The sequence below is a fragment of the Janthinobacterium sp. GW821-FHT03C08 genome, from assembly GCF_059420905.1.
Window position 1 is genome coordinate 1 of the sequence record NZ_JBWKUP010000002.1, and the last position, 56,278, is coordinate 56,278.

Annotated in this window: 50 protein-coding genes, 2 tRNA genes and 1 rRNA gene (1 of these 53 cut by a window edge); 27 read left to right on the forward strand and 26 right to left on the reverse strand. The window is 64.1% G+C overall.

The features are described 5' to 3' along the window. Positions 1-19: 19 nt before the first annotated feature. Together AC07VL_RS02385 and AC07VL_RS02390 are read right to left on the reverse strand one after the other, a co-directional pair. Positions 20-1,550 (reverse strand): 16S ribosomal RNA (locus tag AC07VL_RS02385). Positions 1,551-1,942: 392 nt separating this feature from the next. Then, positions 1,943-2,719: an enoyl-CoA hydratase gene (locus AC07VL_RS02390; protein ID WP_494804457.1), complete on the reverse strand. Its 777-nt coding sequence runs from the start codon at positions 2,717-2,719 to the stop codon at positions 1,943-1,945. A 174-nt stretch (positions 2,720-2,893) separates the two neighbouring features. Between AC07VL_RS02390 and AC07VL_RS02395 the strand changes: the two genes are divergently transcribed. Both AC07VL_RS02395 and AC07VL_RS02400 read left to right on the forward strand, forming a co-directional pair. Further along, a complete protein-coding gene (locus AC07VL_RS02395; protein WP_494804458.1) occupies positions 2,894-4,102 on the forward strand; it encodes an MFS transporter in 1,209 nt (402 codons plus the stop codon). 137 nt (positions 4,103-4,239) lie between these two features. Continuing rightward, positions 4,240-4,677, forward strand: coding sequence for a universal stress protein (locus AC07VL_RS02400; RefSeq protein ID WP_494804459.1), 438 nt, complete (start codon positions 4,240-4,242; stop codon positions 4,675-4,677). A 34-nt stretch (positions 4,678-4,711) separates the two neighbouring features. Here the strand turns inward: AC07VL_RS02400 and mltA are convergent, their stop codons facing one another. Then, positions 4,712-5,950, reverse strand: coding sequence for a murein transglycosylase A (gene mltA, locus AC07VL_RS02405; RefSeq protein WP_494804460.1), 1,239 nt, complete (start codon positions 5,948-5,950; stop codon positions 4,712-4,714). Between the two features lie 49 nt (positions 5,951-5,999). Here mltA and AC07VL_RS02410 point away from each other — a divergent pair, with 49 nt between their 5' ends. Continuing rightward, positions 6,000-6,146, forward strand: coding sequence for a hypothetical protein (locus AC07VL_RS02410; RefSeq protein ID WP_494804461.1), 147 nt, complete (start codon positions 6,000-6,002; stop codon positions 6,144-6,146). A 33-nt stretch (positions 6,147-6,179) separates the two neighbouring features. On the opposite strand, the gene apaG is transcribed toward AC07VL_RS02410, so the two are convergent. Next, a complete protein-coding gene (apaG, locus tag AC07VL_RS02415; protein WP_092804098.1) occupies positions 6,180-6,554 on the reverse strand; it encodes a Co2+/Mg2+ efflux facilitator ApaG/CorD in 375 nt (124 codons plus the stop codon). Positions 6,555-6,718: 164 nt separating this feature from the next. On the opposite strand from apaG, the gene rpe reads away from it, so the two are divergent. The 7 genes from rpe to AC07VL_RS02450 all read left to right on the forward strand — a co-directional run bounded on the left by rpe (position 6,719) and on the right by AC07VL_RS02450 (position 12,847). Continuing rightward, entirely contained in the window at positions 6,719-7,393 is a 675-nt protein-coding gene (rpe, locus tag AC07VL_RS02420) for a ribulose-phosphate 3-epimerase (RefSeq protein WP_494804462.1), read from the forward strand. Beyond that, entirely contained in the window at positions 7,393-8,109 is a 717-nt protein-coding gene (locus AC07VL_RS02425; RefSeq protein ID WP_494804463.1) for a phosphoglycolate phosphatase, read from the forward strand. The genes rpe and AC07VL_RS02425 overlap by 1 nt, the downstream gene beginning before the upstream one ends. A gap of 241 nt (positions 8,110-8,350) precedes the next feature. Beyond that, the gene (gene trpE / locus AC07VL_RS02430; RefSeq protein WP_494804464.1) at positions 8,351-9,847 is read left to right on the forward strand and encodes an anthranilate synthase component I; all 1,497 of its coding nucleotides are present in this window, start codon (positions 8,351-8,353) and stop codon (positions 9,845-9,847) included. Between the two features lies 1 nt (position 9,848). Beyond that, a complete protein-coding gene (locus tag AC07VL_RS02435; protein ID WP_290606131.1) occupies positions 9,849-10,412 on the forward strand; it encodes an aminodeoxychorismate/anthranilate synthase component II in 564 nt (187 codons plus the stop codon). A gap of 65 nt (positions 10,413-10,477) precedes the next feature. Then, a complete protein-coding gene (trpD, locus tag AC07VL_RS02440) occupies positions 10,478-11,521 on the forward strand; it encodes an anthranilate phosphoribosyltransferase (RefSeq protein ID WP_494804465.1) in 1,044 nt (347 codons plus the stop codon). Positions 11,522-11,555: 34 nt separating this feature from the next. Beyond that, positions 11,556-12,356, forward strand: coding sequence for an indole-3-glycerol phosphate synthase TrpC (trpC, locus tag AC07VL_RS02445; RefSeq protein ID WP_494804466.1), 801 nt, complete (start codon positions 11,556-11,558; stop codon positions 12,354-12,356). A 20-nt stretch (positions 12,357-12,376) separates the two neighbouring features. Then, positions 12,377-12,847 carry a hypothetical protein gene (locus AC07VL_RS02450; protein ID WP_494804467.1) on the forward strand — a complete coding sequence of 157 codons (471 nt, stop codon included), beginning with the start codon at positions 12,377-12,379 and terminating at the stop codon, positions 12,845-12,847. Here the strand turns inward: AC07VL_RS02450 and AC07VL_RS02455 are convergent. The 10 genes from AC07VL_RS02455 to dkgB all read right to left on the reverse strand — a co-directional run bounded on the left by AC07VL_RS02455 (position 12,798) and on the right by dkgB (position 24,688). After that, the gene (locus tag AC07VL_RS02455) at positions 12,798-14,003 is read right to left on the reverse strand and encodes a GGDEF domain-containing protein (RefSeq protein ID WP_494804468.1); all 1,206 of its coding nucleotides are present in this window, start codon (positions 14,001-14,003) and stop codon (positions 12,798-12,800) included. The genes AC07VL_RS02450 and AC07VL_RS02455 overlap by 50 nt on opposite strands. 60 nt (positions 14,004-14,063) lie before the next feature. Beyond that, complete coding sequence (locus AC07VL_RS02460; protein ID WP_494804469.1) at positions 14,064-15,212, reverse strand: GGDEF domain-containing protein; 1,149 nt, start codon at positions 15,210-15,212, stop codon at positions 14,064-14,066. 197 nt (positions 15,213-15,409) lie between these two features. Continuing rightward, positions 15,410-17,245, reverse strand: coding sequence for a M61 family metallopeptidase (locus AC07VL_RS02465; RefSeq protein ID WP_494804470.1), 1,836 nt, complete (start codon positions 17,243-17,245; stop codon positions 15,410-15,412). Between the two features lie 48 nt (positions 17,246-17,293). Then, a complete protein-coding gene (locus AC07VL_RS02470; protein WP_494804471.1) occupies positions 17,294-17,872 on the reverse strand; it encodes a nucleotidyltransferase family protein in 579 nt (192 codons plus the stop codon). A gap of 13 nt (positions 17,873-17,885) precedes the next feature. Further along, positions 17,886-20,144, reverse strand: a complete 2,259-nt coding sequence (locus tag AC07VL_RS02475) for a xanthine dehydrogenase family protein molybdopterin-binding subunit (protein ID WP_494804472.1) — start codon at positions 20,142-20,144, stop codon at positions 17,886-17,888. Between the two features lie 10 nt (positions 20,145-20,154). After that, positions 20,155-20,613, reverse strand: coding sequence for a (2Fe-2S)-binding protein (locus AC07VL_RS02480; protein ID WP_494804473.1), 459 nt, complete (start codon positions 20,611-20,613; stop codon positions 20,155-20,157). 132 nt (positions 20,614-20,745) lie between these two features. Continuing rightward, positions 20,746-21,468 (reverse strand): DsbC family protein, encoded by a 723-nt coding sequence (locus tag AC07VL_RS02485; RefSeq protein ID WP_290606113.1) that lies wholly within the window; start codon positions 21,466-21,468, stop codon positions 20,746-20,748. Between the two features lie 150 nt (positions 21,469-21,618). Beyond that, positions 21,619-22,857 (reverse strand): FAD-dependent monooxygenase, encoded by a 1,239-nt coding sequence (locus AC07VL_RS02490; protein ID WP_494804474.1) that lies wholly within the window; start codon positions 22,855-22,857, stop codon positions 21,619-21,621. Positions 22,858-22,923: 66 nt separating this feature from the next. Continuing rightward, positions 22,924-23,853: a TIGR03571 family LLM class oxidoreductase gene (locus tag AC07VL_RS02495; protein WP_494804475.1), complete on the reverse strand. Its 930-nt coding sequence runs from the start codon at positions 23,851-23,853 to the stop codon at positions 22,924-22,926. A gap of 10 nt (positions 23,854-23,863) precedes the next feature. Next, complete coding sequence (gene dkgB, locus AC07VL_RS02500) at positions 23,864-24,688, reverse strand: 2,5-didehydrogluconate reductase DkgB (protein ID WP_494804476.1); 825 nt, start codon at positions 24,686-24,688, stop codon at positions 23,864-23,866. Positions 24,689-24,874: 186 nt separating this feature from the next. On the opposite strand from dkgB, the gene AC07VL_RS02505 reads away from it, so the two are divergent. Continuing rightward, positions 24,875-24,950: transfer RNA gene (locus AC07VL_RS02505), tRNA-Phe, on the forward strand. A gap of 133 nt (positions 24,951-25,083) precedes the next feature. Here AC07VL_RS02505 and AC07VL_RS02510 read toward each other — a convergent pair. After that, on the reverse strand, positions 25,084-25,623 hold the full coding sequence (locus tag AC07VL_RS02510; RefSeq protein WP_070223805.1) for a DUF2058 domain-containing protein: 540 nt from the start codon (positions 25,621-25,623) through the stop codon (positions 25,084-25,086). A 287-nt stretch (positions 25,624-25,910) separates the two neighbouring features. Between AC07VL_RS02510 and AC07VL_RS02515 the strand changes: the two genes are divergently transcribed. The 3 genes from AC07VL_RS02515 to AC07VL_RS02525 all read left to right on the forward strand — a co-directional run bounded on the left by AC07VL_RS02515 (position 25,911) and on the right by AC07VL_RS02525 (position 29,421). Next, positions 25,911-26,216 carry a PsiF family protein gene (locus AC07VL_RS02515; RefSeq protein ID WP_494804477.1) on the forward strand — a complete coding sequence of 102 codons (306 nt, stop codon included), beginning with the start codon at positions 25,911-25,913 and terminating at the stop codon, positions 26,214-26,216. A gap of 199 nt (positions 26,217-26,415) precedes the next feature. Next, positions 26,416-28,815 (forward strand): S9 family peptidase, encoded by a 2,400-nt coding sequence (locus tag AC07VL_RS02520; RefSeq protein ID WP_494804478.1) that lies wholly within the window; start codon positions 26,416-26,418, stop codon positions 28,813-28,815. Between the two features lie 174 nt (positions 28,816-28,989). Next, entirely contained in the window at positions 28,990-29,421 is a 432-nt protein-coding gene (locus tag AC07VL_RS02525; protein ID WP_494804479.1) for a hypothetical protein, read from the forward strand. Between the two features lie 41 nt (positions 29,422-29,462). On the opposite strand, the gene AC07VL_RS02530 is transcribed toward AC07VL_RS02525, so the two are convergent. After that, positions 29,463-30,233 (reverse strand): hypothetical protein, encoded by a 771-nt coding sequence (locus tag AC07VL_RS02530; protein ID WP_494804480.1) that lies wholly within the window; start codon positions 30,231-30,233, stop codon positions 29,463-29,465. A 117-nt stretch (positions 30,234-30,350) separates the two neighbouring features. Here AC07VL_RS02530 and AC07VL_RS02535 point away from each other — a divergent pair. From AC07VL_RS02535 to AC07VL_RS02550, 4 genes are all read left to right on the forward strand, one after another. Continuing rightward, positions 30,351-30,426, forward strand: a tRNA-Phe gene (locus AC07VL_RS02535). 292 nt (positions 30,427-30,718) lie between these two features. Beyond that, positions 30,719-31,051, forward strand: coding sequence for a collagen-like protein (locus AC07VL_RS02540; protein WP_494804481.1), 333 nt, complete (start codon positions 30,719-30,721; stop codon positions 31,049-31,051). Between the two features lie 124 nt (positions 31,052-31,175). Continuing rightward, positions 31,176-33,545: an acyl-CoA dehydrogenase gene (locus AC07VL_RS02545; RefSeq protein WP_494804482.1), complete on the forward strand. Its 2,370-nt coding sequence runs from the start codon at positions 31,176-31,178 to the stop codon at positions 33,543-33,545. A gap of 71 nt (positions 33,546-33,616) precedes the next feature. Next, positions 33,617-33,862, forward strand: a complete 246-nt coding sequence (locus AC07VL_RS02550; protein WP_494804483.1) for a DUF1059 domain-containing protein — start codon at positions 33,617-33,619, stop codon at positions 33,860-33,862. Here the strand turns inward: AC07VL_RS02550 and AC07VL_RS02555 are convergent. Beyond that, on the reverse strand, positions 33,859-35,067 hold the full coding sequence (locus AC07VL_RS02555) for a TCR/Tet family MFS transporter (protein WP_494804484.1): 1,209 nt from the start codon (positions 35,065-35,067) through the stop codon (positions 33,859-33,861). The two genes, AC07VL_RS02550 and AC07VL_RS02555, sit on opposite strands and share 4 nt — an antisense overlap. 105 nt (positions 35,068-35,172) lie before the next feature. On the opposite strand from AC07VL_RS02555, the gene AC07VL_RS02560 reads away from it, so the two are divergent. The 4 genes from AC07VL_RS02560 (at position 35,173) to gdhA (ending at position 40,250) form a co-directional block, all read left to right on the forward strand. Then, complete coding sequence (locus AC07VL_RS02560; RefSeq protein WP_494804485.1) at positions 35,173-35,811, forward strand: TetR/AcrR family transcriptional regulator; 639 nt, start codon at positions 35,173-35,175, stop codon at positions 35,809-35,811. 88 nt (positions 35,812-35,899) lie between these two features. After that, positions 35,900-37,261 (forward strand): prephenate-dependent tRNA uridine(34) hydroxylase TrhP, encoded by a 1,362-nt coding sequence (gene trhP / locus AC07VL_RS02565; protein ID WP_494804486.1) that lies wholly within the window; start codon positions 35,900-35,902, stop codon positions 37,259-37,261. Between the two features lie 184 nt (positions 37,262-37,445). After that, positions 37,446-38,693: a DUF819 family protein gene (locus AC07VL_RS02570; RefSeq protein ID WP_494804487.1), complete on the forward strand. Its 1,248-nt coding sequence runs from the start codon at positions 37,446-37,448 to the stop codon at positions 38,691-38,693. 213 nt (positions 38,694-38,906) lie between these two features. Further along, entirely contained in the window at positions 38,907-40,250 is a 1,344-nt protein-coding gene (gene gdhA / locus AC07VL_RS02575) for an NADP-specific glutamate dehydrogenase (protein WP_494804488.1), read from the forward strand. Positions 40,251-40,261: 11 nt separating this feature from the next. Here gdhA and AC07VL_RS02580 read toward each other — a convergent pair whose 3' ends face one another. Next, the gene (locus AC07VL_RS02580) at positions 40,262-40,819 is read right to left on the reverse strand and encodes a flavin reductase family protein (RefSeq protein WP_494804489.1); all 558 of its coding nucleotides are present in this window, start codon (positions 40,817-40,819) and stop codon (positions 40,262-40,264) included. Between the two features lie 179 nt (positions 40,820-40,998). On the opposite strand from AC07VL_RS02580, the gene AC07VL_RS02585 reads away from it, so the two are divergent. Further along, on the forward strand, positions 40,999-41,628 hold the full coding sequence (locus AC07VL_RS02585; RefSeq protein WP_494804490.1) for a head GIN domain-containing protein: 630 nt from the start codon (positions 40,999-41,001) through the stop codon (positions 41,626-41,628). Between the two features lie 42 nt (positions 41,629-41,670). Further along, complete coding sequence (locus AC07VL_RS02590; RefSeq protein ID WP_494804491.1) at positions 41,671-42,468, forward strand: enoyl-CoA hydratase; 798 nt, start codon at positions 41,671-41,673, stop codon at positions 42,466-42,468. Between the two features lie 135 nt (positions 42,469-42,603). On the opposite strand, the gene AC07VL_RS02595 is transcribed toward AC07VL_RS02590, so the two are convergent. The 5 genes from AC07VL_RS02595 to AC07VL_RS02615 all read right to left on the reverse strand — a co-directional run bounded on the left by AC07VL_RS02595 (position 42,604) and on the right by AC07VL_RS02615 (position 48,764). Then, entirely contained in the window at positions 42,604-43,341 is a 738-nt protein-coding gene (locus AC07VL_RS02595) for an AIM24 family protein (protein WP_494804492.1), read from the reverse strand. Positions 43,342-43,344: 3 nt separating this feature from the next. Continuing rightward, complete coding sequence (locus AC07VL_RS02600) at positions 43,345-43,986, reverse strand: AIM24 family protein (RefSeq protein WP_494804493.1); 642 nt, start codon at positions 43,984-43,986, stop codon at positions 43,345-43,347. 17 nt (positions 43,987-44,003) lie between these two features. Next, on the reverse strand, positions 44,004-44,621 hold the full coding sequence (locus AC07VL_RS02605; RefSeq protein ID WP_494804494.1) for an AIM24 family protein: 618 nt from the start codon (positions 44,619-44,621) through the stop codon (positions 44,004-44,006). Positions 44,622-44,776: 155 nt separating this feature from the next. Continuing rightward, on the reverse strand, positions 44,777-47,941 hold the full coding sequence (locus AC07VL_RS02610; protein WP_494804495.1) for a S8 family serine peptidase: 3,165 nt from the start codon (positions 47,939-47,941) through the stop codon (positions 44,777-44,779). A gap of 1 nt (position 47,942) precedes the next feature. Then, positions 47,943-48,764 carry an NF038120 family PEP-CTERM protein gene (locus AC07VL_RS02615; protein ID WP_494804496.1) on the reverse strand — a complete coding sequence of 274 codons (822 nt, stop codon included), beginning with the start codon at positions 48,762-48,764 and terminating at the stop codon, positions 47,943-47,945. 442 nt (positions 48,765-49,206) lie between these two features. Between AC07VL_RS02615 and AC07VL_RS02620 the strand changes: the two genes are divergently transcribed. Next, positions 49,207-50,130, forward strand: coding sequence for a histidine kinase (locus tag AC07VL_RS02620; protein WP_494804497.1), 924 nt, complete (start codon positions 49,207-49,209; stop codon positions 50,128-50,130). Next, on the forward strand, positions 50,127-50,810 hold the full coding sequence (locus AC07VL_RS02625; protein ID WP_494804498.1) for a response regulator: 684 nt from the start codon (positions 50,127-50,129) through the stop codon (positions 50,808-50,810). The genes AC07VL_RS02620 and AC07VL_RS02625 overlap by 4 nt, the downstream gene beginning before the upstream one ends. On the opposite strand, the gene AC07VL_RS02630 is transcribed toward AC07VL_RS02625, so the two are convergent. Together AC07VL_RS02630 and AC07VL_RS02635 are read right to left on the reverse strand one after the other, a co-directional pair. Continuing rightward, a complete protein-coding gene (locus AC07VL_RS02630; protein WP_494804499.1) occupies positions 50,807-53,302 on the reverse strand; it encodes a TonB-dependent receptor in 2,496 nt (831 codons plus the stop codon). The two genes, AC07VL_RS02625 and AC07VL_RS02630, sit on opposite strands and share 4 nt — an antisense overlap. 93 nt (positions 53,303-53,395) lie before the next feature. After that, the gene (locus AC07VL_RS02635) at positions 53,396-53,857 is read right to left on the reverse strand and encodes an Lrp/AsnC family transcriptional regulator (RefSeq protein WP_101483722.1); all 462 of its coding nucleotides are present in this window, start codon (positions 53,855-53,857) and stop codon (positions 53,396-53,398) included. Positions 53,858-53,956: 99 nt separating this feature from the next. Between AC07VL_RS02635 and ilvB the strand changes: the two genes are divergently transcribed. Then, positions 53,957-55,708, forward strand: coding sequence for a biosynthetic-type acetolactate synthase large subunit (gene ilvB, locus AC07VL_RS02640; RefSeq protein WP_494804500.1), 1,752 nt, complete (start codon positions 53,957-53,959; stop codon positions 55,706-55,708). Between the two features lie 10 nt (positions 55,709-55,718). Here ilvB and AC07VL_RS02645 read toward each other — a convergent pair whose 3' ends face one another. Next, positions 55,719-56,278 carry the 3' portion of a helix-turn-helix domain-containing protein gene (locus tag AC07VL_RS02645; protein ID WP_494804501.1) on the reverse strand. The gene runs 298 nt beyond the window's last position, so only the last 560 of its 858 coding nucleotides appear in the window; the start codon falls outside the window, past its right edge; the stop codon is at positions 55,719-55,721.

Sequence of the window (56,278 nt, forward strand, 5' to 3'; positions counted from 1 at the left end):
TGATTCGTGCAAACTCTAGAAAGGAGGTGATCCAGCCGCACCTTCCGATACGGCTACCTTGTTACGACTTCACCCCAGTCACGAATCCTACCGTGGTAAGCGCCCTCCTTGCGGTTAAGCTACCTACTTCTGGTAAAACCCGCTCCCATGGTGTGACGGGCGGTGTGTACAAGACCCGGGAACGTATTCACCGCGACATGCTGATCCGCGATTACTAGCGATTCCAACTTCATGCAGTCGAGTTGCAGACTACAATCCGGACTACGATACACTTTCTGCGATTAGCTCCCCCTCGCGGGTTGGCGGCGCTCTGTATGTACCATTGTATGACGTGTGAAGCCCTACCCATAAGGGCCATGAGGACTTGACGTCATCCCCACCTTCCTCCGGTTTGTCACCGGCAGTCTCATTAGAGTGCCCTTTCGTAGCAACTAATGACAAGGGTTGCGCTCGTTGCGGGACTTAACCCAACATCTCACGACACGAGCTGACGACAGCCATGCAGCACCTGTGTACTGGTTCTCTTTCGAGCACTCCCCGATCTCTCGGGGATTCCAGCCATGTCAAGGGTAGGTAAGGTTTTTCGCGTTGCATCGAATTAATCCACATCATCCACCGCTTGTGCGGGTCCCCGTCAATTCCTTTGAGTTTTAATCTTGCGACCGTACTCCCCAGGCGGTCTACTTCACGCGTTAGCTGCGTTACCAAGTCAATTAAGACCCGACAACTAGTAGACATCGTTTAGGGCGTGGACTACCAGGGTATCTAATCCTGTTTGCTCCCCACGCTTTCGTGCATGAGCGTCAATCTTGACCCAGGGGGCTGCCTTCGCCATCGGTGTTCCTCCACATATCTACGCATTTCACTGCTACACGTGGAATTCTACCCCCCTCTGCCAGATTCTAGCCTTGCAGTCTCCAATGCAATTCCCAGGTTGAGCCCGGGGATTTCACATCAGACTTACAAAACCGCCTGCGCACGCTTTACGCCCAGTAATTCCGATTAACGCTTGCACCCTACGTATTACCGCGGCTGCTGGCACGTAGTTAGCCGGTGCTTATTCTTCAGGTACCGTCATTAGCAAGGGATATTAGCCCTCACCGTTTCTTCCCTGACAAAAGAGCTTTACAACCCGAAGGCCTTCTTCACTCACGCGGCATTGCTGGATCAGGCTTTCGCCCATTGTCCAAAATTCCCCACTGCTGCCTCCCGTAGGAGTCTGGACCGTGTCTCAGTTCCAGTGTGGCTGGTCGTCCTCTCAGACCAGCTACTGATCGATGCCTTGGTAGGCTTTTACCCTACCAACTAGCTAATCAGATATCGGCCGCTCCACGAGCATGAGGTCTTGCGATCCCCCACTTTCATCCGTAGATCGTATGCGGTATTAGCGTAACTTTCGCTACGTTATCCCCCACTCCAGGGTACGTTCCGATATATTACTCACCCGTTCGCCACTCGCCACCAGAGCAAGCTCCGTGCTGCCGTTCGACTTGCATGTGTAAGGCATGCCGCCAGCGTTCAATCTGAGCCAGGATCAAACTCTTCAGTTTAATCTCTGTTACTTTGCCGTTTTACAGGCACCGTCATTGCTGACGGGTCGCTCACTCAAAAAACTGACAGGCTACTTCCGAAGAAGTATCCTATTTCATTATTTCTTGTGAACATTTGATATTTTAAGTATGACGCCAATCCGAAGATCGGCGCTGCACTGCATCAAATGTCCACACTTATCGACTGTTAATTGTTAAAGAACGGTATTCGGTACTGCTTATTTGCCACTCTCGCGCTATCGACAAAGCGTTGTGTTTGTCAGCTGCGAAGAAGGAAGAGTATGAAGCGTTTGCAGCATTTCGTCAACCTTCTTTTCTGCCGTTTTTTCTACTACTTTCGGCTCCCTCTGTTTCGCTAAAACCACTGCGTTGCATCGGGGAGGCGAATCATATCAAAGACCGTCGAAGTTTGGCAAGCGCTTTTCCAGGAAAGCGTGCATGCCTTCTTTTTGCGCCGGCGTACCGAAGGCAGCCTGGAACAAACGGCGCTCGTAGGCGACGCCATCGGTCAAGGTCGTTTCAAAGGCGCGGTTGACGCAATCCTTGATCATCATGGCTACCGAGGTCGGCATGGCGGCGATGCTCCTGGCGGCAGCCAGAGTTTCCTCCAGCAATTTATCGGCAGGCACCACGCGCGACACCAGGCCGATGCGTTCCGCTTCCGCTGCGTCGATGGTGCGCGCCGTCAGCAGCAAGTCCATGGCCTTGGCCTTGCCGATGGCGCGCGGCAAGCGCTGCGTGCCGCCCGCACCCGGCGTGACGCCGACCTTGATTTCCGGCTGGCCAAATTTGGCGCTGTCGGCAGCGATCAGGAAATCGCACATCATGGCCAGTTCGCAGCCACCACCCAGTGCATAACCAGCCACCGCACCCACCACGGGCTTGCGCACGCGCAAGATATGCTCCCAATTGCGGCTGATGTAAGCCTGGGTAAAGGTGTCGGGATAGGTATAGTCGGCCATGGCGGCGATATCGGCGCCGGCGGCAAAGGCTTTTTCACTGCCCGTGAGCACGATGCAGCCGATATTCTCGTCGGCGTCGAACTTGAGCAGCGCATCGCCTAGCTCATTCATCATGTTGTCGTTCAAGGCGTTCAAGGCCTTGGGGCGGTTCAGGCGGATGACCGCCACTTTCTCCTGGATATCGATGATCAAGTCTTCGTATTGCATAGTGTCTCCTCTGGATGAACGCGGTAGCGACGATTGTAGCGGCTAACGGCAGCGGCGCGACAGGCGCACTGTTATTATTCTGAGCCTGATCCTTTTCAAATCGAGCAGCAAATTTCCTCCTCTCTACTCCAGTCACTGGCCGGCCGCCTGCGCGGCGATGGCAGCGCCGCCAGCGTGAATTTTCGCCGCCTGTGGTTCAGCAATGGCCTCAATTGTTTCGGCGCCCAGATCACCTCGCTGGCCCTGCCCCTGTGCGCGGTATTGTTATTACATGCGACACCGGAACAGATGGGCGTGCTCGTCGCACTGCAGGCGCTGCCGTTCGCCCTCTTCGGCTTGCCCGTCGGCGTGCTGCTGGACCGGCGCAGCAAGCATCCGATCATGCTGTTCAGCGAAAGCATGTCGGGCCTGGCCCTGGCCAGCGTGGCCGTCGCCTACTGGTGTGGCGTGCTGTCGATGCCATGGTTATATGTAGTGGGATTCATCATCGGCACGGGTTTTGTCGTGGGCGGCGGCGCCGAACAGGTGTTTCTGACCTTCCTCGTGGGCCGCGATGGCTTGATCGATGCACAATCGAAATTTGCCGCCACCGAATCGGCATCGCGCCTGATCGGCCCCGGCCTGGCCGGGGTGCTCGTGCAATTGCTGTCGGCGCCCGTCGCCATCCTGTGCACGGCCTGCGGCTACCTGATTTCCGTGTTTAATCTGCGCGCCATGAGCGTACGCGATCCACGCCCCGCCCCCTCCGACAAGCACGCCCTGCGCGACATTGCCGACGGTTTGCTGTTCGTCTGGCGCGAACCGCTGCTGCGCGCGCTGGCCTGGGGTGCCGGCATCTGGCACTTTTTGTTTTATGCCAGCATGGCCCTGGCGGTGCTGTTTGCCACGCATGACCTGGGCATGAGTCCCGGCGTACTGGGCATGACGCAGATGCTGGGCGGCGCCGGCGTACTGCTCAGCGCTTTCATCGTCAAGCCGCTGACCCGGCGCTACGGCAGCGGCCGCACCATCCTCATCGGCCTGGCGTCCACGTCCGTATGTTTTGCCCTGACGCCTGCCATTCCCGCCCTGCTGTTCGGCAGCGCGGCCGCCACCGCCGTGGCGTATGCCGTGCTGATGTTCTTTTTTGATTGCGGCGTGATGCTGTTCTTTATTCCCTACCTGGGCTTGCGTCAGAAGGTCACGCCCGATGCCATGCTGGGACGCATGACATCGACCATGCGCTTCCTGACGGTGGCGACGGCGCCGCTGGGCGCGCTGGCCGCCGGCTGGGTGGCGGAACACTTTGGCGTGCGCAATGGCCTTGCCTGCATCGCGGCCGGCAGCATCGCGCTGACGGTCGCCATGGTGTGGGGCACGCCGCTGCGTAGCGTGCGCACCTGAAGCATGGAACGGGCATACACTGCCAAAAGATTGCCTTGGCGACACTATTCATGCCAAAGCCTGTGAGGTTTGATTTACATCAAGGTTTTAATTGATGTAAATCCATAAGCTGTCTGACATCACTTGAGGAGCACGCCATGTTTAACACCATCTTATTTCCCACCGACGGCTCGCCGTTGTCCGACAAAGCCGCCGAGACGGCCCTCGCCTTCGCCCAGCTGAACAAGGCCAAACTGGTCGCCATCAGCGTGGTGCAGCCGTTCCCGTTTTCGCCGATGGCGGACGGCGGCATCGTGCTCGATGCCAGCCTGTATGAGCAGCAGATGCAGGAAGCGTCGCAGCGGGCGATCGACAAGATCGGCGAAGCGGCGCGTGCCGCCGGCGTCCCGTTCGAAGGCGTGGTCGCCGTCTCGCCCAGCCCGCATGAAGAGATCGTGAATGCGGCGCAAACCTATCAGTGCGACATCATCCTGATGGCCTCGCATGGGCGCAAGGGCTTGAACAAGCTGTTTGTCGGCAGCGAAACGCAAAAAGTGCTGGCGCACACACACTTGCCGGTGATGGTTTTACGCTAAGCGGCAGCACCCCTCCCGGCGCCGCCCTGATGCCTTAGCGCGCCGGCGCCTGCTTCGGCAACAACACCCACACGGCGCCGCTCTGCTTCATGCGGCCCGCGTTTTCCGCCGCTTCCGCGCCAAAGCCAAAGAAATAGTCGACACGGATGGGGCCGCGAATGGCGCCGCCCGTATCCTGCGCCATCACCAGGCGCTGCATGGGGATGTCGCTGTTGGCTTGCGTGGTGGCAAGGAACACGGGCACGCCCAGCGGCACATAACGCGAATCGATAGCCACCGAGCGCTGCGGCGTCAGCGGCACGCCCAGCGCGCCCTTCGGCCCCACTTTCGGATCGGGCAAGCGCTCTTCCTTGAAAAACACATAGCTGGGATTGGCATTGAACAGCTCATCCTTGCGCGTGGGATGGCCGGCGATCCACGCCTTGATGCCCTGCGCGGACGCCTGGCTCATGGTCAGCTCGCCCTTATCGACCAGATAACGGCCGATGGATTTGTAGGGATGGCCGTTCTGGTCCGCATACGCCACGCGCACGGTTTCCTGCGTATCCGTCAGCTGCACCCGGCCGGAACCTTGCACTTGCAGGAAAAACGCTTCCACCTCGTCGTCGACCCACAGCAATTCCTTGCCGGAGACGGCCGTGGCGCGCTCGATGTCGGCGCGCGTGGCATACGGCACCACTTTCTTGCCCACCAACTTGCCCCGCAGGCGCATGTTTTTCAATTCCGGATACACACCGGCCAGGTCGACTGTAACGAGGTCATCCGGCACCTTGTACAGCGGCGTCTGGTATGGTCCGCCACGCTTGCGCGCGCCATGCAGCAACGGTTCATAATAGCCCGTGACGAGGCCCGTACTGGCACCATCGGCAGCGATGACTTGATTCGGCACAAAGAAGGTTTCAAAAAACAGGCGGATGGCCTTGTCGCTGTCGGCATTCACCTGGCGCGCGATCGTGCACGGCTCCTTCCAGTCGGGCCGCTTGACCAGCACGCCGCACGAAGCCATGAAGGCAGGCCAGGCAGCGCGCAAGTCGTCGCGCCCCCAGCCAGGCAAGGCGGAAAACTTGGCCGGACTGAAGGTCGGCGCGGCCGCGTCAGTGGCATCCTTGGCATCCTTGACGTCGGCCGGTTTGGCCGGCACCGGCTTGACGACGGACGGCGCAATCGCCGGCTCCTTGCCGCCGGAAGCTCCGGGCGCGGCGGGAGGCGTGGTACAGGCGGACAGCGCGAGCGCGACGCCGCCGATGGAAACGAGTAGACTACCGCGTGTCAATAAACGACGGTTCAATAATAAGCTGCGTGTAAATAACATAGGGGTGCGTATGTGGATCTTGATGATAGAGGCGCTGGTAGCGTTCTTCTTGCTGGCATTTATAGTCTGGTGGACCATGTATTCAGGCAAGAAGTCCACGCCGCCCGCCCGCAAACAGCTCAGCGAAGAGCGGGACGCCACCGAAAAACTGAAGTGAGCGGCGCAAGTCCGCTCCATCTGGTCTGATTAATTAATGCAGGGTGCGCGGCACCGACAGCACGAACTCGGGAATCAAAGCTTCGAACTGGTGGCCATCCTCGGCCACACAGAAGTATTCTCCCCGCATCGAACCTTGCGGCGTGCCCAGCATGGTGCCGCTCGTGTATTCGAACTGTTCGCCTGGCTGCAGCAGCGGCTGGTGGCCGACGGCGCCCAGGCCGCGCACTTCTTCCACCTTGTTGTTCGCATCCGTGATGACCCAGTGGCGCGAAATCAGCTGCGCGCCCACCGTTCCCGTATTGACGACGCGGATCGTGTAGCTGAACACATGCCGCCCCTGGTCCGGTGCCGATTGCTCGGGCAGGTATTGCGTCTTGACTGTTACCGTAAATTCATAAGTCGCCATCGTCGTTCCTCCAGACATTGCCAGTCATATATTGTGTGTCGCGCGCCGCATTGGCCGCCGCGCGCCGTGTATTCTGTGTTTCACCGTGCTGCAATCAGGCATGGTAGCGGCGTCAAGCGTAAAATAGCGCATCTTCGCATTTTCTATCCTTTGGCTACTTCACCATGACAACATTCCGTATCGCTCCCAGCATCCTGTCCGCCGACTTTGCCCGCCTGGGCGAGGAAGTGCGCAACGTCGTTACCGCCGGCGCCGACATCATCCACTTTGACGTGATGGACAATCACTACGTGCCGAACCTGACCATCGGCCCGCTGGTGTGCGAAGCGATCCGCCCGCACGTGCAAGTACCCATCGACGTGCATCTGATGGTCAAGCCCGTCGATCGCATTATCCCGGATTTCGCCAAGGCTGGCGCGAACATCATCACCTTCCACCCGGAAGCGTCGGATCACCTCGACCGTTCGCTGCAGCTGATCCGCGACAATGGCTGCAAATCGGGCCTGGTCTTCAACCCGGGCACGCCGCTGCACTACCTGGAACACGTGATGGACAAGATCGACATGATCCTGATCATGTCCGTCAATCCGGGCTTCGGCGGCCAGTCCTTCATCCCCCAAGCGCTGAAGAAAATCGCCGAAGCGCGCCGCATGATCGATGAATCGGGCCGTGACATCATGCTGGAAGTCGATGGCGGCATCAAGATCGACAACATCGCCGCCGCCGCCGCTGCCGGCGCCGACACCTTTGTCGCCGGCTCGGCCATCTTCGGCAAGCCCGACTACAAGGCCGTCATCGACGCCATGCGCGCCGAACTCGCAGCCGTCAAGGGCGCCTGATGCAGGCGGGCACGGTGAAAGACCACGTACTGGCCGGCGTGCGCGCCGCCATCATCGACCTCGATGGCACGATGCTCGACACCGTGCCCGATTTCCATGTCGCCATCAACGGCATGCGCGCCGAATTGGGTCTTGCGCCCATCAGCACCGACGCCATCAAGCTGATGGTGGGCAAAGGCTCGGAAAACCTGATCCGCACGGTGCTGGCGCTCGATTTCGATGCGGCGGGCGTGGAACATCGCTTCGACGCGGCCATGGATGGCTACCAGCGCCACTACCTGGCCATCAATGGCCAGTTCAGCACCCTGTATCCGGACGTGGAAGCGGGGCTGGCGGCGATGCAGGCGGCCGGATTGCGCCTGGCCTGCGTCACCAACAAGCCGATCGCCTTCGCCCTGCCCCTGCTGAAACAGAAAAAACTCGATGGCTATTTCGAGATCGTCTACGGCGGCGATTCGCTGCCACAGAAAAAACCGCATCCCATGCCGCTGCTGCAGGTATGCGCGGACTTCGACCTGGCACCCGCCAGAGTGGTGGCCATCGGCGACTCGTCGAATGACGCGCAAGCGGCACGGGCTGCGGCTTGCCCCGTGTTGACGGTACCGTATGGCTACAACCACGGACACTCTATACACGACACCGATTCCGATGGTATAGTAAATACGCTGCTCGAAGCGGCCCATTTTATTAGCATGCAAAACAGACCAGCATACTGACCCACACCACACCGTGAACACGTTTCTCATCAAAAAACACAATGTCACCCAAACCGGCTCGATTGAGGCCTGGCTTTGGCGACGCTGGCAATCCTGGCAGGCCTGAGGGCCGAGCCGTGTAAGATTGCTGTCGGCTGCGCGCGCAGATTTTGCGCACTTAGCGTACCGGCAGGTTTTTTGATAACCCACCGCAGGGCTTGTGCATCGTGCACACTTGTCCCCTGACGGCATGGAGAGAAACATGACCGAACTCGAATTCAAATCGCTGGCCCAGCAAGGCTACAACCGCATCCCCCTGATCGCGGAAGCCTTCGCCGACCTGGAAACCCCGCTCACCCTGTACCTGAAACTGGCGCAGACGCAGCAAGGTGGCAAGAACACCTTTTTGCTCGAATCTGTCGTCGGCGGCGAGCGCTTCGGCCGCTACTCCTTCATCGGCTTGCCCGCCACGACCGTGCTGCGCAGCCATGGCAACCGTACGGAAATCGTCAAGAACGGCACCGTGATCGAAGAGCACGAAGGCAATCCGCTCGACTTCATCGAACAGTACCAGTCGCGCTTCAAGGTGGCCCTGCGCCCCGGCATGCCGCGTTTCTGCGGCGGCCTGGCCGGCTACTTCGGCTATGACACGGTGCGCCACATCGAAAAAAAACTGGCCGGCGGCGCGCCGAAAGACGACTTGAAGCTGCCCGACATCCAGCTGATGGTGACGGAGGAACTGGCCGTCATCGACAACCTGTCCGGCAAGCTGTACCTGATCGTCTACGCCGACACGACGCAGCCCGAGTCATTCAGCAAGGCGCGCCAGCGCCTGAAAGACTTGCGCAGGATGCTGCGCCGCGGCGTCGACGCCCCCGTCACCAGCGCCTCCGTGCGCACGGAAACCATTCGCGATTTCTCCAAGGAAGACTACCTGAAGGCCGTCGCCAAGGCGCACGAGTACGTGATGGCGGGCGACCTGATGCAGGTGCAGATCGGCCAGCGCATCCGCAAGCCGTATGTCGATTCGCCGCTGACCCTGTACCGCGCCCTGCGTTCGCTCAATCCGTCGCCGTATATGTACTTCTATAATTTCGGCGACATGCAGATCATCGGCGCTTCGCCCGAAATTTTGGTGCGCAACGAAACGACGGCCGACGGCGGCAAGAAAGTCACCTTGCGCCCCATCGCCGGCACCCGTCCGCGCGGCGCCACGCCCGAGCGCGACGCCGAATTGTCGGCCGAGCTGCTGGCCGACCCGAAAGAGATCGCCGAGCACGTGATGCTGATCGACCTGGCGCGCAACGACATCGGCCGCATCGCCGAGACGGGCAGCGTGCACGTCACCGACCGCATGGTCATCGAGAAGTACTCGCACGTGCAGCACATCGTCTCGAACGTGGAAGGCAAGCTGAAAGACGGCTTGTCGAACCTGGACGTGCTGCGCGCCACCTTCCCCGCCGGCACGCTGACGGGCGCGCCGAAAGTGCGCGCCATGGAAGTGATCGACGAACTGGAAATCACCAAGCGCGGCATCTATGGCGGCGCCTGCGGCTATTTGTCGTTTGGTGGCGAAATGGATGTGGCGATCGCCATCCGTACGGGCGTGGTCAAGGACGGCATGCTGTACGTGCAGGCCGCGGCCGGCATCGTGGCCGACTCGATCCCCGAAATGGAATGGCAGGAAACCGAAAACAAGGCGCGTGCCGTACTGCGCGCCGCCGAACAAGTGCAAGATGGCCTGGATGGGGAGTTTTAAGATGCTGCTGATGATCGATAACTATGACTCCTTCACCTACAACATCGTGCAGTATTTCGGCGAGTTGGGCGAAGACGTGCGCGTCTACCGCAATGATGAAATCACGATCGAACAGATCGAGGCGCTGAACCCGGACCGCATCTGCATCTCGCCCGGCCCGAAAGCGCCGGCGCAGGCGGGCATCTCGGTGGCAGTGCTGAAGCACTTCGCCGGCAAGAAGCCGATACTGGGCGTGTGCCTGGGTCACCAGGCCATCGGCGAAGCGTTTGGCGGCAAAGTCATCCGCGCCAAGCAGGTCATGCATGGCAAGACTTCCCTTATTGCGCATACGGGCGTGGGCGTCTTCAAGGACCTTCCCAGCCCCTTCACAGTGATCCGCTACCACTCTTTGGCGATCGAACGCGCCTCGCTGCCTTCCTGCCTGGAAGTGACGGCGTGGACGGACGACGGCGAAATCATGGGCGTGCGCCACCGGGAATACGATATCGAGGGCGTGCAGTTCCACCCCGAATCGATCCTCTCGGAGCACGGCCACGCCCTGCTGAAGAATTTTCTCGAGCGCTGATCCCATGCGCACGCCACGGCGTGCCATCAGTGTCCTCCTGCGCCATCATTGAAGAAGGAAGCATCATGCCGATCACCCCACAAGAAGCCCTGCTGCGCTGCATCGAACACCGCGAAATCTTTCACGACGAAATGCTGTACCTGTTCCGCCAGATCATGTCCGGCGAAATGTCGCCCACCATGATCGCGGCCCTCACCATGGGCTTGCGCGTCAAAAAGGAAACCATCGGCGAAATCGCCGCCGCCGCGCAGGTGATGCGCGAGTTTTCCACCAAGGTGCCCATGGCCGACACCACCAACCTGCTCGACATCGTCGGCACGGGCGGCGATGGCGCGCACACGTTCAATATTTCCACCGCCTCGATGTTCGTGGCGGCGGCAGCCGGCGCACGCGTGGCCAAGCATGGCGGGCGCAGCGTGTCTTCCTCGTCCGGCAGCGCCGACGTGCTGGACTCGCTGGGCGTCAACATCAACCTGCAGCCCGAGCAGATCGCCCAGTCGATCGCGCAGACGGGCATCGGTTTCATGTATGCGCCCAACCACCACGCGGCCATGAAGCATGCGGCGCCCGTGCGCAAGGAATTGGGCGTGCGCACGATCTTCAATATCCTGGGGCCGCTGACGAATCCCGCCGGCGCGCCGAACATCCTGATGGGCGTGTTCCACGCCGACCTGGTCGGCATCCAGGTGCGCGTGCTGCAGCGCATGGGCGCGCAGCATGCCATCGTCGTGTATGGCCGCGACAATATGGATGAAGTCTCGCTGGGCGCGGCCACCATGGTGGGTGAACTGGTCAACGGCGAAATCCGCGAATATGAAATCCACCCGGAAGATTTCGGCTTGCAGATGATCGCCAGCCGCAACCTGAAGGTGGCCGATTCCGTGGAATCGAAAGCCAAGATGATGGAAGCGCTGCGCGGCGAACCCGGCGCCGCTTCCGACATCGTCGCCCTGAACGCGGGCACGGCGCTGTACGCGGCCGGCGTGGCCAGCTCGATCGAGGATGGCCTGGCGCGCGCGCGCACCGCCGTCAGCTCGGGCGCCGCGCTGGTGAAACTCGATCAATTCGTGCAGGTGACGCAGCAGCTGGGCACCCCGGTGCAAGCGTAAGCCCTCCGCCCTCCCTTATAGAATAGCCACCATCATGTCCGACATACTCGATAAAATCCTGGCCGTAAAAGCCGACGAAGTGGCGAAGGCGAAAGCCCATCGCAGCCTGGCCAGCCTGCGCGGCGACGTGGAAAGCGACAGCGCCCTGCGCGCTGATCTGCGCGGCTTCGAAGCGAGCCTGCGCCAGCACATTGCCGCCGGCAAGCCCGGCATCATCGCCGAGGTAAAAAAAGCCTCGCCGTCGAAAGGCGTGATCCGCGCTGATTTCCGCCCGTCTGATATCGCCGCCAGCTATGCGGCGCACGGCGCGGCCTGCCTGTCCGTGCTGACGGACGAACAGTTCTTCCAGGGTTCCGTGGCATACCTGCAGCAGGCGCGCGCCGCCTGCGCCATTCCCGTGCTGCGCAAGGACTTCATGGTCGACATGTACCAGATCTATGAAGCGCGCGCCATGGGCGCCGACTGCATCCTGCTGATCGTCGCGGCGCTCGACCATGGCCTGATGGCGGAGATGGAAGCGTGCGCCCACGAACTGGGTATGGGCGTGCTGATCGAAAGCCATGATGGGGAAGAGCTGACGGCGGCCCTGAGGCTCAAGAGCGCGCTGATCGGCATCAACAACCGCAACCTGCGCACCTTCGAGACGTCGCTGGAGAACACCATCGACCTCCTGCCGCGCATTCCGCAAGACCGTTTGATCATCACGGAATCGGGCATCCACAGCACGGCCGACGTGCAACGCATGCGCGCAGCCGACGTACACGCCTTCCTGGTGGGCGAAGCGTTCATGCGCGCGCCAGACCCCGGCGTAGAGCTGGAACGTCTGTTCGCCTGAATAGTGGTAGCCTGACGGTTATGAAACAGCTATTGACCGTCCTTGCCGCCACCACCCTGCTGGCAGCCTGCCAGCAGGCGCCGGAACCGCGCGTGCGGACACCCGCGAGTGTCCCTGCCACACCGCTGGCGCCGAAAGCCATCGCACCGGCTGCCACCGTCGATGCCTACAAGCTGCTGGTGGCGCAGCAGATCATGGATGCCAATACCCAGTTCACCTTCAGCGGGCGCCTGCCGCCCATGCTGCCGGCCATCGTCGTGCTCGACCTGAGCGTGGGACCCGATGGCACCCTGAAAAGCGCGCGCGTGCACCGTTCGCGCGACAGCGAGGCATCCAGCGTGGCGCTGGCTGCCGTGCGGCGCGTGCCTGGCGCCTTCCCGCCGGCTGCGCAACTGATGCGCAGCCGCGACAAGACCCTCGATTTCTCCGAGACGTTTTTATTCAACGATCAATATCGCTTCCAGCTGCGGACACTCTCCGGACCACAGTAGCTGCCCCGGCAGCGTCGATTTCGATGCGGTCGCGGCCATTTTCCTTGGCCTGGTACAGGGCTGCATCGGCGCGCGACAGCAACTGGTCCAGCTCTTCCTGCATCGACGCCTGGCAGGCCACGCCGATACTCACCGTGCAAGCCGGTAGCCCGTACGCATTCGGTTCGCGCAGCAAGGCGCGGATGCGTTCGGCCACGCCCAGTGCGCTGTGCGGCGCCATGTCGGGCATCAGCACGACAAACTCTTCGCCGCCAAAGCGGGCCACGCAATCCGATTCACGCAGCGCGCCGCCGATGATGGTGGCCACGTGCGCCAGTACCTTGTCGCCCGTGGCATGGCCGTAGCGGTCATTGATCGACTTGAAGAAATCGAGGTCGATGCTGAGCAAGGTCAAGGGCTGGCGGTGGCGCGGCAGATTGGCTTTCTCGCGCTCGTACACATCGCCGAAACCGCGCCGGTTCAATACCTGCGTCAGGGGATCGTGCGTCGAACGGCGTTCGAGTATGCTCTGCAGGCGCCGCGTCGCCACCGTCATGAAGCCCACCGTCAGCAGCAGCGCCATGAAATTGGCGACTGCCAGATAAATGCTGGCCTGTGTGCCCGTCACCGTCAAATCCACGCTGGCACCCCCGTGCAGCAGCGCCGCACCTCCGCGCATCAGCACCGCCGCCGCCTGCACCAGCATCAAGCAGCCAAAAAAGAGACTTGAGAAATGGCGTTCGCCATGGTGGAACACGAGTTGCGCCTGGCGCGCGTAGAAAAAGAACACCACGAGGGAAAAGACCGTGACGCGTCGTGAAAAATCGGGCGTCACCAGCAGCCACCAGGCGATGCCGGCAGTGCCCAGGGCACAGGCCAGCGCATAGAAGCGCAGGCTGGGCGAACGCTCGTAGAATTTTTCCGTGCCCAGCATCGACAGGCCGATGCCCAGCATCAGGGCCACATTCGCGCCCAGCAGCGCCACGGCGTCGGGCCAGGTGCCACGCGCGCCAAACAGGAACGAGGCGCACACCAGCAGCAGCAAGCCTGCCGCCCAATGTCCCAGGCCATGCACCTCGCGCCGGAAGCTGCGGTACACGGAAAACATGACGATGCTCATGGCCCCGCACATCAGGGTCGTCATCAACATGATGGTGCGGGGATCGAGAGTTTCCACAGTCAGGTGAGGCCTAAAAAGTCATTATGGCAATTTTAGTTCAGTTATGGAAAATTTAGTTCAGTTCTGGCAAATATGAGGGTCGCGTCTGAACTGGATAATTTCCACCTGCGCCACTTCGATGCGGTTGCGCCCCTGTTGCTTCGCGCGGTACAGCGCCCGGTCTGAGCGCAACAGCAGGCTATCGAGCGTCTCTTCGTCAGTCGCCTGGCAGGCGATGCCGACGCTGATCGTATAGGCTGGCAAGCCCTGATCCGGCCGGGGCCGGCGCAGCGCCTCCTGGATGCGCTGCGCCACCAGTTCCGCGCGCGCCTGCTGCGTAGCAGGCAGCAGGACGACAAATTCCTCGCCGCCGAAACGCGCCACCGCATCGCTGTCGCGCAAGGCGCCGCCGATCACGCCGGCCACATCGACCAGCACGCGGTCGCCCATGGCATGACCGTGCCGGTCATTGATGGCCTTGAAAAAATCCAGGTCGATGCTCATCAGGGCCAGGGGCAGGCGCGCGCTTTCCCTGGCGTAAAATTCGGCGAAACCGCGCCGGTTCAGCACGGCCGTCAGCGGGTCGCGGTTGGAGCGCTGCTCGAGTATCGTCTGCAAGCGGCGCGTGGCCACCGTCATGAAGCCGACGGGCAGCAGCAGGGTCATGAAGGCCGTGACGGCCAGGTACAGGCTGTGATACGGGCCGCCGTGCAGGATATCGGAACCGGCGCCGCCGTCCTGCAGGGCCGATACGCCGCGGTGCAGTACCGACAGCGCTTGCACCAGGATCAGCGTGCCGAAAAACAGCGTCGACAGATGCCGCTCGCCATGCCGTACGATCACCAGGAATTGCGTGGCGTTCAACACCAGCATGAGAAAGGAAAACATTGCCACGCGCATGGCAAAGTCGGGCCGCCAATACAGCCAGCACAGCATGACTAGCAGCCCCAGCAGCCAGACCGCGTGAAACAGGCGCCAGCTGGGACGCACGCCATAGTAGCGCTGCGTGCCGATCAACAACATCCCCGCACCGCACAGGAAAACGGAATTGGCCAACGGCAAGAGAATCCCCGCTGGAACAATGCCACGCAAGCCGAACAGGACACTGGCGCCAACCAGGCCCAGCAGTCCGATCACCCATTCACGCAAGCCCTGCACCGTCGATGGAAAACTGCGCAGCGCAGCGAACAGCACCACGCACATGGCAACCGCCATCAAGGTTGACATCAAAATAACAGTGGTGGGATCAAGTTTCACGAGGGACACGGTACGGTGAGCGGGCACATCGCGCTGCACATACTTACAGGCACGAGAAATTTCGTGCGAGAAATTGTACCGTGAAAAACAGGCTGGCAACCGCCGGCAAGGGAAATCTTGTGCATCGCACAAGCTCCCCTGCCGGGGTGCGCCGACGAGGCGCTGGCTTACACGGCGCTAGGACGCTTCGGTCCCGTGGCTTTCTTGGGTGCCGGCAGCAGGGTCAGGCTGACGCCCGGTACGCGGTCACCTTGCAGTTCGGCGCTGAACGTCATCAGTTCGTCGCGGCGGAAGGCGTGAATCGCCACCTTGGCACCGACCGCATAGCGGCCCAGCAAGGTGTCCAGATTGACTGGATTGCCCGACACGCGCAAGCCATCGACGGCCACCAGCACGTCGCCCGCCGACAGGCCGGCCAGGTGCGCGGCACCGCCCTGATGTACCTGCGCCAGCTTCGCGTCGTTGCCGTCGCGGCCCAGGTTGACGTCCAGGCTGGCCTTCTGCGCCTTGCGCACATCGCTGTATTTCACGCCGAACGGCGCCAGCAGGCGCGCCAGCGGCACATCGTCCGTGCCGCGGATATAGCGCTCGAAGAACGGCTTCATGCGCGTGCCGGCAATCTCGTCGAACAGGGCTTCGACTTCAGCCGGCGTCACGCCGCGGCCCTTGCCCTTGTAGAAATCGCGGCCATAGCGCTGCCACAGTGCCTGCATCACGTCGTCCAGCGATTGTTCGCCATTCGTCTTGCTGCGCAGGGTCAGGTCGAAGGCCAGCGCGATCAGCGAGCCCTTGGTGTAGTAGCTGACGATGGCGTTCGGCGCGTTTTCATCCTGGCGGTAGTACTTGCCCCAGGCGTCGAAGCTGGAATCGGCCACGCTCTGCCTGGTACGGCCGCTGCCGCGCAAGACGCTGTTGACGGTTTTCCCCAGCAGCTTGAAGTAGGCTTCCTCGTCGATCAGGCCCGCGCGCACCAGCATCAGGTCGTCGTAGTAGCTGGTGAACCCTTCGAACAGCCACAGCAGCGGCGAATAGCTTTCCGCCTGCAGGTTGTAGGGCGCGAAAGCGGCCGGCTTGATGCGCTTGACGTTCCAGGTATGGAAATACTCATGGCTGCACAGACCCAGGAATTTCAGGTAGCCGTCGCCGATTTCCGTGCTGGCTGACGCCGTCGTCGGCAGGTCGGCGCGGGCGCAGATCAATGCCGTCGAAGCGCGGTGCTCCAGGCCGCCGTAGCCGTCGCCGACGGCCATGGTCATGAACACATAACGGTCCATCGGCGCTTTTTTGGTCTTTGGCTCGAAGAAGGCGATCTGCGTTTCGCAAATGGCTTTCAGGTCGCGGCACAGGCGATCCAGGTCCAGGTTCGGCACCTTGCCCGTGACGACGATATCGTGCGGTACGCCGTGCGCCTTGAAGGTGGCCAGCGCGAAGTCGCCCATTTCCACCGGGTGGTCGATCAACTCGTCGTAGTTGGCGGCCTGGTAGCTGCCGAAGCCATAGCGCTTGGCCTTCAGCTCCGGCAGGGTGGTGGCGACTTTCCAGGTCTTGCAGGCCGCATCCTTCGGCTGCACGATGTTTACTTCATGCGCATCGGATTCCTGACCCAGCACGCGCAGGAATACGCTGGTGCCGTTGAAGAAGCCGTGGTTCTGGTCCAGGTGGGCGGCGCGCACGGACAAGTCCCAGGCATACACCTCGTACTCCACCGTCAGGGCGCCCTTGCAGGGGGCTGCCTGCCACGAGTGCTTGTCCAGCTTCGTCAACGCCACGGCCTTGCCTTCGGACTCGGCGCGGATGCTGACGATGTTGCGCGAAAATTCGCGGATCATGTAGCTGCCCGGGATCCAGGCCGGCAAGGCAAATACCTGGCCGATGGCGGCCGGCGCCTTGACGGTCAGGCTGACCTTGAACATGTGGCCAGCCAGGTCCGCGGCGGCGATGCTGTAGACGATGCCGGCGGCGGGCGCCTTGGCGGTGGTTTTTTTAATTGCTGCTTTCTTCATGTTTTCCTCGTGTCTGGCATGTCTTCCCGGGAGCGCCACTGTCCCGCCTTACAAATCGTCCGGAGTATCGATATCGCGCAGGATGCCGCCATCCTCGACGGCCACCTCGCGCACCGCATGGCTTTGCACGATGCTGCGCGCGCCCTGGTCGCCGTCCAGCGCCAGCAGCAGCGGCAAGTGGACGGCGCTGAACGCGACAGGATTGCCGCGCCGGCCCTGGAAGACGGGCACCGCGATGCGCGCGCCATCGGCAATGGCGTGCGACAAGGCGGCGATTGTAGCCGGTTCCACACAAGGCATGTCGCCCAGGGCGATCAGCCATCCCGGCGCGCCGCGCACGTGCGCGATGCCGCAGGTGAGCGAAGCGGCCATGCCCGTGTCGGCATCATGGCAGACGCGCACCTCGCAGCCTAGCGCACCGAGTGCGCGCGCCACCTGCGTGTCGTCGGCGCGCACCACGGCCAGCACGCGCGGCAAGGCGGCCAGCATGTTCTTCGCTGCCGCCACCACCACCGGCAAGCCCGCATGCGGACCTTCGGCCAGTGGCTGCAGTAATTTGTTCTGCACGCCGGAAGGGTCGAACCTGCGCCCCCTTCCGGCTGCCAGCAAGATGCCGACCGTGCTCAAAACACCGCTGCCGTCATGCGGCCGCCAGGTCGAACGGCAGCTTGCGCAGGCGCTTGCCCGTCAGCGCGAACAGCGCGTTGGCAAACGCGGGCGCCAGCGGCGGCACGCCTGGCTCGCCCATGCCCGTCGGCGCGTCGCCCGAGGGCACCAGGTGCACCTCGATCACGGGCATGTCGGGCATGCGCGGCACGGGGTAGTCGCCGAAGTTCTGCTGCTCCACCACGCCATCCTTGAGCGTGATGGCGGCGCCGGGAATGGTCATGCCCAGCGCCATCAGCGCCGCGCCCTGCACTTGCGCCTCGATCGTCAGCGGATTGACGGCCAGGTTGCAATGCACGCCCGCCCACACCTGGTGCAGCTTGGGCGCGCCTTCCACCACCGACGCCGTCACCACGTAGGCGACCACGGAATTGAAGGATTCATGCATGGCCACGCCCCAGGCCTGGCCTTTCGGCAGCTTCTTCTTGCCGTAGCCGGACTTGGCCACGGCCAGGTCCAGCGCGGCGATGTGGCGCGTATGCTTGGCGTCGATCAGCTGCTTGCGGTAGGCGACGGGGTCCATCTTCGCTACGTGCGCCGCCTCGTCGATGAGGGTTTCCATGACAAAGGCCGTGTGCGTCGATCCGACGGAGCGCCACCACAGCACGGGCACGTTCGCCTTGACCGTGTGCACGGACAGCTTCATCGGCAAGGTGTACGGCTCGCCCATGCCTTCGACCATGGTGCCGTCGACGCCATTTTTTACCATGAAGGCCTCAAAGGGCGTGCCCGCCATGATGGACTGGCCCACGATGGTGTGGTCCCAGGCGAGAATTTTCCCCTTGGCATCGAGGCCGAGCTGCGCGCGGTGCACGTGCGACGGCCGGTAGTAGCCACCCTTGATGTCGTCCTCGCGGCTCCACATCAGTTTCAGCGGCCCGCTCTTGCCGGCCGCCCGCCAGGCCTTCGCGACGTTGACGGCTTCGACCACGTAGTCCGACGAAGGCACGGCGCGCCGGCCAAAGCCGCCGCCCGCCATCATCGTGTGCAGGGTCACCTGTTCCGGCTTGAGGCCGGAAGTGGCGGCGATGGCCGCCTGGTCGCCCGTCTGGAATTGCGAGCCCACCCACATCGTGCACTTGTCGGCCTGCAGGTCGATGACGCAGTTGAGCGGCTCCATCGGCGCGTGCGCCAGGTAGGGGAATTCATACACGGCCTCGATTTTCTTCGGCGCCTTGGCCAGTGCGGAGACGTCGAATGCGCGCGCCACCGTGCCCGGCGTCTTTGCCAGCGCCTTGAATTCCGCCAGCTGCTTGTCGCTGCTGACCTTGTCCACGGCACTCGTGTCCCATTCGATCGCCAGTGCGTCACGGCCCTGCTTGGCCGGCCAGTAGCCAGTGGCGATGACAGCCACGCCACTGCCGCCACGGTCGGTCTTGACTTCCAGCACCTCAAGCACGCCCAGGATGGCCTTGGCCTTGCTGGCGTCGAATTTCGCCACCTTGCCCCCAAAAACGGGCGGACGCGCCACCATGGCCACCCTGGCGCCGGGCGGCTTGAAGTCGATGCCGAACTGCTGCCTGCCGCTGGACTTGGCGGCGGCGTCCAGGCGCTTCACGGGCTTGCCGATGATGGCGAAGTCGCGCGGGTCCTTCAGCTTGACGGTGGCCGGCACGGCCTGGTGCATGGCCGCGTCGGCAAATTCGCCATACGTCGCCTTTTGCCCGCCGGGGCCGTACAGCACGCCCTTGGCGGCGCGCACCTGGTCGGGACTGACCTTCCATTGCGCGGCAGCGGCGGCCACCAGCATGGCGCGCGCCTTGGCACCGATCTCGCGGTACTGCGTAAACGAATGGGCGATGCTGCCGGAGCCGCCCGTCATCTGCATGCCGTAGGCCGCGTCCTTGTACTGCTCGCCGGCCGGCGCCAGCGCGCCCGACACCGTCGACCAGTCGGCATCGAGTTCCTCGGCGATCAGCATGGGCAAGCTCGTTTGCACGCCCTGGCCAAATTCCAGCCGGTTCACCTGCACCGTCACCGTGTTATCGGGAGCGATGTGCAGGAAGGCGTTCGGCGCGTACACGGGCTTGGCGGGAGCGCCTTCGGCCGCCAGCGCCACCTTGCCGGCGCCCGGCAGGAAAAAGCCCAGCATCAGGCCGCCGCCGGCCACCGCGCCCGCCTTCATGAAAGCGCGCCGCGACACGCCATCGGCCACCGGCGCTGCTGCCAGCGCCGCACCCAGGGTCACCCCGCCATGCTGCAATGCTTCCTGATTCAACCATTCGATACGCATGTCGCTCTCCTCAGGCCAGGGTCTTGGCCGCGTCCTTGATGGCTGCGCGGATCCGTTGGTAGGTGCCGCAGCGGCAGATATTGCCGCTCATGGCGCCGTCGATGTCGGCATCGCTGGGCGACTTGTTGGTGCGCAGCAGCGCCGTGGCGCTCATCACCTGGCCGCTTTGACAGTAGCCGCATTGCGGCACGTCGTGCCGCACCCACGCCGCCTGCACGGCCTTGCCCACCTGGTCGTTTTCCATCGCTTCGATGGTGGTGATCTTTTGCGTGCCGACGGAAGAAATCGGCGTGATGCACGAGCGGATGGCTTGGCCATCGAGATGCACCGTACAGGCGCCGCACAGGGCCATGCCGCAGCCGAATTTGGTGCCCGTCATGTTCAGGTTATCGCGCAACGCCCACAGGATGGGCGTGGAAGGATCGGCGTCGACCTGCGTGTCGCGTCCGTTGATATTCAAGGTAATCATCTGCTGCTTCCCCTTCTTTGGATTGTTATGGCGTCGACAAACAACACTTGATGATACGACAGCGGAAAAAAAAGCAAAAAAAAGCGCGCCTTGCGAGGGCGCGCCGTCCAGCCTTCCTGGCGACAGCCCGGATTACTTAATGGTCGAGAATTTCTGTTCCAGCGTTTTCGCGTCGACTGCGCCCGGAATGCGGCTGCCGTCGGCAAAGAAGATCGAAGGCGTGCCCGAGATGCGCAATTGCTGGCCCAGCGCCAGGATTTTCTCATGCGGGTTGGCGCAGTTGGCCGGCGAGGCGGCAGGCACTTTACCGTTCAGCATCCAGTCATCCCAGGCCTTGTTGCGGTCCGGCGAGCACCAGATATTGCGCGACTTGGCGATCGAATCGGGCGACAGGATGTTGTACATGAAGGTGTAGACGGTCACGTTGTCGATTTCCTTCAGCGCGTTCTGGCGGAAGCGCTTGCAATAACCGCAATTCGGATCTTCGAACACGGCGATCACGCGCTTGCCATTGCCCTTGACGGTCTTCATGGCCGAATCGAGCGGCAGGTCGGAGAACTTGATGCGGTTGACTTCGTCCAGGCGCACCTTGGTCAGGTCTTGCGAGGTCTTGGCGTCGAAGACGTGGCCAACGAACAGATATTGCGCATTTTTGTCCGTGTACAGGATGTCGCCACCCGTGCGCACTTCATACAGGCCGCCATACGGGGTTTCCTTGACCGAGTCGACCTTGGCGCCTTCGCCCAGGCGTGGCTCGATCAGCTTCTTGATGCCCGCTTCCGTCGGCGTTTCCGCGCCGGCGCACGACATCATCAGGCCCGAGGCCAGTACCAATGCGATTCTGCTCATTTTCATCACTATCACTTCTCCACTTGGAACGCCCGCGGGACCGGACTCTGGTCCCGCGGCGATCTCTTTGACAAAACGATCGCCGCAGACCAGCTGCGGCGACCTTGAATTTTAACTGCTACCATTATCCGGCGATATCTTAAGATTCACTGATATTTACTGATTTCCCAGTGCATGCGAAATCATTTTTCGCTTCAGACCCGGTAATTTATCCAGCAAGTTTAATCCCAAATTGCGAACCACGCGCAACGGCTCCAGATCCGCGCCGAACAGCCGCGCCAGACCGTCGGTCGCCAGCTGCATCAGCAGCACGTCTTCCTTGCGCGCGCGCGCATAGCGGGCCAGCACGCGCTCGTCGCCGATGCCGCGGTGCGTTTCGCGTTCGGCGACCGTCCTGACCAGCTGCGCCACGTCGGCAAAGCCCAGGTTCATGCCGTGGCCGGCCATCGGGTGCACCACGTGGGCGGCGTCGCCCACCAGGGCCACGCGCGGCGCCACCATGGCGTGCGGACGCATGAGGGTCAGCGGGAATGCGCGCACCAGCTCCGGCTGCAGCGGCGTCAGCTTGCCCAAGGTATCGTGACAGTAGGCGGCCAGGCGGGCGGCCAGGGCGTCGGCCGATTCGGACATGAGGGTGTCGGCCAGCGCATCGGGCGCCGACCAGACGAGGGAAACGCGCTCGCCGGGCAGCGGCAGCAGGGCGACGATGCCCTCGCTGCCCGTGAACCACTGATGTGCCGCGCCATGGTGCGGCTTTTCGCAGGCAAAGTTGCTGACCACGCCACGCTGGCCATACGGACGGTAATCGAGGCCGATGTCGCACTGGCCCCGCACCCAGGACTGGGCGCCGTCGGCGCCGACCACCAGCGCGCAGGTGATGGTGTCGCCGCCATCGAGGTGCACGACGGCCGAGTCGTTCGTCCATTCCAGGCGGCTGGCGCGGCCCTGCACCACGTTGACGTTCTGCGCGAACTTCAGGGCGGCGTCCAGCGCCTGGCCCAGGTTGCGGTCTTCGACGATCCACGCCAGCGTGCCCACATGGGCGCCGTAGGCGTCGAAACCGAGTCCACCCGCCTGCACCCCGTCGCCATTGACCAGCATGGCGTCGACGGGCGCCACCCGGTCAGCCTCCAGCGCGCCCCACACCTTCAGCGACGACAGCAGCTGGTGCGCCGTGTGATTGAGCGCATACACGCGCACGTCCCAGCTTGGCTCGACCGGCTTGACGGCTGACGCGGGTGCGGGCGGGCTGGCCGGGCATAACAGGGTGACGCTTTGTCCTGCCTGGGCAAACGCCAGCGCCGTGGTTTTCGCGATGGCGCCATTGCCGACGATGCAAACGTCGCTGTGGCTGTGCATGAAGCGCCGCATGGTAGGGGAATTGGGACTGTTCATGGGGCCATTATAGCGTTTGCCCCACCCTTTTCAGATAGTCCAGAAGTACAGGACGCATGCCCCAGGTCAAGCGGCGCCATGAAACACGGGCAGCACGTATTCCGCGATCTCCTGCATCGTCTCGGCCAGCGGCCGGCGGTTCTGCCGCAGCTGCAGGCCGATATGGCGCACGCCGGCGTCGCGCATGGCGTGCAGCTCCGCGATCAGGCCGTCGCGCCCCGTGCGTCCGCCAAAGCGGAAGCGCTGCAGCGGCATGGCGGCATCCTCGTCCAGGTCCAGGTGGATGAAGCTGACGTAGGGCTTGTCGCCGCCGGCGACGGCGCGCCATTGGGCAGAGCGCCGCGCATGGTCGTCCGGCGTGCCCGGATAGGCGAGCCAGCCATCCATCTGCGCGCCGATCCAGGCGGGCGACTGCTGCGCCAGCCCCGCCACCAGCAGCGGCAGGGGCGCCGCCGGCTTGGGCAGCAGGAGGATGCCGGACGGCAGGCGCGTCTCGCCCCAGTCGCGCAGCATGGCCACCTGCTCGCGGAAGGCGGCGCCGCGCTGCGCGAAGTCGCGGTCGAACACGGGGTACTCGACGGGCCGGTCGCCGCTGGCCACGCCCAATAACAGGCGCCCGCCGCTCAGCCGATCGACGCTGGCCGCCGCCTTCAGGGTGAGCACCGGCTCGCGCAGCGGCAGCACCACGGCGGCCGTGCCCAGCAAGATGTTCTCGGTGATGCCGGCCAGGTAGCCCAGATAGGTAAATACCTCGAAAACCTGGGCCGCGTCGCCGAACGACGGGTCGTACAAGGGCACGTCGCGCAGCCACAGGGCCCGGAAACCCAGGCGGTCGGCCAGCTTTGCCAGCGCCGCATGCTGTTGCATGTCCGGCTCGCCCGGCACGCGGGCGGAGGCCGCATGCGCCTGGCGCCCCGTGGACGACCAGTCGTTATCGAGCGGCAGTTCCAGGCCGATGCTCAATCCCTGCTGGCCCAGCTTTTGCATCGCAGTCATGGTGTTCACCTCAATCCCACTGCGGCGCCAGGCCGTCCGGATTGGCCAGGCGCTCGCCCCGCTCCAGGGTCGCCATCTGCGCCATCTCGTCCGGCGACAGGGTGATGCGCTTGAAATGCAGGTTCGCTTCCAGGTTGGCGCGTTTGGTCGACGACGGGATCACGGCAAAACCCTGCTGCAGCGACCAGCTCAGGGCCACCTGCGCCGGCGTCACGCCGTGTTTCGCCGCGATGGCCGCGATCAAGGGATCGGCCATCACCTTGCCATACGCGAGCGGCATGTAGGCCGTGATGTGGATGCCCTGGCTGCGCACGAAATCGATGACCTTGCGGTTTTGCAGGAAGGGGTGGATCTCGACCTGCTGCGTGGCGATTTCCGACGCGCCCACCGTGGCGATGGCTTGCCGCAGCTGTACATTGGTGAAATTCGATACGCCGATGGCGGCCGTCAGTCCTTGCGCCTTGGCGTCAAGCAGCGCCGCCATGGCCTCGGCCACGGGAATGGCGTCCTGCGGCGACGGCCAGTGGACCAGGGTCAGGTCCAGTTGCTCCAGCTGCAGCTTGCGCAAGCTGTCTTTTAAACTGGGAATCAGCTTGTCGCGCTGCAGGTTCTCGATCCAGATCTTGGTGGTGACAAACAGCTCGCTGCGCGGCACGGGGCCGGCGGCGATCGCCTGCCCCACTTCGGCTTCGTTGCCATAGATTTGCGCCGTGTCGATATGGCGGTAGCCGACGTCGAGGCCCGTGGTGACGGAATCGATGACGACCTGGCCCTGCAGGCGGAAGGTGCCCAGGCCGATTTGCGGCATGGCGATAGGGTTGGTGCTGGCGTGCATGCGGCAGTCCTCTCAAATAAATGTCGATGGCCACACTATGCGCCCATCCTTTGTTGAGAAAAATACCGTTTATCTCAAATCATATTTGCCCCACAGGCAAATAATTGGTCGTCGCTGCAAGAAATCCGGGAAAAGTCGCCGCCAACTCTTGCATTCGCGTTTTGGTCTGCTATAATTCGCCACCTTGGCCTGGTAGCTCAGTCGGTAGAGCAGAGGATTGAAAATCCTTGTGTCGGTGGTTCGATTCCGCCCCGGGCCACCAAGAATTCAGCAGCACCTATCAAAAACGCCACCTTCGGGTGGCGTTTTTGTTTGTGCCCCGCTTATTCGGCAGGCAGGCCGATTCCGGTCCGCGCCCTGCACTCACCCGGCGCAAGGCGCCGGGCGAACCCTTCTTACCACATCAAATCATCGGGAATCTGGAACGCCGCGTATGGATCATCCTCGTCCACCTGCGTGCTGGCCTGCTTGACGCGCACGACGATGGCGGGGTCGCGCTCGGCGATCTTGTCGGCGATGATGCGCGGCACCAGTTCCACGGCGCCACCCAGGCAGACGATCACCAGGCGGCCCGCCACCAGGTGGGCCTGCACGGCGGCCGTCACGTAGATACGCTCGATCTTGTTATTGAAAGTGAAATTGTACGGCACGTCGCCGTTATTGCCCTTGCTCTGGCGGTTCTTTTGCACCATTTGCGCGATCTGCGCCACGATGGCCTTCTGGTTGGCGGCCGCGTCGCGCTGGGCGTTCAGTTCGCGCGCCCGCTCGGCGTTCTTGCGCTGCGTCTCGAGCGCGGCCAGACGCACCTCGTCGACACTTTGCGTGCCGCTCTTGCGCTCGTCCTTCTTTTGCTTGCTCTTGTCCTGGTTGGCCAGCTTGACCTTTTTCTTGTCGACCAGACCGGCCTTTAAAAACTGCTCTTGCAACGAGACCATAACAACTCCGTATTGAGGGTGCGCCGGCCAAGGCAGCGGCATCGGCCGGTGGAAAGTCGCTAGCATAGCAAAAAACGGCCTGCCGGCGACCTTTTCCAGGCCGCCCGCCACGGCCGGACGATGACAAGCGGGCACGCCGGACAGCGCAGTCGCCGCGCAGTAACAAAAAGACACACTCAATTGGAAATTTTATTGATAAATGTCATATAGTTAGTTACGTTCTGCATATCGGCAAGTGCTGCCGATTGCATGCCCCCTTCCCTAGCCCGCGTCTACAAGGATTTGCCATGAAACAATTAATCGCCCTCTGCATCGTCGCCGCGTTTGCCGGTACCGCCTTTGCCGCCGCACCGGAAGCGGCGCCCGTCGCCAAGACGGCGCAACAGTCGAAAATGACCACCTGCAATGCCGATGCCGCCGGCAAGAAAGGCGATGAACGCAAGGCTTTCATGAAGGAATGCCTGAGCGCCAAGCCGGCACCGGCCATGACGCAGCAAAACAAGATGAAGGCGTGCAATGCCGACGCCAAGGACATGAAGGGCGATGCCCGCAAGGCCTTCATGAAGGAATGCCTGAGCGCACCGAAAAAATAAGCCACCTGCACTACCGGCAAGACGACGCCAGCGCCATGCTGGCGTTGGTACCGACACTCGCTCGCCATGGGCAACAGGAAGGCTGGCAGCCCCATGCCGGCCTTAACTTTCCGACATTTCCTGCATGAAACTCCTCCGCTAGAATACCAGGCTCATAGCCCTGCACCTTCACCATCCCCTCTTGTTAAAGTGATCTCCGATGCGTCTGGTTCTCCCCCTGTTGGCCCGCCCCCTGCTGCTGACCCTGCTTGCAGCCACCCTGCCCGCCGCGCATGCCGCCATCTCCACCGCGCCCACGCCGATCACGCTGGATCAGGCCATGGCCGATCCCGACTGGATCGGCACACCCGTCGAAGCGGCGTGGTGGGGCTGGAATGGCCAGCTGTATTACAAGCAAAAACGCCTCGGCTCGCCCCTGCGCGACACCTTCCAGCTGTCCGGCGCGAACGCCAGGCTCAATAGCGGCAAGAAGGTCGACGATGCGCAACTGGCCAACCTCGATGGCCAGCAGATGGTCGTCAACCGGGCCGGCACGCGCGCCATCCTGCTGCGCAACGGCGACTTGTTCGAACGCGACCTGAAAAGCGGCGCCTTGATCCAGATCACGCGCGGCGTCTCGGCCATCAGCGACCCGCAATATTCCGCCGACGGGGGCGCCGTGCAATACCGCAGCGGCACCGACTGGTTCAGCTGGAGCCGCGCCGAGCGCCTGAGCGCCCCCGTCGCCCTGCTGCGCGCGGCCAAGGACCCGGATGCCAAGCCGGAAGCGGACGCCCAGCGCGAGCTGCAGCTGCGCCTGATCGTCAACCTGGCGCGCCAGAAGGAAGACCGCGATGCCAGCCGCGAACGCCGCCACGAAGAGCGCCGCCTGGACAGCACGCGGGCGCCGGAACCGATCTACCTGGGCGAGAAAGTCACGATTTCCGGCAGCGCCCTGTCGCCGGACGGCCGCTGGCTGCTGTTCGTCACGCAGGACAAGGCCGCCGAAAAAGGCAAGCTGGGCAAACTGGCCCGCTACGTCACGGAAACGGGCTACCCGGAAGCGGACGACGAGCGCACGCGCGTGGGACGCAACATGCCCATCGCGCAAAGCCTGAAACTGGCCGACCTGCGCACGGGCACCGTGCGCGAGCTCGCCTTCGACAGCCTGCCCGGCATCGCCACCGACCCGCTGGCCGCCCTGCGTGCCGAGCAAAAACTGCCGCCCCTGAAGGGCAACCGTCCCGTGCGCATCGACGCCCAGCGCGACGGCATCGCCTGGACCGATGACGGCAGCAAGGTGGCCGTGCGCATCCGCGCCGTCGACAACAAGGACCGCTGGCTGGCCAACGTCGACCTGGCCAATGGCGCCCTCGTGCCCGTGCACCGCATCAGCGACACGGCCTGGGTCAACCGCCGCGCCGACGAATTCGGCTGGCTGCCCGACAACGCCACCCTGTGGTATTTGTCCGAGGAAAGCGGCTACGCCCACCTGTACGCAAAAACGGGCGCGGCACCCGCGCGCGCGCTGACCAGCGGCCAATGGGAAGTGAGCAACGTCGAGTGGAGCCGCGATGGCAAGAACGCCTACTTTATCTGCAACCCGCAAGCCCCCGGCACCTATGAAGTGTGCGCCAGCACGGCCAAGGATGGGGGCGCGCGCGAAATCACCAGCTTGAAAGGCGTGGAAAACTTCGGCCTGTCGCCCGACGGCGGCAAGCTGCTGCTGCGCTACTCCACCAGCTATGTGCCCGCCCAGCTGGCCACGGTGTCTGTCGCTGGCGGCAAGGCCAATCTCCTGACGGATACACGCAGCGACGCCTTCAAGGCGCGCAACTGGGTCATGCCGCAATTGGTGCAAGTGCCGTCCACGCATGGCGCGGCGCCCATCTGGGCCAAGCTGTACCGCCCCGCAACACTGGAGGCCGGTAAACAGTATCCGATCGTCATGTTTGCCCACGGCGCCGGCTACCTGCAGAACGTGACCGAGCGCTATCCCGTGTATTTCCGCGAACAAATGTTCCACAACCTGCTGGTGGAGCAAGGCTACATTGTGCTCGACGTCGACTACCGCGCCTCGCTCGGTTACGGCAGCGCCTGGCGCACGGCCATCTACCGCCAGATGGGCCACCCGGAACTGGAAGATTTCATCGACGGCGCCAACTGGCTGGCGCAGCAGCACCAGGGCGACATCAAGAACGTGGGCATCTATGGCGGCAGCTATGGCGGCTTCATGAGCCTGATGGCCCTGATGCGCGCGCCGGACGTCTTCAAGTCGGGCGCCGCCCTGCGTCCCGTGACGGACTGGACCACGTACAACCACGAGTACACGGCGAATATCCTGAACACGCCGGACATCGATCCGCAAGCGTATAAAATTTCGTCGCCGATCGAATACGCCGACAAGCTGACGGGCAACCTCCTGATCGCCCACGGCATGATCGACGATAACGTGTTCTACCAGGATTCCGTGCGCCTGTCGCAGCGCTTGATCGAGCTCAAAAAGGATAACTGGGAAATGGCCAGCTACCCGATGGAGCGCCATGGCTTCGTGCAGCCGGAAGCGTGGTATGACGAGTACCGCCGCATCTATCAGTTGTTCCAGAGAACCTTGAAATAAACCGCGATGCCCGCTTTGTGCGGGCATTTTTTATGTACGACGTCCTGACGTCAGTCAACCGACAGGCACTGCGGTGCGCGGCCGACGACGGCGGCAGGATCGGCAGCAGCACGACATGCGGCCATCGCGCGAATTGCGCTTGCCATTTGAGCAAGCATGGCACATGATGAAGGCATGACGACATCCACTACCTCCGCCATGCTGCGCGCCGTGTGCGCCGGCTTCCTGCTGCTGACGGCCAGCGCCTGCGGCAGCGCCCCTACGCAAGATGATGCGCCGCCCGCACCGGGCAATGCCGGCTTGCTGGCACAGATCCAGGCGGAAGTAGGCAGCGCTGCCTGCGACTCCACGCAGCAATGCCAGACCATCGCCATCGGCGCCAAGGCGTGCGGCGGCCCCGAGCGCTACCTGGCCTGGTCCAGCAAGGGTAATGACGGCAAGAAACTCAAGGCACTGGCCCAGGCGCACGCTGAGGCGAGCCGCAAGCAGCAGCAGGCGGACGGCATGATGTCCACCTGTTCCATCGTCACGGACCCGGGCGCCACTTGCCAGGCGGGACGCTGCGTGCTGCAAAAGAGCGGCCTGGGCGGCAGCTCGGCGCTGTAGAAAAGCCGCTGGTGCAACGGCTGGGGAGCTGGCGCAACGCGTCAGGACTGCAGCTGCAAGGTCTTGATGATCCTGCTTTCCACCTTCTCGCCCGCGCCCGAGGTGGCGCTCCGGCTTTCCTTGCGCAGCAACAATAAACGGTCGCCGCTGACGCCGTACTGGCGCGTCTCGTCCGTTTTCTGCGTAAAGCTCACGACGACGAAGGCGCGCCCGCTCACATCGATGTGAAACTGGCTGGCCAGCGGCGTGCCATCTGCGGCGATCCACACGTCGATGCCGCCGTCAAACTTCTTCACGTACTTGCGGTCTTTTTCCGGCACCTTGTCGAGCGACAGGGTAAAGCTCAGCAGCCGCGCCGGCTTGCCCTTGTAGCTGTCCATCTTTTCGCCGCTGAACACGGCTTCGTCGATCTCGCGCGACAGGGCGCCTGCCGCCGACACCATGGCCCGCAGTTCCGTCGCCTTCATTTCCCCCAGCGCAAAGCCGGTCGGCGTCTTCGCCTTCGGGTCCCTCACCTTGGCGCGCTGCTCGGCCTCGACCTTCGCCAGCAACTCCTTGCTGTACAGCACTTGCAAGCCCGCCGGCCCGCCCTCGACGGCCACCGTGACCTGGCCGCTGTCCTCTTCCGCCTCCTTGCCTTCGCCTTCGCGCCGCCAGGTCTTCGATTCCACCTGCGCCTTGACGGCCGTCTGCCCCTGCAGCCGCGCCAGCGCCCCATTCAGGTCGGCCAGGCTATCGGCCCGTGCCGTACCGCAAAACAGGCCGGACACCGCCGCCACCGCCAGCCACCGCACGCCTTCACGTCCTTGCATCGCCGTATCCCCATGTCACGTATGGATGCCAAAACACCATGTTTTGGCCATCTGTTGCATTTGAACACAGCTTCCTCTGGTCAGGTAGAAAGTCTTTCTGCTATAATTCGCCGCCTTGGCCTGGTAGCTCAGTCGGTAGAGCAGAGGATTGAAAATCCTTGTGTCGGTGGTTCGATTCCGCCCCGGGCCACCAAGAATTCAGCAGCACATAGCAAAAAGCCAACCTTCGGGTTGGCTTTTTTGTTTTCGCCTGCAAACAACGCAATGCCATCCATCGCCAGCTATGTACGCAAACGAACGGACTGCCGCCGTCCAAGGGCCCATGCTGCAGGCAGACCATCACATCTCCTCCCGCCGCCAGCGCCCTGCGCGACACGGCAGACGGGTCGGCTGGTCAGCTCTCCCCGCCACACCGCCATGCGAAACTCGCGCCCGACGCCGTCGAGCCGTTCCGTACATAACGGCTCACTGCCAAAGGATGCATCATGAAACCTACCCTGATATTGCTCGCGCTCGCCTCTACCCTCGCCCTGACCGCTTGCCAGCGCGAAGCGCCACCCGCGCCGACCGTCGTGCAAGTCGTTCCCGGCCCGGCCGGCGCGCCTGGTCCTGCCGGTGCCACCGGTGCCAAGGGCGCTGAAGCCCCTGCCGGCGCGACCGGCGCCACCGGTGCCACGGGCCAGACGGGCGACAGCGGCATGCAAGGCAACGATGGCGCCAAGGGCGACGCTGGTGCTGCCGGCGATGAAGGCGCCAAAGGCGACACGGGCGCCAAGGGCAAGACGGGCGATACGGTGATTGTCGTGCCACAACGCTAATACGCCCCACGCGAGACAGCACAACGCCAACCCATGCGGTTGGCGTTGCTGCGTATGCGCTGTACCGCACAGTAACGTCGGCCGCATCGGCCTACCCTGTACTTACTACACAGGGAGATATCGCATGCTGACGCTCATACTGATGGTGGCCCTGCTGGGCTTGGCTTTACTGTTCGCGCCCGGCCCCGTGCGCCGCGCACTGATTACCCCGCGCCTGCTGGCCCTGTTCAAGCGCATCTTGCCGACGATGTCCGATACGGAGCGCGACGCGCTTGAGGCGGGCACGACGTGGTGGGATGCCGACCTGTTTTCCGGCCGGCCCGACTGGTCCAAGTTGCTGGCCTACGCGCCGCCCGCCCTCAGCGCCGAGGAGCGCCACTTTCTTGACCACGACGTCGAACATCTGTGCGAGCTGGTTAACGACTGGGAAACACAGCAGCAACTCGACTTGCCACCGCAAGCCTGGGCCTACATGAAAAGCCAGGGTTTCCTCGGCATGATCATTCCCAGGCAATACGGCGGCAAGCAATTTTCCGCCTACATGCATTCGCAAGTGGTGATGAAACTGTCGAGCCGCTGCTCGGCGCTGGCCGTGACCGTGATGGTGCCCAATTCGCTGGGGCCGGCCGAGTTATTGTTGCATTACGGCACCGAAGAACAGAAAAACCATTATCTGCCGCGATTGGCCGCCGGCACCGAGATTCCCTGCTTTGCCCTCACCAGCCCATATGCGGGTTCCGACGCGGCCGCCATCCCCGACCTGGGCGTCGTGTGCATGGGCATGCATGAGGGAAGATCGACCCTGGGTTTGCGCCTCACGTGGAACAAGCGCTACATCACCCTGGCGCCTGTGGCGACCTTGCTGGGGCTGGCATTCCAGACGAGCGATCCCGAGCACTTGCTCTCCGACAACGACGCACCGGGCATCACCTGCGCCCTGATCCCCGCCAGCCACGACGGCGTGGTGATCGGGCGGCGCCACCATCCCTTGAACGCCGCCTTCCAGAACGGCCCCACGTCCGGCAACGAGGTCTTCATTCCCATCGACTGGGTCATCGGCGGCCAGGCGCAAGTGGGGAAAGGATGGCGCATGCTGATGGAATGCCTGGCGGCCGGGCGCGCCATCTCGCTGCCCTCGTCCAGCGTGGGCATGGGCAAGATGGCCGTGCGCGGCACCGGCGCGTATGCGGCCGTGCGGCGCCAGTTCAACATGCCGATCGGCAAGTTCGACGGGGTGCAGGAAGCGCTGGCGCGCATGGGTGCCAATCTGTACCTGATGGATGCGGCGCGCACGCTATCGGCGCTGGGAGTGGACCTGGGCGAAAAGCCGGCCGTCATTTCCGCCATCGTCAAATACCACGTCACGGAGCGGGGACGCGCGCTCGTCAACGACGGCATGGATATTCTCGGCGGCAAGGGCATCTGCAGCGGCCCCAACAATTTCCTCGCCAGCGCCTACCAGCAGATTCCCATCGCCATCACCGTCGAAGGCGCCAACATCCTCACGCGCAGCCTGATCATCTTCGGCCAGGGCGCCATCCGCGCCCATCCGTATGTACTGCGGGAAATGGCTGCCGTCAGCGAAAGCGATGGCCGCAAGGCACTGCGCGATTTCGATGCGGCCTTCTTCGGCCACGTGGGTTTCGTGCTGGGCAACCTGGCAAGGGGGCTGTGGTACGGACTGGGCGGCGCCCGCCTGGCGGCCGTGCCAAACGCAGCAGCGCCGAAACTGGCACCGTACTACCGCGCCCTGACACGGCTGTCGACGGCGTTTGCCGTCATGACGGATATGTCGATGTTCGTGCTCGGTGGCGAACTCAAGCGCCGCGAGCGGCTGTCCGCCCGCCTGGGCGACGTGGTCTCGCAACTGTACCTGGCGTCGTCCGTGCTGAAGCGCTACGAGGACGATGGCCGGCCCGAGACCGACCTGCCCTACGTGCACTGGTCGCTGCAGGATGCGCTGGTCAAGGCGCAGCAGGGCTTGACGGGCGTGCTCGACAATTTCCCCGCGCGCACGCTGGCCGTGCTGCTGCGCACCTTGCTGTTCCCGTTCGGCCTGCCCCACCGTCCGCCATCCGACGAGCTGGGCAGCGAGGTGGCGCTGGCCCTGCAAACGCCGGGCGCCGACCGCGAACGCCTGCTGGCCGACGGCCATGTCGCCAGCGAGGGCAACGATCCCGTCGCCTGCGCCGAGCGGGCGCTGGCCCTGCTGCCCGAGGTCCTGCACGTCGACAAACGTCTGAAAGACACGCCCGAAGGCGCGGCCCTGCGGCATCTGCCGCAAAGCCTGTCCGCCATGCAGCCGTGGCTGGCTGCGGCCAAGGCGGCGGGCACCATCAGCTGCCAGGAGCACAATACCATGCTGGAATATGCGCGCCTGGTCGATGGTTTGATACAGGTCGACGATTTTGCGCCCGATGCGGCGCATCAGGCTCACAGCGGCGGCGTGCGCCGTCTTGACGACGCGCCGACCGGCGAGAGCCGCGCAGCCTAGTCCAGGCCACTTTGCGGCCTATACTGAATGGAGCGGGTGTTGTGCCCGCGCTTTGCAGAAAGGAGTCGATCATGACGCGCAAATTCATCGATTGCCGGGAATTCCCCAGCGACACGCATTGCTCGGTGGCCATCTCGGCCGACAGCGAAGAAGAGCTATTGGGCATTGCGGTGGAACATGCAGTTTCGGTACACCATCACGACGACACGCCGGAGTTGCGCCAGCAGCTGCGTCAATTGTTCAAGGACGGCATGCCGCCCGAACACTTGCCCATGACGGGGCAGGCCGGCAGCAGCGGAGCCTCGCACGCGCACTAGCCTGCCTGGGCTTGCGCCGGCCTCGGCAGGCGCAAGCCCAGCACGAGCGGCACCAGCGCCGCATACACGACGATCACCGACAGCCAGACGGCGCCGGGCCAGTACGCCCTAACGCCAAAATAAATGCTGGAAAACACCAGCGGGCACAGCACGGATGCCAGGCTCACGGCCGAGGCCAGCACGCCCTGGAACTGGCCTTGCCGGTCGTCGGCAACTTGCCGCGTGGCCAGCGACTGCAGGGCCGGCGCGCCGATGCCGCCCAGGGCAAACACGGGCATGATGGCGAAGATCATCCAGCTGCGGGTGGCAAAGGCCATGACGACCAAGGCCAGGCAGGCGCACGCCACGCCCCCCAGGATGGTGGCGCGCTCGCCCAGCAGTTTCACGGCCGGACCGGGCAGAAAAGCCTGGGCCAGCGCCTGGCACACGCCAAAGGCGCCCAGCGACAGGCCGATCCACAGCCCGTTCCACTCGAACGCATCGTGGCCCCACAGCGCCCAGCACACGCCATACACTTCGCCGGCCGCGCTGAAGGTAAAGAAGATGGCGGTGATCGGCAGCAAGCTTTTCTGAGAAAACACCCAGCGCAGCGGGCGCAATGGATTCAATGCCGCCAGGTCGATTTTTTCGCCCGTGGGCCGACGTGATTCTGGCAGCGTCAGCAACGCCAGCAGCAAATTGCCGGCATTCAAGATAGCCGCCGCCATGAACGGCAGGCGCAGTCCGTAATCGCCCAGCGCGCCGCCGAGCACGGGGCCGATGATGAAGCCGGCGCCGAACATGGCGTTGAGCAAGCCGAAGCGGCGCGCCCGCGTTTCTTCGGGAGAAATATCGGTGATGTAGGCCGTGGCCACGGACACATTGGCGCTCGTCAAGCCGGCGATGGCGCGCCCCAGCAGCAGCATCCACAGGCTGGGGGCAAACGCGAGGAACAGGTAGTTGACGGCCGCGCCCGCCAGCGACAGCAGCAGCACGGGGCGCCGCCCCAGGCGGTCGCTCAGCGCGCCCAGCACGGGCGCAAAAACGAACTGCATCAGCGCATACAGGGCCGTCATGATGCCGATGTACGGCGCCACGTTATCGGCATGCGTGACGTCGCGCAGCAGCGCGGGCAGGATGGGGAAGATCAGGCCGATGCCGACGGCGTCGAGCACGACGGTGGCAAAGATGACAGGCAGCGCTGTCGCCGGAACGGCTATTTTCATATACTCAATCTAAATATGTACTCAGTACATAAATGGTACGCCCGATTTGGCCGCGCCATCAAGCCTTATCTGTACTCAGTACACTTCGTGTATGATCGCAGCAACATGACGATTCCTTCCGACCTCCGCTCCCGCAAACGCCTTGCCACCCGGCAAGCCATCTCGAATGCCGCCACGCGCCTGTTTTTCGTGCGCGGTTTCGAGCAGGTGACGGTGGACGAGATCGCGGCGGCTGCCAGCGTGGGACGCATGACGGTGTTCAACCACTTCCCCCGCAAGGAAGACATGTTCTTCGACCGCGAGGAAGAGGGACGCGAACTGCTGCGCGCCGCCTTGCGCCAGCGCGACCCCATGGTGCCCCCGATCGTAACCCTGCGCCTGCTGGCGCATCGGCTGGTGGCCGAAGACAGTCCCTACGTCACGTTTTCCGCCGCCGGCCAGGGTTTTATTGCCACCATCGAGGCCAGCGAGACCCTGAAAGCGCGGGCGCGGGCGATCCGCGACGAGCTGGCGCAAGTGGTGGCAACGGCGCTGACCGACAGCACGGGGCGCGACGCGCACGATCCCCAGGCCCGGCTGGCGGCCAGCCTGCTGCTGGCCACCTGGAGCACGGCCCTGATCGAAGCGCACCGTGCCTTCGCGCGGCATGGCGACGCGCAGCTGGCCAAGGCCCGCTTCCTGGCCATCGTGGACCAGGGGCATGTCGGCCTGAAGGCGGCGTTGGCGGGCACGCCTTACGTCTGACGTTGCCGGGTATCGGATGTCAATCCCTTGACCCAAGGCAAGGCAATCCGGCGCCAGCCCGCCTACAATCGCCGGCTTTGCCCATCCCATGCGCCACGCTCCCGAACTCCTCCTGCCTGCCGGTTCCCTGGCCAAGATGCATGCCGCCTTCGACTATGGCGCCGACGCCGTCTACGCGGGCCAGCCGCGCTACAGCTTGCGCGTGCGCAATAACGATTTTTCGACCTTGCAAGCCTTGCAGGAGGGCATTGATGGCGCCCATGCGCGCGGCAAGCAATTCTTTGTCGCCAGCAATATCTTCGCCCACAACGCCAAGCTGAAAACGTATTTGCGCGACATGGAGCCGGTGATCGCCATGCGCCCCGACGCCCTGATCATGGCCGATCCGGGCCTGATCATGATGGTGCGCGACAAGTGGCCGGAGATTCCCGTGCACTTATCGGTGCAGGCGAATGCCGTCAACTGGGCCGACGTGAAATTCTGGCACCGCATGGGGCTGACCCGCGTGATCTTGTCGCGCGAACTGTCGCTCGACGAGATCGAGGAAATCCGCCAGCGCTGCCCGGAAATGGAACTCGAAGTGTTCGTCCATGGCGCACTATGCATCGCCTATTCGGGCCGCTGCCTGCTGTCCGGCTATTTCAACCATCGCGACCCGAACCAGGGCACGTGCACGAATTCCTGCCGCTGGGATTACAAGGTGAAAAATGCCTCGGAAGACGCCAGCGGCGACTTGGGCGGCATGCAGGTGGTGCCCCTGCAATTCCACCAGGCGCTGGCCGAAGCGGACAACAATGCCTTTTCCGCCCTGCACCAGCAGCCGCGCCACCCGCTGGCCGACCAGCCATACCTGATCGAAGAAGCCCAGCGCCCGGGCCAGCTGCTGCCCATCCTCGAGGACGAGCACGGTACTTACATCATGAATTCGAAGGACTTGCGCGCCGTCGAGCATATCGAGCGCCTGGTCAAGATCGGCGTCGATTCGCTGAAGGTCGAGGGCCGCACCAAGTCGCTGTACTACGCGGCGCGCACGGCGCAAGTCTACCGCCAGGCCATCGACGATGCCGTGGCGGGCCGCCCCTTCGACATGGCGCTCCTGGGCCAGCTGCAGGGCCTGGCCAACCGCGGCTACACGGACGGTTTTTACCAGCGCCACCATACGCAGACGCACCAGAACTACATGCGCGGCGCGTCCGAGGCGGACCGCAGCCAGTACGTGGGCGACGTGCTGAGCGTGACGGATGGCTGGGCCAGGGTGGAAGTGAAAAACCGCTTTGCCGTGGGCGACCGCATCGAAGCCCTGCACCCGGGCGGCAACCGCGACTTTACGATCGCCCGCATGCTGGCCGACGATGGCAGCGAGATCCAGGTGGCGCCCGGCAGCGGCCACTTCGTGCGCATCGAACTCGACGGGGCGCTGAATAAAGCCTTGCTGGCCCGTTATTTGTAACCGCCAGTCTGGCGCGCGGGGCGGCAAACCAGTACGCAAGTGTTTGATTTGACAAGAAAAATTCCAGCTACCACTGCCTGAATAATTTGTTTAGGCTTCAACATTGCTATACGATACGGCCACCCTGCGCCCGGGGGCCTGATCGGCACCCGGTGCGTCCCTGACACGTTCACCGGAATCCCCGATGCCACCTGCCACCTCTGCCCTGATCACCAATGACGCCGTCGTCCTCGGCCTGCTCGCCATGACCCTGGGGGCCGTCTTCTGGACCGCCTCCCGCGCCAACGGCTTCTGGAAAAAGTTTTATACCTATATCCCGTCGCTGCTGATGTGCTACCTGATCCCGGCGCTGCTCAACACCTTCGGCATCATCGACGGCAATGCCTCCGGCCTGTACGCCGTGGCGCGCGACTATCTGCTGCCCAGCGCACTGGTGCTGCTGTGCGTGGCCATCGATTTCGGCGGCATTATCCGCCTCGGCCCCAAGGCCATCATCATGTTTCTTACAGGAACCCTCGGCGTCATGCTGGGCGCACTCGTTTCGTTCGAGGCGCTGCGTTTGATCCACCCGGAAACGGTGGCGGGCGACACCTGGCGCGGCATGACGACTGTCGCCGGCTCGTGGATAGGCGGCGGCGCCAACCAGGCGGCCATGAAGGAAGTGTTTGAAGTGGACGCCACCCTGTTCGGCCAGTTCGTCGCCGTCGACGTGCTGGTGGCCAACGTCTGGACGGCCGTGCTGCTGTTCCTGGCGGGCCGCGCGGGCGCCTTCGACCGCTGGACGGGCGCGGATTTGTCCGCCATCAATGCGCTCAAGGACAGCATCGAAAGCTACCGTGCCCAGCACGCGCGCGTGGCCAACCTGACCGACATCATGATCATCCTCGGCGTGGGCCTGGGCGTGACGGGCCTGTCGCACTTCCTGGCCGGCCCCATCATCAGCTGGATCAATACCCTGCCGGCAGCATGGCGCCTGCAGGATTACAGCCTGACGTCGAACTTCTTCTGGATCGTCGTGCTGGCCACTACCTTCGGACTGCTGCTCAGTTTTACCCGGGCGCGCAGCCTGGAAGGCGCGGGCGCCTCGACCATCGGCTCGGCCATGCTATACGTGCTGGTGGCCACCATCGGCATGCACATGGACTTGAAAGCCCTGCTCGACAAGCCCTTCCTGTTCCTGCTGGGCATGATCTGGATCGCCGTGCACGGCGGCCTGATGCTGCTCGTCGCCAAGCTGATCCGCGCACCCCTGTTCTTCATGGCCGTCGGTTCGCAGGCAAACATCGGCGGCGCCGCCTCGGCCCCCGTCATCGCCAGCGCCTTCCACCCGGCCCTGGCCCCCGTCGGCGTGCTGCTGGCCGTGCTCGGCTACGCGCTGGGCACCTATGGCGCCTACATCACGGGCTTGATCTTGCGCGGCATGGCCGGGTGACGCCTGTCCTGGCTTGAGCAGCCAAGCTTGCAATCATGACGACAACGCCAGCCTTCGGGCTGGCGTTGTCGTTTACCCCACGCAACTTTCGCAGAGTCCTGAAAACTCCCCGCAATGTAGCAGAAACCCCTCACAACCAAATTTTCGCACCATTTTTGTGCGAAATCTGCGATGATAGTTGCCCAAATAACCGTTCACCTCCATGGAATTCTGATGAAATACGCATCTGCTCACGAGTACGTCCAGCATGTCGCCGCACGCAATCCAGGTCAGCCCGAGTTTCTGCAAGCCGTCACCGAAGTCATGGAGAGCTTGTGGCCGTTCCTCGAGCAGCACCCGAAATACGCGGAACAAGGCTTGCTGGAACGCTTGATCGAGCCGGAGCGCGTGGTCATGTTCCGCGTCTCGTGGGTCGATGACCATGGGCAAGTGCAAGTCAATCGCGGCTACCGCATCCAGCACAGCATGGCCATCGGGCCGTACAAGGGCGGCATCCGCTTCCATCCGTCCGTCACCCTGTCCGTGCTGAAATTCCTTGCCTTCGAGCAGACGTTCAAGAATGCCCTGACGACCTTGCCGATGGGCGGCGGCAAGGGCGGCGCCGATTTCGATCCGAAGGGCAAGAGCCCGGGCGAAGTGATGCGCTTCTGCCAAGCCTTCGTGAGCGAACTGTTCCGTCATGTAGGTTCGGACACGGACGTGCCGGCCGGCGACATCGGCGTGGGCGGGCGCGAAGTGGGCTATATGGCCGGCATGATGAAAAAACTCAGCAACCGCGCCGACTGCGTCTTCACGGGCAAGGGCGCCAGCTTCGGCGGCTCGCTGATGCGGCCGGAAGCGACGGGCTACGGCACCGTGTATTTCGCCGAAGAAATGCTAAAGACGCGGGGCCGCTCGTTCGAGGGCATGCGCGTGTCCGTTTCAGGTTCGGGCAACGTGGCGCAATACGCCGTGGAAAAAGCCATGGCCATGGGCGCGAAAGTCATCACCGTCTCCGATTCCAGCGGCACCATCATCGACGAAGACGGTTTTACGCCGGAAAAGCTGGTCATCTTGATGGAGATCAAGAACCACTTGTATGGCCGGGTCAGCGACTACGCCGAACGCACGGGCGTGCGTTTCGAGGCGGGAGTATCGCCATGGCATGTGCCGGTCGACATCGCCCTGCCCTGCGCCACGCAGAATGAATTGAACATCGACGATGCGCGCACGCTCATCGCCAATGGCGTGCAGTGCGTGGCCGAAGGCGCCAACATGCCCACCACCATTGAGGCAGCCAAGGCCTTCGAGGCGGCCGGCGTGCTGTACGCGCCGGGCAAGGCCAGCAATGCGGGCGGCGTGGCCACGTCCGGCCTGGAAATGAGCCAGAACGCGGCCCGCATGTCGTGGCCGCGCGAGGAAGTCGACGCGCGTTTGCTGCAGATCATGCAAGGCATCCATGCGGCCTGCAAGCAGTACGGCACGCGCGCGGACGGTTCCGTCAGCTATGTGGATGGCGCCAACATCGCCGGATTCGTGAAAGTGGCCGACGCGATGCTGGCGCAGGGAGTGATCTGACCTGCACGGACCTACAACATTTCAGGTTTCATTAAACTCTTGCGACTGATGGTCCGGCCCGACACCATGAATTCGCCGTTGCCCCGGTAGTGCAGGGTTTCCGGCAGCTTGGGCGACGTGGCCACGTGGGCCTTCACGCATTCGAAGATGAAGAAGCCGCCCTTCGGGTTGCCCGCCACCTGGGCCAGCTTGCATTCGAAGTTGGCGTAGCACTCGGCGATCAGCGGTGCGCCCACCAGTTCGGCCGGTTGCGGCGTCAAGCCGAAGGCCGTGAACTTGTCCGTGTCTTCGCCGCTGCAGTTGCCGATGGCCACCACCTGGTCGACCATGTCGGCCGTCGGCAGGTTGATCACGCATTCCATGCTGCGCTTGATCATTTCATGGCTGTGATTGGCGTCGGAAATGAAGCAGCCCAGCAGCGATGGCGTAAATTCCATCAGCATGTGCCAGGCCATGGTCATGACGTCGCTCTCGCCCTTCCAGGTGGAGCTGACGAGCACCACCGGCCCCGGTTCCAGGAAGCGGCGGATATCGGCGACGGGATAGTCTTCTTTGTGGTAATTTTTCATGCAGTCTCCAGGACGCGGTACGCCATAGCATAGCCCAACGGCGCCATGCCGGGCGCGCGGCTGGCGGGCAGCGGCGTGTCGCCGCGCATGCCCCGATTTGTGCAGTGCATCGCAACTTTCTCCCTTTTTCGAGAGCTTCCCCCCTAGAATACACTGATCAACTACTCAAGGAAACCGCCATGCGCCACCTGTTCCTGTTGTCCGCCCTGTCCCTCGCCACCCTCGCTTCCCCTGCCTATGCCGACGAACAGGCGCGCACGGTGGGCGCCTTCAATGCCATCGATATCCGCGGCCCCATCAGCATCGAAGTGGAGTCGGGCAAGGAACAAAGCCTGACCTTGCGCGGCGACCAGAAATTCCTCAGCGGCGTGATCACGGAAGTGGTCGATGGCGAGTTGAAGATCTCGCTGAAGGACAAGGACACCAAGAGAACGGAAGGCGACCCGCGGGTCATCATCACCATGCCCACCTTGCGCAAGCTGATCGCGGAAGGCGCGGGCGAGAAAATCCTGACCAAGCTCAATGGCCCGCGGATCGACATCAGCTACAAGGGCGCGGGCCGCCTGGCCGCCGATGGCCAGGTCGACTGGCTGCGCCTGAAGGCGCAGGGCGTGGGCGAAGTCGATACGAAAGCCTTGCTGGCGAAGAACGTCGACGTCAATTTCGACGGCATCGGCTCCGTCAAGGTGTATTCCTCGGGGGAACTGAACGCCGTCGTGCGCGGCATGGGCGAACTGACGTATTACGGCAAGCCGAAGATCGTGCACAAGTCGATCGCCGGCATCGGCAGCGTCAATGCCGGCAAGTAAGCTATTCCATCACAACAAGGCCCTCAGGCCGCTGGAGACCGCATGACTGCAACACCTGACACCGCGGCGCCGCTCGTGCTGCGCGAAGACGAGGACGGCCTCGTCACCCTGCGCCTGAACCGCCCCCTGCAATTCAATGCCCTCTCGGAAGCCATGCTGGCCGCGCTGCAGCAAGCGTTCGATACGATCGCGCAGCAGCCGCACGTGCGCTGCGTGGTGCTGGCCGCCGAAGGCAAGGCCTTTTGCGCGGGCCACGATTTGCGCCAGATGCAGGCCAACCGCCAGCTTGCGTATTATCAAACCCTGTTCGCGCAATGCTCGCGCGTGATGCAGGCGATCCAGGCCTTGCCCGTGCCCGTGATTGCCCGTGTGCACGGCATCGCCACGGCGGCCGGCTGCCAATTGGTCGCCAGCTGCGACCTGGCCGTGGCGGGCGCCTCGGCCCGCTTTGCCGTCTCCGGCATCAACGTGGGCCTGTTCTGCGCCACGCCCTCCGTCGCCCTGTCGCGCAATGTCTCGACCAAGCGGGCCTTCGACATGCTGGTGACGGGCCGCTTCATCGACGCCGACACGGCCGCCGACTGGGGCCTGGTCAATGAAACGGTGGCCGACGCGGCGCTCGACGAGGCCGTGGCGCGCCTGGCGCAGCAGATCATGGCGAAAAGCCCGACGGCCATCCGCCATGGCAAGGCCATGTTCTACCGCCAGCGCCAGCTGCCGCTGGACGAGGCGTATGCGTACGCGGGCGACGTGATGGCGCGCAATATGATGGAAGAGGATGCGGAGGAAGGCGTCACTGCCTTTTTAGAGAAGCGGCCGCCCGGCTGGGCGCGGCCTTGAGTACCTGACCGAACCTACTGCGCGTCGGTATAGGCAGCCTGCGATGCTCACCGTACTTCAGTACGGTTGCGCTTCTCGGCTACCTCTCCCTTCCGCTCGCTACGGTTCTGTCAGGTACTCTTGGACTTCCTGGTCTTAACGACTGTCCTTCATCTGCTGCTGCACGGACAGACTCAGCTTGCCCAGGTCTTCCTTGCCCAGCAGCGGCAACTGGGCCAGCAGGCTGGCCAGCGTGGAACTGCCTGTCACGTCCAGCTCGGACGACTGCACCAGCACCGTGCCGGCGCCCGTGAAGTCGATCTGCTTTTCCTCGCCCGACAGGCTGAAACCCGTCAGGGCGCCGACAGCCGAAGCCCAGCCCTGCACGTGGGCGTAATCGTAGTGGTAGGACGGGCTGGGACAGTCGGCCCAGCCCAGCACGGCCTGCTCATCGACGCGGCAAGGCAGCTCCAGGAAATGCACGGGGCCGTTCGACGAGGCGATCACCTTGCCCGTGCCTATCATGGTCAGGTAGCCGGGCAGGGTCGATTCCTGGCAAATCACGTCCTTCGTAAAACCCAGCAGGTTCTTCGCGCGGATGGTCATGTTGGCGTTGTCCAGGTCGTAGCACGCCAGGTCGTTGCCGTTGTCGCCCAAAATCAATTGGCCCTGGCCTTGCGCCACGACAAAGTGGTGTACGTATTTCGGTGCATTGAAGGCATTGCGCACGATCAGATCGAGCACGCTGCTGCCCATGGCTTCGAAGCGCAGCTCGCCATAAAAGGCGATCATCTTGCCCTTGCGAAGGAAGATCTGTTCCTTGACGTCGATGACATACGCAAAACGGTTCAGGTTATCGTTCTTCGGCAAGGTATCGGGGTTGTAGATCGTCATGGCTTACCTTTCGCTCGCTTGGATGTAGACCGTGCCCTGGCCCGTGAACTTCACCTGGTAGGATTCGCCGGACGCCTGGCCGACGAAGGTTTTCCAGTTCAGGTCCGTGACGATGGTCGAGCCCAGCTGGCCCGTGTGGCCGATATACGCTTGCGGGTCGACAAACACGGGCACGTCCGGCGTGACGGGCAAGCCGATGGCGTTACCATCCGACAAAATCGCCACCTCGCCCGTGCCTTGCAGGGTGGTGGTAAACAAGCCCTGGCCCGTGGCCATGCCGCGCACCACGCCCTGCACGCCGCCCTGGTTGCCAAGGAACATGGTGCCCGCCGTCAGGCGCGCATCGAAGGCCAGCAGGGAGTCGCTTTCCACATAGAACGTTTCGCCCCGCACGGGGACGATGCTGACGAACAGGCCGCCCTGCGCGTAAAACACGCTGCCCGTGCCGCGCGCCGACATCAGGGCGTAGCCCTCGTTCGTGACGGCGCGCATGGCCAGGCTTTGCACGCCCTGGCCCGCCAGGAAGGAGCGGCTGAACGCCACGTCGCCCTGGTAGGACACCATGGCGCCCTTGCGGGCAAATACTTCTTCATTGCCGAGTTTGACCTCGAGCATCTTTTCATTGATCTGCTGATAGACAGGCATCGCGGGTCCTCGCTGATTTAACGTTCGGCGGGCTGGATGAACACCACGCCCTGGCCCGTGAATTTGTGCTGGTACGATTCGCCCGAGCTCTGGCCGATCATGGTGCGCCAGTTGACATCAAAAACGAATTCCTGGCGGATATCGCCCTTGAAGCCGACGAAGGCGTCCGGGTCCACGCGCAGCGGGTGGGCCGGCGTCACTTCCAGCATGATCAGGTTGCCGCGCGAAATGACGGCCAGGTTGCCGTGGCCTTCGACGGTGGTGGAAAACAGGCCCTGGCCGGAACTGGCGCCGCGCAGGCCCGCAAAGGCCGTGCCCGTCTTCAGGCTCGTGTCGTAGGCCAGCAGGCTGCTGCTTTCGATGGTCAGCTTTTCGCCGGCCAGCGCCATGACGGTGATCTCGGCCGCATTCTGCGCGAAGAAGACGGTGCCCGTGCCGGCGGCCTGCATCACTTGCATGCCTTCGTTCGTCACCTTGCGCTTGAGCGCGCCAAACAGGCCCTCGCCGCCCAGCAGGGATTTTTCAAACTTGATGCTGCCCGTATAGGCGACCATGGCGCCGGCGATGGCCAGCACTTTTTCATCCTGCAGGCGCACTTCCAGCAGGCGGTCGGTATTGGTGCGGAAACTGGTCACGCGCGACTCCCCAAGAATGCCAGGGCACAAAGCCATGGCTGTTCGACAAGATACCGGGGCGATGTGCGCCGCGCAAGCGCTATTCCTCCCGGACGGGGCCATCCATCAAAAAAGGCGTGCCCGGAGGCACGCCTTGCGTTCAGCGCGCTGGCCGTTTAATCGGCCAGCACCGGCTTGCTGCCGCGCGCGTCCTGGAACAGCGGCACGGGATCATCGGTATTGACCTCGACCACCGTCACGCCCTGCACCACGCCGGCCACCTGGTAGCCGACGGCGCCCAGGTGGCGCTTGCCTTCGGCCAGGTTGGACCAGCTGAGCGAAACGGAAGCCGTGCCGCCTGTGAAGGCCGTGCCCGGCATCAGCGCCTTGAAGCCGCCGTTGGACAAGCCCGGCGCCAGCACCCACGACGACAGGGTGTAGTTGGCCTGGCCGTTTTGCGGCGCATAGCCGATCAGGCACACCTTGTAGGTGCCGGCGGCGGGCAGGCGCAGTTCCACTTGCTCGTTGGAACTTTGATTGCCGCTGCTGCCGACGAGCACATTGGCAGCGTTGTAGACCTCCATGTCCAGGTCGGTATTTGCGCCGCCCGTCGTTTCCGCGTCATAGGTGGCGAAGCGCGCGGCCAGGGTGCCGGCCGGGATCACCACGTTGTGCGCATTGACGCCCGTGCCGCCGCCAGCCTTGCAGGCGGCCGAGGCGGCGGCGCCCGTCGATGCCTGGCCGATCGTGCGCGTCTCGCGCACGGCTTCGACGAGGCCCGACTTGACGCCGACCAGCGCGCCCGTGAAGCCCGTGCCCAGGGTCAGCACCTTGCTGCCCGTGGCCGCTTCGCTGCTAACCAGCGGAATGACGGCCAGCGTCGTGCCGCGCGCCGTCAGCGGGCTGCGTACCGTGTGCGTGCCGTCGCTCCAGCTCAAGGCGCCGTAGACCCAGGTATTGGCCGGCGCCGTGGTGCGCGTCAGCTTGACCTGGAACTGGCCCTTGGCGCCGGGCGCCAGGTTCAGGCTGGCCGGCGTCACCGCCACCGTGTAGCCGGGCAGGCTGGCCGAGGCGTTGTAGACGGCGCTGCTGCTGCCCACGTTCGTCACCGTGCGCGTCAGGGTCTGCGTGCCCAGCACGTTGGCCGCCGTCAGCGATGCCAGGTTCAGGTTGTAGGCGGCGATGGTGCCGATGGCCTGGCAGGTGGCGGCGCTGTAGACCTTCAGGTTCAGGCCGCACAGGAAGCGCGCATAGTCGATTTCCGACACGTCGTACACGAGGCCCGGATCGGCCGCGCCGTTCGGCGCGATGTGGCCGGCGCCCTGGCCCCACGGCAGCTGGCCCGACGTCTTCGCCGTGGCATCCCACGACACGGAACCGTTCAAGCCGTCGGAATACGTGCTGAACGCCGTCGTCATCAGCGCCGACTTGATGGCCGCGGGCGACCAGTCGGGATGCTGCTGCTTGAGCAGCGCCGCCACGCCGGCCACGTGCGGGCTGGCCATCGAGGTGCCGGAATAGAAATCCCACTCCGCCGCCGGCGCCGCGCCACCCGCCGCCACGGCGTCGCGCTGCGCCTGCGTCAGGTCGGCCGTCACGCCGGCCAGCACGTTGGTGCCCGGCGCCGACAGGTCCGGCTTGAGGATATTCGCGTTGGCCACGTTCGGCCCGCGCGAGGAACGGTCGCTGACGATGGGCGCCACCACGCTGGTGTCGGGGATGGTATGCACTTCGCCCAGGGCCGCCGTACCGTCCGGGTTGGCCGCCATGTAAGCTTTCAGGGCGTCGCCCTGCGCCTGCGCCAGGTGCACCGTCGACAGCACGTGCGCCTGGTTGATGATGGTGTTAGCGCCGCCGGCCACGTTGGCGATGATCACGCCCGCCGCGCCTGCCGTCTTGCCGTTGGCGCTCTTGTTGACCAGCACGTTGCCGCCACGGTCGCAGACGAGCACCTTGCCCTGCACTTTCGCCGGGTCCAGGTAGGCCGAGGTGGCGTCGGCCGCGCCGTAGCAGCGCAGCAGGTTGACGTCCGTCGGCGACACGCCCGCCAGGCCCGCGTCGCGCGAGCGGATCAGCAGGCTGGCCGGCGTGTTGGCATTGCTCGATGCGCCTTCCAGCCGCGTGCCGTTGCCGAGGATGGCATTGGCCGCGTACAGGCGGTTGTGGGTGGAATTGGCCACCGTCGCCAGCCACGGGCTGATATGCGACACGGGCGCCGGCACGTCGGGCGCCGGCGTCGAGGGGCCGGAGTTGCCGCCCGAGGTGGCGACGAACACGCCCGCCGCCGCCGCGCCCAGGAAGGCCACTTCCGTCGGCTCGTCGAAGGCGCCGCCGCCCGCGTTCGGGCCGATGGAGAAGTTGATGACGTTGACGCCATCCTTCACGGCCTGGTCGATGGCGGCCACGCTGTCGGCCGTGGCGCAGCCGTTGCGCCCCGTCGAGGCGGCCGTCCAGCAGACCTTATAGGCGGCGATGCGCGCGCGCGGCGCCATGCCCGACGCCTTGCCCAGCGAGACGCCATTCGACGTGGCCGGCGTGCCATTGTTGCCGCCCGCCGTAGACGCCGTGTGCGTGCCATGGCCGCCGTGGCCCGTCGGGCCCGCCACCGAGTCGCGCGGCGAACGGAATTCCGTCCAGTGCAGGGCCGCGCTCGAGGCGCGGTAGTAGCGCGCACCGATCAGCTTATTGTTGCAGTTGTCGGCGGAAAAGCCCTCGCCCGTCTGGCAGGTGCCCTGCCAGCTGGCCGGCGGCGCGCCGTACACGACGTTGCTGCCGCTGTGGCTGGGCACGCCGTTCTCGTCGAGGCGGTCGGCAAAGGCCGCGTTCTCGGGCCAGATGCCGCTGTCGACGATGCCGATGATGATGTCTTCGCCGGCGTGCGCCTTGCCGCCCAGCTGCTCCCAGATGCCGCCCGGCTTGTCCAGGCCCAGGAAGCTGGGCGTGTAGCTCGTGTCGAGTTGCAGGATGGAATCGGCGCTGATGCTGGCCACGCCGCTGTTTTTCTTCAGGGCCCGCACTTCATCGTCCGTCAGCAGGGCGGAAAAGCCGTTGAAGACGACGCTGTACTGGTGCGTGATCTGCGCCGCGCTGACGGTTTCGGCCACGGCGGCCTGCTTGGTGTCGAGGTAGTTCAGGTAAGCCTGCACATCGGCGGCGCCCACATTGATGCGCGCCCCTGGGGCGGGCTTGGTGGCGGCCAGGCCGTCGACCTGGCCCGTGTAGGTGGCGGCGGGCTTGTCGACCAGTTGCACGATGTAGGAACGGCGCTCCTGCGCCTGGGCCGTGTGGGCCAGGCCGGCGGCCAGCAGCAGGATGGCGAGCGAGACGGGACGTAGTTTCATCTCACGCTCCTTGCACGGTGGCGTTGACGGCGGCCTTGCCGGCGCGGCGGCGCGACAGCGCGCCAAGGGCGCCCAGGCCGGCCAGCATCAGCGTGTAGGTCGACGGTTCCGGCACGGCGCTGATGTTGATGTTGTCGAGCGCGAACTGGCCCTGGTTAAAGGCGGGGAAATCGAGGGAATTGCTGCACACGCCCGTGTCATTGAAGATGCAGGCATTGAAGGTCAGGCCCGTGAAGACCTGGCTGCTGAAGCTGCTCAGCAGGGAAGCGCTGTGGAAATAGTAATTGCCATCGCTGCCCTGGCCGGGAAACGCCAGCGAGGTGCTGATCACCTGGCCATTGCGGAGGGTACCGCTCAGCTGCAGCTGGCCCCAGTTCATGTCCGGCAAGCCCGTGATGGGGGCGATGAAGGAATAGTCGAAGCCGGCCAGGGTGAATGCCTGGTGGTCGGCACGGGAAAAGTTCACGCCGCCATCGTTGAGGATGGCCAGGTAGTTGCCGGTGGCGCCCTGCGGGCAGGCGGCGATGTCGCACGACGACGTCACGCGGCCATCGAGGATGGCGCCCACGCCGCTGACGCCGCCGCCGGCCGCCGTGGTCGGGTCGGCCAGGAACAGCAGGTTGTAGCTCGAGGTATTGAGGGTCTGGCCGCTTTCATAGATATCGGGGCGCAAGTTGTCAAAGCTCAGGACATCGGCCGTGGCCGACGCCGAACCCAGCAGGGAAAGCGCGGCGAAGGCGGCAAGCACGGTGGCGCGGCCGCGGGTAGCGGATGGAGTGGCGGCAGCGGGGGATACCCGCGCGGCATGCGATAGACGGTTCATTCTATTCCCTTGATTGTTGTGGATAGAGAGGTCGGCAGGTCTGGCGCCCGCTTTCAGCTTTTTCACAAAAGTGTCAACGAATATAGCAAATTGCATAAAATAAATAACATATTTTTAATATCATTTATTTATTTTTTATCTAACTCTGCGAAACTTTGTTTCGTTTCAGCTATGAAAATTTGAGCAAACTCAACGTTACATATGAACAACAATTTCCCGCTTCCCCAGCGTGCGCGCCGGCACGGCGGGCCCACTTCGGATAAGCTCGAAAACCGCGCCGGGGGCCGGCGCAGTCCCGTACCGTCACATCGCGGTACACCTGTTCCATCCTGGAACACTCGCGCCAGCTCCCGCTGCCCGCCCGGCGCGCCCGCGCCCTCCCCATGGCGGTGGCATGAAGATTGCACGACATCGGCATCGACCGTGCTCAGGGAGCTGCATCATGGAACACTATCAATTGGGCGCCCGGGCGCCTGCGCGCCCCCGGCCGGGACGCGCCGTACTGCTGGCATGCCTGCTGGCGCCGGCCTTTTTCCTGCTCGCCGCCAGGCTGGACCTGTCCGAACGGCTGGGGCGCGCGCTGCTGGACCAGGAACACTGGCAGCTCGACGAGCTGGCCCTGAGCCTGCTGCTGCTGGCCCTGGCGCTGGCCGGCTTCGCCGTCTGGCGGGGCCGCCAGGTGGCTGCCCTGCTGGCGCAAAACCGCGCCCTGACGCAGCGCCTGCTGCGCGCCCAGGAAGACGAACGCTGCGCGCTGGCGCGCGAGCTGCACGACGAGGTGGGACAAAACTGCACGGCCATCCGCGCCGCCGCCAGCTACATCCTGCGCGCGCGCGACGGCGACCAGGCGAACGTGCAAGCCTGCGCCGCCAGCATCGCCCGCTCCTCGGAAGCGCTGCATGCCATGGTGCGCAGCATGCTGCGCCGGCTGCGCCCGCCCGTGCTCGACAGCCTGGGCCTGGAGCCGGCCCTGCAAGCCCTGTGCGACAGCTGGGCGCAGCAGCACGGCATCGCCTGCCACTTCGCGCCGCAGGCCATTCCCGCCGATCTCGAGGACGGCACGGCCATCGCCATCTACCGCCTGGTGCAGGAAGGCTTGACGAACGTGGCGCGCCACGCCGGCGCCGACCGCGCCACGGTGGAATTGCGCGCCGATGCGCACGGCAGCCTGCACCTGGCCATCGAGGACAACGGCCACGGCTTGCGCCAGGGCGCGACACAGGAAGGAGGCTTCGGCATGCTGGGCATGCGCGAGCGCGTGGCCGGTTTGCGCGGCCATATCCACTGGATCAGCGCGCTGGGCCGGGGCTTGCGCATCGAAGTGGCGATGCCGCTGGCGGCCGGCGCGCCACGGTGCGCGGCATGAACGCGGCCATGCAGACGCCCATGCACGCGGCCATGCGGCCCATCCGCGTGATGCTGGTGGACGACCACCCGGTGGTGCGCACGGGCTACCGCCGCCTGCTGGAACAGGGCGGTGACATCGCCGTCGTGGCCGAGGCGGGCAACGGCGAAACGGCGTACGGCTTGCACCAGGAACAGCTACCCGACGTGTGCGTGACGGACCTGTCCATGCCCGGCATCGGCGGCCTGGAATTGCTGCGCAAGCTGATCGCCCGCGATGCCGGCGCCCGCGTGCTCGTCTTTACCATGCACGACACGCCCCAGCTGATCGCCCGCGCGTTGGACGGTGGCGCCTGCGGTTTCGTCAGCAAGCAGGCCGACCCGGAACACCTGATCGCGGCCGTGCGCGCCGCCCACGCGGGCCGGCGCTACCTGGACCCGCACAGCGCGCCCGGCATGCTGCAGGGCACGGCCGGCATGGAAGCGCAGCGCTTGAGCAGCCTGAGCCAGCGAGAATTCGAGATCTTCCGCCTGCTGGCCGAAGGCCACAGCGCCGCCGACTGCGCCCGCCTGCTGCACGTGAGCAGCAAGACGGTGGCCAACCACCAGACCTGCATCCGTGAAAAGCTCGACGTGGCCGGCCCCGCCGCCCTCGTCCACCTGGCGCTGCGCAATGGCATTATTGAAAGTACCCACCCTTAAAACGCATAACGCACGCCCACATTCACGCTGCGCGGCGCGCCGGGCGCATAAAAGGTCGCGTTGACCATCGGATAGTCGCCATTCACTGCGGGCAGCGGCCGGGCGGCGAAATTGCCGCTGGCATCGAAGCCCGTCGCGCCCAGCTGGGCCGCTGTCGCGTACTTGCGGTCGAACAGGTTGTTCACCTGGGCAAACACGCTCAGCTGTCGCGTCAGCTGGTACTTGCCGTTCAGCTCGACCACGGCGTAGCCGGCGCTCTTGCCCGGTCCCAGGTAGGACGGGCCGCCCGCCTGGTGCGCGTTGTTTTCATTGCCGCGCGCATAGGAACTCGACACGGCCGTCATGGCCAGCCCCACCGTCCAGTCGCGCCCGCCCTCGTAATCCACGTGCGCCTTGAAGATATGGCTGGGCGTCAGCGGTATCCGGTTGCCGGGCGTGATGACGATATTGCCTTCCAGGCCGGGCGCCTGCGCGTCGCTGCTGCTGTTGGCGCTGCCGTTGACGAGCTCCCGGCTTTGATATGTCGCCTGCAGCCACGTGTAATTGACGCCGAAGTCCAGCGCGCCCGCCTTGCCATCGAGCGCCAGTTCCACGCCCTGGTGGCGCGTCTTGCCGAAGTTTTTAAAATAGCCGAACCCCGCCTGGTTGTCGGCGACGAACAGGATATCGTCGTGGTTTTCCGCGCGGAACACGCCCGCGCTCCAGCGCGCCACGTCGGCGAACTTGCCGCGCAGGCCCGCTTCCCACGTCTTCGTCACCACCTGCTTCAAGGGCGGATCGCCGGCCATGGCATTGGGCAGGCGGCAGGGGTTTTCCGGGTCGGCGCAGCCCAGTTCGATGGCCGTCGGCGTGCGGCTGCCTTCGTTGTAGCCGAGATAAGCGCTGGTGCCGCCGGCCGGCGCATAGGCCAGGCCGATGGCGGGATTGAAGCGGCTGAAGCGGTGGTCGCCGTCCAGCGAGCCGCTGCCGCTGCCGCCGCCGGGCGTGATGGCGTCGCGGTTGCGCACGGTGCTGCGGTTGTAGCGGCCGGAGACAGTCAGGGTCAACGCTTGATTCAACGCCATGCTGTCGCTCGCATACACGCTCCACGTGCGCATGCGCCCGCTCAAGTCGACGCGGTTGTCCACGGGCGTGCCGTCATCGTCGATTTCCGTGCCGTCGGCAAAGAAATCGACGGGCGTGATGCTGCGGTCCGGGTTCAGATAGCCGAACTGGCTCGTCTGGCGGAAGGTGGCATGGCTGGCATCGAAGGCAGCGCCGGCCGTGACAGCATGGCGCGCTCCCGCCACGTCGGCCAGCGCCGTGAGCTGGCCCGTAAAACCATAGTTTTCCTGCTCGGTGTGGCTGCGGTTGAGCATGCCGTTGCATTTCTCGGCCGGCTCGTCGTGCAGCAGCACGTTGGCGATGCAGCGCCATTTCGGGAACGGCGTATTGCTTGCGTTCGCCCCGCTGGCGGGAAAGCCCGTGTAGCCAGCCGCCGCCAGGGCTGCCCGCTCGGCCGCGCCGGGCTGGTAGACGGACTGGTCGAGCGACTCGTCGTTCAGGTCGCCGTTCAAGGTGTGCGTGTCGATCTTGCGGTAGTACACATTGCCGGAGAGCAGCAAGCCCGCGCCGGCCTGGTGCTTGCCCGTCAGGTTCAGCAGCGTGGACTTGTTCTGCGTCAAGTCCGGCTTGGTGTAGACGCTGCGATAGTCGCGCGCCAGCAGGCGCTGCTCCTGCAAGCCGTTGCCCGTCAGCGCATTGTCCGCGTGGGCCACGGTGACGGCGATATCGGTGCGCGCATCGCTCCAGCCCAGCTTGCCGAACAGCTGGCGCACGTCGGACGGCGAATCGTCGCGCCAGCCATCTTCCTTGAACCGATTGCCCGTCACATACCAGTGCCAGCCCTGCGCATTGCTGCCGCCATGCTCGACCTCGACGCCGCGCCGCTGGTCGGTGCCCAGGCGCGCCTCGATGGCCGTGCCGGGATTGCTCTTGCCATCCTTGGTCTGCAGGGCCAGCGCGCCGCCCAGGGTATTCAAGCCGAACAGGGGATTCGAGCCGGGCATCAGGGTCAGCGATTCGATGGCCATGCGCGGGATCAAGTCCCAGCTGACGACGTCGCCAAACGGCTGGTTCAGGCGCATGCCGTCCAGGTAGACGGACAGGCCTTGCGGCGTGCCCAGCAGCGGTGACGCCGTGTAACCGCGGTAGCTGACGTCGGGCTGGAAGGGGTTGTTCTGCACGTCGTTCACATAGACGCTGCCCAGGTTGCGGCGCAGGAAAGCGGACAGGTCGAGCGCGCCGCTGGCGGCGATCTGCTGCGCGCTGGCCGTCTGCACGGGCGCGGCGATGGCATCGCGCGGCTGCTCCACGGTAGGCAGCGGCATGCTGCCCGTGATGATGACGGTGGGCAAGTCGCCCGAGGTGGCCAGGTTCGCGGCCGGGCTGGCGTCGGCGGCGTGCGCCTGGCACAGCGCCATGGCGGCGGCCGCGAATAAAGTCAGTTTCATGCGTATCCCCGTTTTTATAGTGGTTTTATTACTGTCCAGTATCGGACAGCCACCGGGCGATGGGCTAGGGAAAAACTCCCGCCGTGCTGGGAGCTAGCGCTGCAAGGGCAGATAACTCTGTTTGAGCTGGCGCAAGACGAAGCTCGATTTACTGTGGCGGATGCCGGGAATTTTATACAGGCGCTCGCGCAACAGGCGTTCGTAGTCGCGCGTGTCGCTCACGGCAATGCGCAGGTAGTAATCGTAGTCGCCGGACACAAGAAACGCTTCCAGCACTTCGGGAATCATGGCCAGCGCGTGGCCGAACTCGAACAGGGCCTGGTCGGAATGGTCGTCCAGCGTGACTTGCACGATGACGGTATCGGCCAGCCCCACCTTGGCCGCGTTGACGTTCACCGTATAACCCTCGATGACGCCATCGTCTTCCATGCGCTTGATGCGCGCCCAGCACGGCGAGGACGTCAGGCCCACCCTGGCGCTCAGTTCGTGCAGGCTGATGCGGGCGTCCTGCTGCAGGGCCGTCAGGATGGCGAGGTCGAATTTATCCAGCTTCATTCTGTCATATCCTTATTTCACAGCAAATTTTGCTGAATACTTCATTCTATACGAGAAAACCAGCAGCCTTTTCTGCCGCATCAGGCAGAAAATAGGCACATGAAACCCGACCACGCCGCCCTCCTCGTCCCGCCCTCCGATTCCCCCACGCCACGCAACGGCGCCAGCATCCTCATCGATACCCTGCTGGCGCTGGGCGTCGACACCGTCTTCGGCTATCCGGGCGGCGCCGTGCTGCCCCTGTATGACGCGCTGCACGCCCAGCCCCGCTTGCGCCACGTGCTGGTGCGCCACGAGCAGGCGGCCGTGCACGCGGCCGAAGGTTACGCGCGCAGCACGGGCCGGCCCGGCGTCGTCTTCGTCACCTCCGGCCCCGGCATGAGCAATACCACCACGGGCTTGCTCGACGCCCTGTGCGATTCGATCCCCGTGATCTGCATCAGCGGCCAGGTGGCCACCACCAGCATCGGCACGGCCGCCTTCCAGGAATGCGATGCGCTGGGCATTTCGCGCCCCGTCACCAAGTGGAACCGGCAAATCCGCACGGCCGACGAAACGGCGGCCGTCGTGCGCGAGGCCCATGCGCAGGCCACGCAGGGCCGGCCCGGCCCCGTGCTGGTGGATTTTCCCAAGGATCTGCAGCTGGCGCCGGTGCAGGCAACGACGGTGCCTGCCCCCGCCACGCGGTCAGCGCTGCCGCTGCCGGAGCCAGCCGACCTGGAGCGGGCCGCCAGCCTGATCGCCGCCGCGCGCCGGCCCGTGTTCTATGGCGGCGGAGGCCTCGTCAATTCCGGCCCCGCCGCCTGCGCCGCCTTTGGCCAGCTGGTGAAACTGGCGGCCGCGCCGTGTACATTAACCTTGCTGGGCCTGGGCGCCTTTCCCGCCTCGCACCCGGCCTTCCTCGGCATGCTGGGCATGCACGGCACGCTGGAAGCGAACCTGGCCATGCACCATGCGGACCTGATCGTTTGCGTGGGCGCCCGCTTCGACGACCGGGTCACGGGCCGCCTGGACGCCTTCTGCCCGGGCGCGAAAATCATCCACGTCGATATCGACCCGGCATCGATCGGCAAGGTGGTGCGCGCCGACGTGGCCCTGCGCGGCGATTGCGCCCCCGTGCTGGCCGCCCTGCTGGAACAGCTGCGCGGACGCTTGCTGGCGGACCGCCAGCCGTGGTGGCAGCGCATCGACGGCTGGCGCGCGCAGGACTCGCTGGCGTTCGACGACACGCCCGACGTGATCGCGCCGCAGGCGCTGATGCGGCGGCTGCAAACGGCCTTGGGCGGCATCGACGCCATCGTCTCCACCGACGTGGGCCAGCACCAGATGTGGGCGGCGCAGCATTTGCGCTTCGAACAGCCGCGCCGCTGGCTGACGTCGGGCGGCGCCGGCACCATGGGTTATGGCTTGCCGGCCGCCATCGGCGCGCAGGTCGCCCACCCGGACAAGTGCGTCGTGTGCGTCAGCGGCGACGCCTCGATTTTGATGAATATCCAGGAACTGGCCACGGCCGTGCAGCACCGCCTGCCCGTGAAAGTCGTGCTGTCGAACAATGGCTACATGGGCATGGTGCGCCAGTGGCAAGAGCTCATCCACGGCGGGCGCTACAGCCACAGCTACACGGAAGCCCTGCCCGACTTCGTCGCCCTGGCGCGCGCCTTCGGCTGGCAGGCGCACACGGTCAGCCGGCGCGAGGAGCTCGACGGGGCGCTGGCGGCCTGCCTGGCGTCCGATGGCCCGTACTTCCTCGACGTGCGCGTGCATGGCGTGGAAAACTGCTTTCCCATGATGGCGCCAGGTGCGGGGCACCATGAAGTGACCTTGCGCAAAGGTGTCGTCTACACCGAATAAAAAATCCAGCTTAACTCCAGACCCGGTATATCCAGTAGCTTTCATCTTCCTTCATGGCGCGCGCCAGCTCGGTAGGAGTCAAGCCCGTGATTTCGCGCGTCTCGCGGCAGAAATGGGCCTGGTCGGCGTAGCCGCCGCTGGCGGCGATGTCGGACCAGGACGCCGTGCCCTGCAGGATGGCGCTCCGCTCATCGAGAAACAGCTGTTCCGCGCGGCGCATGCGGCGCAGGGTGCGCATGGGCTGGCCCGCCCAGGCCTTGATGCGGCGCTCGATGTGGCGCGCGCTGCTGGCCAGGCCCGTCGAGGCCGCTTGCACGCCCAGGCGCCGTACCCAGTCCTGCACGGCGCCAGCCGGATGATCGCCGCCCTTGCGCGCCTGCTGCCAGCGCGGCGCCAGGAATGCTTCCACCAGCGCGATGCGCGCCGCGTCGTCGGGCGCGGCCAGCACGGCGCCGGACAGGGTCTGCCAGTCGGCGCCGAACACGGCATCGAACGGGCGGAACTGGTCCAGCAAGGTATCCATCGAGACGCCCGTCAAGGCATGCAGGGCGGCCGGATAAAACATCACGA

What these genes read in the sequence shown, in the direction of transcription:
- AC07VL_RS02610 (WP_494804495.1), bottom strand. Translation starts at nt 47,941, where the DNA reads ATGAAACTACGTCCCGTCTCGCTCGCCATCCTGCTGCTGGCCGCCGGC.
- trhP (WP_494804486.1), top strand. Translation starts at nt 35,900, where the DNA reads ATGCGCCACGCTCCCGAACTCCTCCTGCCTGCCGGTTCCCTGGCCAAG.
- AC07VL_RS02435 (WP_290606131.1), top strand. Translation starts at nt 9,849, where the DNA reads ATGCTGCTGATGATCGATAACTATGACTCCTTCACCTACAACATCGTG.
- AC07VL_RS02545 (WP_494804482.1), top strand. Translation starts at nt 31,176, where the DNA reads ATGCTGACGCTCATACTGATGGTGGCCCTGCTGGGCTTGGCTTTACTG.
- AC07VL_RS02615 (WP_494804496.1), bottom strand. Translation starts at nt 48,764, where the DNA reads ATGAACCGTCTATCGCATGCCGCGCGGGTATCCCCCGCTGCCGCCACT.
- AC07VL_RS02490 (WP_494804474.1), bottom strand. Translation starts at nt 22,857, where the DNA reads ATGAACAGTCCCAATTCCCCTACCATGCGGCGCTTCATGCACAGCCAC.
- AC07VL_RS02585 (WP_494804490.1), top strand. Translation starts at nt 40,999, where the DNA reads ATGCGCCACCTGTTCCTGTTGTCCGCCCTGTCCCTCGCCACCCTCGCT.
- AC07VL_RS02450 (WP_494804467.1), top strand. Translation starts at nt 12,377, where the DNA reads ATGAAACAGCTATTGACCGTCCTTGCCGCCACCACCCTGCTGGCAGCC.
- gdhA (WP_494804488.1), top strand. Translation starts at nt 38,907, where the DNA reads ATGAAATACGCATCTGCTCACGAGTACGTCCAGCATGTCGCCGCACGC.
- AC07VL_RS02390 (WP_494804457.1), bottom strand. Translation starts at nt 2,719, where the DNA reads ATGCAATACGAAGACTTGATCATCGATATCCAGGAGAAAGTGGCGGTC.
- AC07VL_RS02460 (WP_494804469.1), bottom strand. Translation starts at nt 15,212, where the DNA reads ATGTCAACCTTGATGGCGGTTGCCATGTGCGTGGTGCTGTTCGCTGCG.
- AC07VL_RS02625 (WP_494804498.1), top strand. Translation starts at nt 50,127, where the DNA reads ATGAACGCGGCCATGCAGACGCCCATGCACGCGGCCATGCGGCCCATC.
- AC07VL_RS02600 (WP_494804493.1), bottom strand. Translation starts at nt 43,986, where the DNA reads ATGCCTGTCTATCAGCAGATCAATGAAAAGATGCTCGAGGTCAAACTC.
- AC07VL_RS02620 (WP_494804497.1), top strand. Translation starts at nt 49,207, where the DNA reads ATGGAACACTATCAATTGGGCGCCCGGGCGCCTGCGCGCCCCCGGCCG.
- AC07VL_RS02525 (WP_494804479.1), top strand. Translation starts at nt 28,990, where the DNA reads ATGACGACATCCACTACCTCCGCCATGCTGCGCGCCGTGTGCGCCGGC.
- AC07VL_RS02465 (WP_494804470.1), bottom strand. Translation starts at nt 17,245, where the DNA reads ATGAAGAAAGCAGCAATTAAAAAAACCACCGCCAAGGCGCCCGCCGCC.
- AC07VL_RS02515 (WP_494804477.1), top strand. Translation starts at nt 25,911, where the DNA reads ATGAAACAATTAATCGCCCTCTGCATCGTCGCCGCGTTTGCCGGTACC.
- AC07VL_RS02555 (WP_494804484.1), bottom strand. Translation starts at nt 35,067, where the DNA reads ATGAAAATAGCCGTTCCGGCGACAGCGCTGCCTGTCATCTTTGCCACC.
- AC07VL_RS02495 (WP_494804475.1), bottom strand. Translation starts at nt 23,853, where the DNA reads ATGACTGCGATGCAAAAGCTGGGCCAGCAGGGATTGAGCATCGGCCTG.
- AC07VL_RS02400 (WP_494804459.1), top strand. Translation starts at nt 4,240, where the DNA reads ATGTTTAACACCATCTTATTTCCCACCGACGGCTCGCCGTTGTCCGAC.
- AC07VL_RS02595 (WP_494804492.1), bottom strand. Translation starts at nt 43,341, where the DNA reads ATGACGATCTACAACCCCGATACCTTGCCGAAGAACGATAACCTGAAC.
- AC07VL_RS02475 (WP_494804472.1), bottom strand. Translation starts at nt 20,144, where the DNA reads ATGCGTATCGAATGGTTGAATCAGGAAGCATTGCAGCATGGCGGGGTG.
- AC07VL_RS02590 (WP_494804491.1), top strand. Translation starts at nt 41,671, where the DNA reads ATGACTGCAACACCTGACACCGCGGCGCCGCTCGTGCTGCGCGAAGAC.
- rpe (WP_494804462.1), top strand. Translation starts at nt 6,719, where the DNA reads ATGACAACATTCCGTATCGCTCCCAGCATCCTGTCCGCCGACTTTGCC.
- AC07VL_RS02485 (WP_290606113.1), bottom strand. Translation starts at nt 21,468, where the DNA reads ATGAAAATGAGCAGAATCGCATTGGTACTGGCCTCGGGCCTGATGATG.
- AC07VL_RS02580 (WP_494804489.1), bottom strand. Translation starts at nt 40,819, where the DNA reads ATGAAAAATTACCACAAAGAAGACTATCCCGTCGCCGATATCCGCCGC.
- trpE (WP_494804464.1), top strand. Translation starts at nt 8,351, where the DNA reads ATGACCGAACTCGAATTCAAATCGCTGGCCCAGCAAGGCTACAACCGC.
- ilvB (WP_494804500.1), top strand. Translation starts at nt 53,957, where the DNA reads ATGAAACCCGACCACGCCGCCCTCCTCGTCCCGCCCTCCGATTCCCCC.
- trpD (WP_494804465.1), top strand. Translation starts at nt 10,478, where the DNA reads ATGCCGATCACCCCACAAGAAGCCCTGCTGCGCTGCATCGAACACCGC.
- dkgB (WP_494804476.1), bottom strand. Translation starts at nt 24,688, where the DNA reads ATGCACGCCAGCACCAACCCTATCGCCATGCCGCAAATCGGCCTGGGC.
- AC07VL_RS02560 (WP_494804485.1), top strand. Translation starts at nt 35,173, where the DNA reads ATGACGATTCCTTCCGACCTCCGCTCCCGCAAACGCCTTGCCACCCGG.
- AC07VL_RS02570 (WP_494804487.1), top strand. Translation starts at nt 37,446, where the DNA reads ATGCCACCTGCCACCTCTGCCCTGATCACCAATGACGCCGTCGTCCTC.
- apaG (WP_092804098.1), bottom strand. Translation starts at nt 6,554, where the DNA reads ATGGCGACTTATGAATTTACGGTAACAGTCAAGACGCAATACCTGCCC.
- AC07VL_RS02635 (WP_101483722.1), bottom strand. Translation starts at nt 53,857, where the DNA reads ATGAAGCTGGATAAATTCGACCTCGCCATCCTGACGGCCCTGCAGCAG.
- AC07VL_RS02530 (WP_494804480.1), bottom strand. Translation starts at nt 30,233, where the DNA reads ATGCAAGGACGTGAAGGCGTGCGGTGGCTGGCGGTGGCGGCGGTGTCC.
- AC07VL_RS02410 (WP_494804461.1), top strand. Translation starts at nt 6,000, where the DNA reads ATGTGGATCTTGATGATAGAGGCGCTGGTAGCGTTCTTCTTGCTGGCA.
- AC07VL_RS02520 (WP_494804478.1), top strand. Translation starts at nt 26,416, where the DNA reads ATGCGTCTGGTTCTCCCCCTGTTGGCCCGCCCCCTGCTGCTGACCCTG.
- AC07VL_RS02630 (WP_494804499.1), bottom strand. Translation starts at nt 53,302, where the DNA reads ATGAAACTGACTTTATTCGCGGCCGCCGCCATGGCGCTGTGCCAGGCG.
- AC07VL_RS02510 (WP_070223805.1), bottom strand. Translation starts at nt 25,623, where the DNA reads ATGGTCTCGTTGCAAGAGCAGTTTTTAAAGGCCGGTCTGGTCGACAAG.
- AC07VL_RS02540 (WP_494804481.1), top strand. Translation starts at nt 30,719, where the DNA reads ATGAAACCTACCCTGATATTGCTCGCGCTCGCCTCTACCCTCGCCCTG.
- AC07VL_RS02480 (WP_494804473.1), bottom strand. Translation starts at nt 20,613, where the DNA reads ATGATTACCTTGAATATCAACGGACGCGACACGCAGGTCGACGCCGAT.
- AC07VL_RS02425 (WP_494804463.1), top strand. Translation starts at nt 7,393, where the DNA reads ATGCAGGCGGGCACGGTGAAAGACCACGTACTGGCCGGCGTGCGCGCC.
- AC07VL_RS02550 (WP_494804483.1), top strand. Translation starts at nt 33,617, where the DNA reads ATGACGCGCAAATTCATCGATTGCCGGGAATTCCCCAGCGACACGCAT.
- trpC (WP_494804466.1), top strand. Translation starts at nt 11,556, where the DNA reads ATGTCCGACATACTCGATAAAATCCTGGCCGTAAAAGCCGACGAAGTG.